At 68.2% G+C, this 54,691-nt stretch carries 53 protein-coding genes and 1 riboswitch (2 of these 54 only partly in view); of the genes, 24 read left to right on the forward strand and 29 right to left on the reverse strand.

What is annotated here, in order from left to right:
* The 4 genes from AC5RVZ_RS21960 to AC5RVZ_RS21975 form a co-directional block, all read left to right on the forward strand.
* Positions 1 to 189, forward strand: partial view of a non-heme iron oxygenase ferredoxin subunit gene (locus AC5RVZ_RS21960; RefSeq protein ID WP_494067771.1) — the 3' portion only. 171 nt of this gene lie to the left of the window's left edge; the window shows 189 of its 360 coding nt (coding positions 172-360); the start codon falls outside the window, past its left edge; it ends in the stop codon at positions 187 to 189.
* Positions 190 to 248: 59 nt separating this feature from the next.
* Entirely contained in the window at positions 249 to 1,010 is a 762-nt protein-coding gene (gene sufC, locus AC5RVZ_RS21965; protein WP_494067772.1) for a Fe-S cluster assembly ATPase SufC, read from the forward strand.
* Positions 1,011 to 1,012: 2 nt separating this feature from the next.
* Entirely contained in the window at positions 1,013 to 1,342 is a 330-nt protein-coding gene (locus tag AC5RVZ_RS21970; protein ID WP_493978517.1) for a metal-sulfur cluster assembly factor, read from the forward strand.
* Between the two features lie 85 nt (positions 1,343 to 1,427).
* Positions 1,428 to 2,252 carry a Pr6Pr family membrane protein gene (locus tag AC5RVZ_RS21975; RefSeq protein ID WP_494067773.1) on the forward strand — a complete coding sequence of 275 codons (825 nt, stop codon included), beginning with the start codon at positions 1,428 to 1,430 and terminating at the stop codon, positions 2,250 to 2,252.
* Positions 2,253 to 2,295: 43 nt separating this feature from the next.
* Here AC5RVZ_RS21975 and ypfJ read toward each other — a convergent pair whose 3' ends face one another.
* The gene (gene ypfJ, locus AC5RVZ_RS21980; protein WP_494067774.1) at positions 2,296 to 3,195 is read right to left on the reverse strand and encodes a KPN_02809 family neutral zinc metallopeptidase; all 900 of its coding nucleotides are present in this window, start codon (positions 3,193 to 3,195) and stop codon (positions 2,296 to 2,298) included.
* Between the two features lie 145 nt (positions 3,196 to 3,340).
* Here ypfJ and abc-f point away from each other — a divergent pair, with 145 nt between their 5' ends.
* Entirely contained in the window at positions 3,341 to 4,939 is a 1,599-nt protein-coding gene (gene abc-f, locus AC5RVZ_RS21985) for a ribosomal protection-like ABC-F family protein (protein WP_494067775.1), read from the forward strand.
* Between the two features lie 161 nt (positions 4,940 to 5,100).
* On the opposite strand, the gene AC5RVZ_RS21990 is transcribed toward abc-f, so the two are convergent.
* From AC5RVZ_RS21990 to AC5RVZ_RS22000, 3 genes are read right to left on the reverse strand one after another with little or no spacing between them, the layout of a single operon-like run.
* Complete coding sequence (locus tag AC5RVZ_RS21990; RefSeq protein ID WP_494067776.1) at positions 5,101 to 6,000, reverse strand: SURF1 family cytochrome oxidase biogenesis protein; 900 nt, start codon at positions 5,998 to 6,000, stop codon at positions 5,101 to 5,103.
* Positions 6,001 to 6,231, reverse strand: coding sequence for a hypothetical protein (locus AC5RVZ_RS21995; RefSeq protein ID WP_494067777.1), 231 nt, complete (start codon positions 6,229 to 6,231; stop codon positions 6,001 to 6,003).
* Positions 6,228 to 6,821, reverse strand: a complete 594-nt coding sequence (locus tag AC5RVZ_RS22000) for a DUF3099 domain-containing protein (RefSeq protein WP_494067778.1) — start codon at positions 6,819 to 6,821, stop codon at positions 6,228 to 6,230. Before AC5RVZ_RS22000 ends, AC5RVZ_RS21995 begins: the two co-directional genes overlap by 4 nt.
* 117 nt (positions 6,822 to 6,938) lie before the next feature.
* Between AC5RVZ_RS22000 and AC5RVZ_RS22005 the strand changes: the two genes are divergently transcribed.
* Together AC5RVZ_RS22005 and AC5RVZ_RS22010 are read left to right on the forward strand one after the other, a co-directional pair.
* A complete protein-coding gene (locus tag AC5RVZ_RS22005) occupies positions 6,939 to 7,673 on the forward strand; it encodes a beta-ketoacyl-ACP reductase (protein ID WP_494067929.1) in 735 nt (244 codons plus the stop codon).
* Positions 7,674 to 7,827: 154 nt separating this feature from the next.
* Positions 7,828 to 8,580, forward strand: coding sequence for an SDR family oxidoreductase (locus AC5RVZ_RS22010; RefSeq protein WP_494067779.1), 753 nt, complete (start codon positions 7,828 to 7,830; stop codon positions 8,578 to 8,580).
* A gap of 17 nt (positions 8,581 to 8,597) precedes the next feature.
* Here the strand turns inward: AC5RVZ_RS22010 and AC5RVZ_RS22015 are convergent, their stop codons facing one another.
* Both AC5RVZ_RS22015 and serB read right to left on the reverse strand, forming a co-directional pair.
* The gene (locus AC5RVZ_RS22015; protein WP_494067780.1) at positions 8,598 to 10,487 is read right to left on the reverse strand and encodes a transketolase; all 1,890 of its coding nucleotides are present in this window, start codon (positions 10,485 to 10,487) and stop codon (positions 8,598 to 8,600) included.
* Positions 10,488 to 10,674: 187 nt separating this feature from the next.
* The gene (gene serB / locus AC5RVZ_RS22020; RefSeq protein ID WP_494067781.1) at positions 10,675 to 11,568 is read right to left on the reverse strand and encodes a phosphoserine phosphatase SerB; all 894 of its coding nucleotides are present in this window, start codon (positions 11,566 to 11,568) and stop codon (positions 10,675 to 10,677) included.
* Between the two features lie 106 nt (positions 11,569 to 11,674).
* Here serB and AC5RVZ_RS22025 point away from each other — a divergent pair, with 106 nt between their 5' ends.
* The 7 genes from AC5RVZ_RS22025 (at position 11,675) to AC5RVZ_RS22055 (ending at position 15,904) form a co-directional block, all read left to right on the forward strand.
* Positions 11,675 to 12,463 (forward strand): ABC transporter ATP-binding protein, encoded by a 789-nt coding sequence (locus AC5RVZ_RS22025; RefSeq protein ID WP_494067782.1) that lies wholly within the window; start codon positions 11,675 to 11,677, stop codon positions 12,461 to 12,463.
* 14 nt (positions 12,464 to 12,477) lie between these two features.
* A complete protein-coding gene (locus AC5RVZ_RS22030; protein WP_494067783.1) occupies positions 12,478 to 13,254 on the forward strand; it encodes a sulfite exporter TauE/SafE family protein in 777 nt (258 codons plus the stop codon).
* The gene (locus AC5RVZ_RS22035) at positions 13,251 to 14,063 is read left to right on the forward strand and encodes a TrmH family RNA methyltransferase (RefSeq protein WP_494067784.1); all 813 of its coding nucleotides are present in this window, start codon (positions 13,251 to 13,253) and stop codon (positions 14,061 to 14,063) included. The genes AC5RVZ_RS22030 and AC5RVZ_RS22035 overlap by 4 nt, the downstream gene beginning before the upstream one ends.
* Positions 14,064 to 14,168: 105 nt before the next feature.
* On the forward strand, positions 14,169 to 14,426 hold the full coding sequence (locus AC5RVZ_RS22040) for a type B 50S ribosomal protein L31 (RefSeq protein ID WP_493978504.1): 258 nt from the start codon (positions 14,169 to 14,171) through the stop codon (positions 14,424 to 14,426).
* A 151-nt stretch (positions 14,427 to 14,577) separates the two neighbouring features.
* Complete coding sequence (locus AC5RVZ_RS22045; RefSeq protein ID WP_494067785.1) at positions 14,578 to 15,072, forward strand: hypothetical protein; 495 nt, start codon at positions 14,578 to 14,580, stop codon at positions 15,070 to 15,072.
* Between the two features lie 90 nt (positions 15,073 to 15,162).
* The gene (locus AC5RVZ_RS22050) at positions 15,163 to 15,420 is read left to right on the forward strand and encodes a tyrosine-protein phosphatase (protein ID WP_494067786.1); all 258 of its coding nucleotides are present in this window, start codon (positions 15,163 to 15,165) and stop codon (positions 15,418 to 15,420) included.
* Positions 15,302 to 15,904 (forward strand): tyrosine-protein phosphatase, encoded by a 603-nt coding sequence (locus AC5RVZ_RS22055; RefSeq protein WP_494067787.1) that lies wholly within the window; start codon positions 15,302 to 15,304, stop codon positions 15,902 to 15,904. The genes AC5RVZ_RS22050 and AC5RVZ_RS22055 overlap by 119 nt, the downstream gene beginning before the upstream one ends.
* A gap of 26 nt (positions 15,905 to 15,930) precedes the next feature.
* Here AC5RVZ_RS22055 and AC5RVZ_RS22060 read toward each other — a convergent pair whose 3' ends face one another.
* Positions 15,931 to 16,998, reverse strand: coding sequence for a hypothetical protein (locus tag AC5RVZ_RS22060; RefSeq protein WP_494067788.1), 1,068 nt, complete (start codon positions 16,996 to 16,998; stop codon positions 15,931 to 15,933).
* Between the two features lie 183 nt (positions 16,999 to 17,181).
* Between AC5RVZ_RS22060 and AC5RVZ_RS22065 the strand changes: the two genes are divergently transcribed.
* On the forward strand, positions 17,182 to 17,751 hold the full coding sequence (locus AC5RVZ_RS22065) for a DapH/DapD/GlmU-related protein (RefSeq protein WP_494067930.1): 570 nt from the start codon (positions 17,182 to 17,184) through the stop codon (positions 17,749 to 17,751).
* Between the two features lie 7 nt (positions 17,752 to 17,758).
* Here the strand turns inward: AC5RVZ_RS22065 and AC5RVZ_RS22070 are convergent, their stop codons facing one another.
* The 4 genes from AC5RVZ_RS22070 to AC5RVZ_RS22085 form a co-directional block, all read right to left on the reverse strand.
* A complete protein-coding gene (locus AC5RVZ_RS22070; protein WP_494067789.1) occupies positions 17,759 to 18,604 on the reverse strand; it encodes an HNH endonuclease family protein in 846 nt (281 codons plus the stop codon).
* A 311-nt stretch (positions 18,605 to 18,915) separates the two neighbouring features.
* Positions 18,916 to 19,254 carry a hypothetical protein gene (locus AC5RVZ_RS22075; RefSeq protein WP_494067790.1) on the reverse strand — a complete coding sequence of 113 codons (339 nt, stop codon included), beginning with the start codon at positions 19,252 to 19,254 and terminating at the stop codon, positions 18,916 to 18,918.
* A gap of 137 nt (positions 19,255 to 19,391) precedes the next feature.
* Positions 19,392 to 19,568 (reverse strand): hypothetical protein, encoded by a 177-nt coding sequence (locus AC5RVZ_RS22080; protein WP_494067791.1) that lies wholly within the window; start codon positions 19,566 to 19,568, stop codon positions 19,392 to 19,394.
* A gap of 176 nt (positions 19,569 to 19,744) precedes the next feature.
* Positions 19,745 to 20,302, reverse strand: coding sequence for a mycothiol transferase (locus AC5RVZ_RS22085; RefSeq protein ID WP_494067792.1), 558 nt, complete (start codon positions 20,300 to 20,302; stop codon positions 19,745 to 19,747).
* 276 nt (positions 20,303 to 20,578) lie between these two features.
* Positions 20,579 to 20,646, forward strand: a riboswitch (guanidine-III (ykkC-III) riboswitch).
* A gap of 10 nt (positions 20,647 to 20,656) precedes the next feature.
* Between AC5RVZ_RS22085 and AC5RVZ_RS22090 the strand changes: the two genes are divergently transcribed.
* The 3 genes from AC5RVZ_RS22090 to lplAB all read left to right on the forward strand — a co-directional run bounded on the left by AC5RVZ_RS22090 (position 20,657) and on the right by lplAB (position 22,662).
* On the forward strand, positions 20,657 to 20,971 hold the full coding sequence (locus AC5RVZ_RS22090) for a DMT family transporter (protein WP_494067793.1): 315 nt from the start codon (positions 20,657 to 20,659) through the stop codon (positions 20,969 to 20,971).
* A 9-nt stretch (positions 20,972 to 20,980) separates the two neighbouring features.
* Entirely contained in the window at positions 20,981 to 21,316 is a 336-nt protein-coding gene (locus AC5RVZ_RS22095) for a DMT family transporter (protein WP_494067794.1), read from the forward strand.
* Between the two features lie 284 nt (positions 21,317 to 21,600).
* Entirely contained in the window at positions 21,601 to 22,662 is a 1,062-nt protein-coding gene (gene lplAB, locus AC5RVZ_RS22100; protein ID WP_494067795.1) for a lipoate-protein ligase LplAB, read from the forward strand.
* A gap of 28 nt (positions 22,663 to 22,690) precedes the next feature.
* On the opposite strand, the gene AC5RVZ_RS22105 is transcribed toward lplAB, so the two are convergent.
* From AC5RVZ_RS22105 to glgC, 4 genes are all read right to left on the reverse strand, one after another.
* On the reverse strand, positions 22,691 to 23,344 hold the full coding sequence (locus tag AC5RVZ_RS22105) for a dihydrofolate reductase family protein (RefSeq protein ID WP_494067796.1): 654 nt from the start codon (positions 23,342 to 23,344) through the stop codon (positions 22,691 to 22,693).
* A 181-nt stretch (positions 23,345 to 23,525) separates the two neighbouring features.
* Positions 23,526 to 26,141, reverse strand: a complete 2,616-nt coding sequence (pepN, locus tag AC5RVZ_RS22110) for an aminopeptidase N (protein ID WP_494067797.1) — start codon at positions 26,139 to 26,141, stop codon at positions 23,526 to 23,528.
* A gap of 39 nt (positions 26,142 to 26,180) precedes the next feature.
* Entirely contained in the window at positions 26,181 to 27,218 is a 1,038-nt protein-coding gene (locus tag AC5RVZ_RS22115) for a YeiH family protein (RefSeq protein ID WP_494067931.1), read from the reverse strand.
* A 180-nt stretch (positions 27,219 to 27,398) separates the two neighbouring features.
* Positions 27,399 to 28,682, reverse strand: a complete 1,284-nt coding sequence (gene glgC / locus AC5RVZ_RS22120; protein ID WP_494067798.1) for a glucose-1-phosphate adenylyltransferase — start codon at positions 28,680 to 28,682, stop codon at positions 27,399 to 27,401.
* A gap of 104 nt (positions 28,683 to 28,786) precedes the next feature.
* Here glgC and glgA point away from each other — a divergent pair, with 104 nt between their 5' ends.
* Positions 28,787 to 29,983, forward strand: a complete 1,197-nt coding sequence (gene glgA, locus AC5RVZ_RS22125; protein ID WP_494067799.1) for a glycogen synthase — start codon at positions 28,787 to 28,789, stop codon at positions 29,981 to 29,983.
* Positions 29,984 to 30,005: 22 nt separating this feature from the next.
* On the opposite strand, the gene AC5RVZ_RS22130 is transcribed toward glgA, so the two are convergent.
* A complete protein-coding gene (locus AC5RVZ_RS22130; RefSeq protein WP_494067800.1) occupies positions 30,006 to 30,443 on the reverse strand; it encodes a protein-tyrosine phosphatase family protein in 438 nt (145 codons plus the stop codon).
* A gap of 2,170 nt (positions 30,444 to 32,613) precedes the next feature.
* On the opposite strand from AC5RVZ_RS22130, the gene AC5RVZ_RS22135 reads away from it, so the two are divergent.
* Entirely contained in the window at positions 32,614 to 32,883 is a 270-nt protein-coding gene (locus tag AC5RVZ_RS22135; protein WP_494067801.1) for a DNA gyrase subunit A, read from the forward strand.
* A gap of 153 nt (positions 32,884 to 33,036) precedes the next feature.
* Here the strand turns inward: AC5RVZ_RS22135 and AC5RVZ_RS22140 are convergent, their stop codons facing one another.
* The 6 genes from AC5RVZ_RS22140 to AC5RVZ_RS22165 all read right to left on the reverse strand — a co-directional run bounded on the left by AC5RVZ_RS22140 (position 33,037) and on the right by AC5RVZ_RS22165 (position 42,953).
* Positions 33,037 to 34,059: a DUF808 domain-containing protein gene (locus tag AC5RVZ_RS22140; RefSeq protein WP_494067802.1), complete on the reverse strand. Its 1,023-nt coding sequence runs from the start codon at positions 34,057 to 34,059 to the stop codon at positions 33,037 to 33,039.
* Positions 34,060 to 34,230: 171 nt separating this feature from the next.
* The gene (locus AC5RVZ_RS22145) at positions 34,231 to 37,557 is read right to left on the reverse strand and encodes an ATP-binding protein (RefSeq protein WP_494067803.1); all 3,327 of its coding nucleotides are present in this window, start codon (positions 37,555 to 37,557) and stop codon (positions 34,231 to 34,233) included.
* A 1-nt stretch (position 37,558) separates the two neighbouring features.
* On the reverse strand, positions 37,559 to 38,338 hold the full coding sequence (locus AC5RVZ_RS22150) for a DUF4194 domain-containing protein (protein ID WP_494067804.1): 780 nt from the start codon (positions 38,336 to 38,338) through the stop codon (positions 37,559 to 37,561).
* Positions 38,326 to 39,798, reverse strand: a complete 1,473-nt coding sequence (locus AC5RVZ_RS22155) for a DUF3375 domain-containing protein (RefSeq protein ID WP_494067805.1) — start codon at positions 39,796 to 39,798, stop codon at positions 38,326 to 38,328. The genes AC5RVZ_RS22150 and AC5RVZ_RS22155 overlap by 13 nt, the downstream gene beginning before the upstream one ends.
* A gap of 184 nt (positions 39,799 to 39,982) precedes the next feature.
* Complete coding sequence (locus AC5RVZ_RS22160; RefSeq protein ID WP_494067932.1) at positions 39,983 to 42,082, reverse strand: acyl-CoA dehydrogenase family protein; 2,100 nt, start codon at positions 42,080 to 42,082, stop codon at positions 39,983 to 39,985.
* An 85-nt stretch (positions 42,083 to 42,167) separates the two neighbouring features.
* Complete coding sequence (locus tag AC5RVZ_RS22165; RefSeq protein WP_494067806.1) at positions 42,168 to 42,953, reverse strand: TetR/AcrR family transcriptional regulator; 786 nt, start codon at positions 42,951 to 42,953, stop codon at positions 42,168 to 42,170.
* 80 nt (positions 42,954 to 43,033) lie between these two features.
* Here AC5RVZ_RS22165 and AC5RVZ_RS22170 point away from each other — a divergent pair, with 80 nt between their 5' ends.
* Genes AC5RVZ_RS22170 through AC5RVZ_RS22180 form a run of 3 tightly spaced genes read left to right on the forward strand, consistent with a single transcriptional unit; the run spans position 43,034 to position 46,604 of the window.
* Complete coding sequence (locus tag AC5RVZ_RS22170; RefSeq protein ID WP_494067807.1) at positions 43,034 to 44,371, forward strand: acetyl-CoA C-acetyltransferase; 1,338 nt, start codon at positions 43,034 to 43,036, stop codon at positions 44,369 to 44,371.
* Entirely contained in the window at positions 44,371 to 45,711 is a 1,341-nt protein-coding gene (locus AC5RVZ_RS22175) for a 3-oxoacyl-ACP reductase (RefSeq protein ID WP_494067808.1), read from the forward strand. The genes AC5RVZ_RS22170 and AC5RVZ_RS22175 overlap by 1 nt, the downstream gene beginning before the upstream one ends.
* On the forward strand, positions 45,708 to 46,604 hold the full coding sequence (locus AC5RVZ_RS22180) for a MaoC family dehydratase (protein ID WP_494067809.1): 897 nt from the start codon (positions 45,708 to 45,710) through the stop codon (positions 46,602 to 46,604). Before AC5RVZ_RS22175 ends, AC5RVZ_RS22180 begins: the two co-directional genes overlap by 4 nt.
* Positions 46,605 to 46,667: 63 nt before the next feature.
* On the opposite strand, the gene AC5RVZ_RS22185 is transcribed toward AC5RVZ_RS22180, so the two are convergent.
* Positions 46,668 to 48,014 carry an RNA polymerase sigma factor gene (locus tag AC5RVZ_RS22185; RefSeq protein ID WP_494067810.1) on the reverse strand — a complete coding sequence of 449 codons (1,347 nt, stop codon included), beginning with the start codon at positions 48,012 to 48,014 and terminating at the stop codon, positions 46,668 to 46,670.
* Positions 47,972 to 48,415 carry a YciI family protein gene (locus AC5RVZ_RS22190; RefSeq protein ID WP_494067811.1) on the reverse strand — a complete coding sequence of 148 codons (444 nt, stop codon included), beginning with the start codon at positions 48,413 to 48,415 and terminating at the stop codon, positions 47,972 to 47,974. Before AC5RVZ_RS22190 ends, AC5RVZ_RS22185 begins: the two co-directional genes overlap by 43 nt.
* A 153-nt stretch (positions 48,416 to 48,568) precedes the next feature.
* Here AC5RVZ_RS22190 and AC5RVZ_RS22195 point away from each other — a divergent pair, with 153 nt between their 5' ends.
* Complete coding sequence (locus AC5RVZ_RS22195; protein ID WP_494067812.1) at positions 48,569 to 49,798, forward strand: kynureninase; 1,230 nt, start codon at positions 48,569 to 48,571, stop codon at positions 49,796 to 49,798.
* Here AC5RVZ_RS22195 and AC5RVZ_RS22200 read toward each other — a convergent pair.
* From AC5RVZ_RS22200 to AC5RVZ_RS22220, 5 genes are all read right to left on the reverse strand, one after another.
* A complete protein-coding gene (locus AC5RVZ_RS22200) occupies positions 49,795 to 50,307 on the reverse strand; it encodes a GNAT family N-acetyltransferase (protein ID WP_494067813.1) in 513 nt (170 codons plus the stop codon). The genes AC5RVZ_RS22195 and AC5RVZ_RS22200 overlap by 4 nt on opposite strands.
* A gap of 57 nt (positions 50,308 to 50,364) precedes the next feature.
* The gene (mshA, locus tag AC5RVZ_RS22205; RefSeq protein ID WP_494067814.1) at positions 50,365 to 51,597 is read right to left on the reverse strand and encodes a D-inositol-3-phosphate glycosyltransferase; all 1,233 of its coding nucleotides are present in this window, start codon (positions 51,595 to 51,597) and stop codon (positions 50,365 to 50,367) included.
* A 118-nt stretch (positions 51,598 to 51,715) separates the two neighbouring features.
* Positions 51,716 to 52,975, reverse strand: a complete 1,260-nt coding sequence (locus AC5RVZ_RS22210; RefSeq protein WP_494067815.1) for an FAD-dependent oxidoreductase — start codon at positions 52,973 to 52,975, stop codon at positions 51,716 to 51,718.
* Positions 52,968 to 53,693, reverse strand: coding sequence for a class I SAM-dependent methyltransferase (locus tag AC5RVZ_RS22215; protein ID WP_494067816.1), 726 nt, complete (start codon positions 53,691 to 53,693; stop codon positions 52,968 to 52,970). Before AC5RVZ_RS22215 ends, AC5RVZ_RS22210 begins: the two co-directional genes overlap by 8 nt.
* Positions 53,694 to 53,710: 17 nt before the next feature.
* Positions 53,711 to 54,691: the 3' portion of a type III polyketide synthase gene (locus AC5RVZ_RS22220; protein ID WP_494067817.1), read on the reverse strand. It continues 195 nt past the right edge of the window; the window shows 981 of its 1,176 coding nt (coding positions 196-1,176); the start codon falls outside the window, past its right edge — the gene reads right to left on this strand; the stop codon is at positions 53,711 to 53,713.

Consider the following 54,691-nt stretch of genomic DNA (forward strand, 5'->3'; position numbering starts at 1 on the left):
GGCGACGTCGAAGGCTGCGCGATCGAATGCTGGGGCCACGGTTCCCAGTTCGACCTTCGCACCGGCGAGCCGCTGAGCCTGCCGGCGTTCGAACCCGTCCCGGTGTTCGCGCTGGCGCTCGACGGCGACAGCGTCTACGTGGACGTCACGACCGTCCTCAACGGGGCGCCTGCCCCGGACCTCAACTAAAAACTTCCATCACGTGAACGGCGCCCGCCCGCACCGGGCGCAAAGGAGAAAGCAGACAGATGTCTACTCTTGAAATCAAGGACCTGCACGTCAGCATTGACACCGAGCAGGGCAGCAAGCAGATCCTCAAGGGCGTGTCCCTGACGATCAACACCGGCGAAATCCACGCCATCATGGGCCCGAACGGTTCCGGCAAGTCCACCCTGGCGGCCACCATCGCCGGCCACCCGCGCTACAACGTCGACTCCGGCTCCATCACCATGGACGGCGAAGACGTGCTGGCCATGAGCGTGGACGAGCGCGCCCGCGCCGGCCTGTTCCTGGCCATGCAGTACCCGGTCGAGGTGCCCGGCGTGACCATGACCAACTTCCTGCGCACCGCCAAGACCGCCCTCGACGGCGAGGCCCCAAAGCTGCGTACCTGGACCAAGGACGTCAAGGAAGCGATGAGCCAGCTGCGCATCGACGCCGACTTCGCCCAGCGCAACGTGAACGAGGGCTTCTCCGGCGGCGAGAAGAAGCGCGTGGAGATCCTCCAGCTCGAACTCTTCAAGCCCACGTTCGCCATCATGGACGAAACCGACTCCGGCCTGGACGTGGATGCGCTCAAGGTGGTCTCCGAAGGCCACAACCGTGTGCATGCCGGCGGCGCGATGGGCACCCTGCTCATCACCCACTACACGCGCATCCTGCGCTACATCAAGCCCGACTTCGTGCACGTCTTCGTGGATGGCCACATCGCCGAAGAGGGCGGCCCCGAGCTGGCCGACCGTCTCGAAGAAGAGGGCTACGACCGCTACCTGACAGCAGCGAAGGCCTGATCATGACCGAAGCCAAAGCCCCGCAGACGTCCCTGGAGGACGTCGAGGAAGCGCTCAAGGACGTCATCGACCCTGAGCTGGGCGTCAACATCGTGGACCTCGGCCTGCTGTACGGGCTGAAGTACGCCGACGACGGTGCCCTGCTCATCGACATGACGCTGACCACCGCCGCCTGTCCGCTCACCGACGTCCTCGAGGAGCAGACCGGCCAGGCGCTGGACGGCGTGGTGGACGAGTGGCGCCTCAACTGGGTATGGATGCCGCCGTGGGGTCCGGAACGGATCACCGACGACGGCCGCGACCAGATGCGCGCCCTCGGCTTCAATATCTGATTCGACGAATCGACGGCGGACCGGTCACCTTCGGGTGGCCGGTCCGCTCCTGTCTTGACACCGTCCCGGGGGCTAGGATCGGGTCATGAGTGCGTCGAGTGCGGCATCAAGGCGGCGGCGGGGACGCTATGACGAGGTCCACGTCGCCGCCGCCTACCACGGTTTGACCGCGCTGCTGGCCGTCGTGGGCCTCGCCGTCGGAATCACGGCCGTGCCGACGGCGCCCGGCTATACCGCCGCCGCCGCGCATGCCTGGTGGAACTACGCCAGTGCCCCGGGGGTGCAGGCCGCGCTGCTCGTCTTTGTGGTGAGCCTGACGCTGCTGATGGATTCGACCATGGCCGGGGGACGGCTCTGGCGAGCAGCCCGGACCGCCACCCTGGCGGCCATGCTGCTGGTCTTCCTGGCCCAGTTCACCCCGTTCCGAGGCTTTCCCGAAGCCGCCGGGCTGTCCGCGGCCGGGGTGATGGCGGACCGGCTCCTGCATTACGTGCTGCCCGTCGTCGTCCTGACCGGCTGGCTGATCTTCGGTCCGCGGCCCCGGATCGGCGCCGGCGCCGTGACGGTCGGCCTGGTCTTCCCGGGTTTCTGGCTGCTCTGGACGGGCATCAGGGGTGCCGTGACGGGCTGGCTGCCGTACAGTCCCGGGACGGCGGGGCCGGGGGAGCTGCTGATGATGGGCATCGGCCTGATCCTGGTCTGGCTGGGGGCGGGCATGGTCTTCCTGCTGCTGGACACGACGATGGGCCGCGAGCCCGACGGTTATCTTCCGGGATTCGGCCCCGGGGATCCCGGCGACGGCAGGGCCGGGACCTCCGGGGGCGCATCGCCCGCCGGGACCTCCGGGGGTGCACCGCCGTTTGCCGCGGGCATCCGGGAGACCGACCCCGTGGACCCACGCGACCTGTAGCTTTCGCGGGCCGGGCCCGAAACCTGCAGCCTTCGCACCTGCGTCAGGCGGGGCGGTCGAGGTCCGGGGCCGAGAACGTGTCGCACCGGCCGGCGTCGCCGGTTTGGTAGCCGTGCAGGAACCAGCGCTGCCGCTGCTCGCTGGACCCGTGCGTCCAGGTGTGGGGGTTGACCTGCCCCGCGGCAGCCTGCTGGATGCGGTCGTCGCCGACGGCGGCCGCGGCGGAGAGGGCGTCCTGCAGGTCCCGCTGGGTCAGCGGCTGCATGAAGGGTTCCCCGGTCCTTTCGTCGATCTGCTCGGTGGCGTTGCCAGCCCACACCCCGGCATAGCAGTCCGCCTGCAGCTCCACCCGGACTGCCCCGGATTCGGGTCCCTGGGGATCCTGCCGGGCGTAGCCGATGGCCCCGGTGAGGTTCTGGATGTGGTGCCCGAACTCGTGCGCCACCACATACTCCTCGGCCAGCGGCCCGCCGCTGGCGCCAAAGCGGGTGGTCAGCTCGGTGAAGAAGGACGTGTCAAAGTACGCGGTCTGGTCGGATGGACAGTAAAACGGGCCCACCGCGCTGCTGGCCCTGCCGCAGCCGGTGCTGACGCCGCCGTCGAACAGGACGGTCTGCGGGGCCGGGTACTGCATGTTGTAGCGGGGGAGGTAGCCGGCCCAGAAATCGTTGAGGCTGTTGACGGTCCCCACGATGCGGCAGTCGGTGCGCTCGTTGGCGTCGGCGCCGGTGCGGCACTCTTCCTGCAGGGCCGGACCACCCGGCTGCTGCTGTTCCTGGCCGGCGCCCAGGCCGAATCCTTCCAGCACTTCGGGTGGAACGCCCAGGAGGCTGGCAATGAGGACCAAAAGGCCGCCGCCGCCGATGGCGATCTTGCCGCCCAGGCCGCCGCGGCGGTCCTGAACCTGTGACGTATCCAACCGGGAGCCGCGGGAGAAACTCATTCGCCAAGGATAACCGTCCGATCAGAGCGGGGCGGAGGGTGGGGGCGGCTTGGTGTTGCCGGTAGACTGGAAAGGTTGATTTCCGCCCGTCCCGTCTGGACGGCGCCCGGGCATCCCTCCCGCACCCCTTCGAAAGGCTTCCACTGTGATTACCGTCAACGATCTTGAGCTGCGTGCCGGGGCCCGTCTGCTCATGGAGGCGGTGTCCTTCCGTGTGGACAAGGGCGACAAGGTGGGGCTGGTGGGCCGCAACGGCGCCGGCAAGACCACACTGACCCGCGTCCTCGCCGGAGAAGGCATGCCTGCCGCCGGGACCGTGGTGCGCACCGGTGAGATCGGTTACCTGCCCCAGGACCCGCGGACCCCCGACATGGAACAACTGGCCCGCGACCGGATCCTCTCGGTGCGGGGCCTCGACGTGGTGACCCGCAAGCTGCGGGAAGCGCAGTCGGAGATGGCCAGCACCGACGCCGACGTCCAGGCCAAGGCGATGCGCCGCTACGACCGGCTGGAGGCCGAATTCATCTCCGGCGGCGGTTACGCCGCCGAGGCCGAGGCAGCGGCCATCTCCTCCAACCTGGCCCTGCCGGAGCGGATCCTGAACCAGCCGCTGCGGACGCTGTCCGGCGGCCAGCGCCGCCGCGTCGAGCTCGCCCGGATCCTGTATTCCGGTGCCGACACCATGCTCCTCGACGAGCCGACCAACCACCTCGACGCCGACTCGATCAGCTGGCTGCGCGAGTTCCTGAAAAACCACCAGGGCGGGCTGATCGTGATCAGCCACGACACCGGGCTGCTGGAAGCGACCGTCAACAAGGTCTTCCACCTGGACGCCAACCGCGCCACCATCGACATCTACAACATGAACTGGAAGCGCTACCTGTCCCAGCGCGAGACCGACGAGCGGGCCCGCAAACGTGAGCGCGCCAACGCCGAAAAGAAGGCCCAGGTCCTCATGGACCAGGCGAACAAGATGCGCGCCAAGGCCACCAAGGCGGTAGCGGCCCAAAACATGGCTAAGCGCGCCGAACGCCTGCTCAGCGGCCTGGACGAGGTGCGCGCACAGGACAAGGTGGCGGCGCTGCGCTTCCCCGATCCCGCACCCTGCGGCAAGACTCCGCTCACCGCCGAAGGCCTGAGCAAGTCCTACGGCTCGTTGGAAATCTTCACGGATGTGGATTTGGCCATCGACCGCGGCTCCCGCGTGGTGATCCTGGGCCTGAACGGCGCCGGCAAGACCACGCTGCTGCGCATGCTGGCCGGAGTGGACACCCCCGACACGGGCGATGTGCTGCCCGGCCACGGACTGAAGATCGGCTACTACGCCCAGGAACACGAGACCCTGGACGTGGACCGGACCGTGCTGGAGAACATGCGCACGGCCGCCCCCGACCTGCAGGATGCCGAGGTGCGGAACATCCTCGGTTCCTTCCTGTTCTCCGGGGACGACGTGAACAAGCCCGCGGGCGTACTGTCCGGAGGCGAAAAGACGCGGCTCGCCCTGGCCACCATCGTCGCGTCGTCGGCCAATGTGCTGCTGCTGGATGAGCCGACCAACAACCTGGACCCCGCCAGCCGGGCGGAAATCCTGGGCGCACTGCGCAACTACAGCGGCGCCGTCGTCATGGTGAGCCACGACGAAGGGGCGGTGGCCGCCCTGAACCCGGAGCGCGTCGTGCTGCTGCCGGACGGCGTCGAAGACCTCTGGAACGAGGACTACCTGGACCTGGTCACCCTGGCCTGATTCCAGCCGCAGCGCCGTCGCAATCGGAATTGCCAAGGCGCGCATCGCCGAGCGAGGAACGAGCGCAAGGGAGCAGCGAGGGACCCGGTCTGAGCTTGCGAAGGCCGGGTAGCTGCGACCGCTAAGCGCCGTGCAATTTCGGTTATAGACGGCGCTCCAGTTCAATCCTCGCGGCTGAGCAGGGTGCCGTCGGTGCGGAACCCCTGGGCGTCCAGCAGGGCGTCTTCCTCTTCTTCGGCCGTCGGCCGCTTGCTCCGGCGTTTCGGGGCAGCGGCGCGCGGCGCCGGATTGGCCTGGTGGTATCCGCTCAGCGCCTCCTCTTCCTCCGCGTACCGGCTTTGGTGCGCCTGCTGGCGGGCGGCATAGCCGTAGCCGACGAACAGCAGCACACCGAAGGCGTACCACTGCATGGAGTACGACAGGTGCGGTCCTTCGTCGATGGCCGGTTTGGGGATCTGCACGGGCTGCACGGCAGCGGCGGGGGATTCCGCCGCCATCAGGCCGTAGCTGCCCGTATGCACCGGGTACCCCAGCTCCGCCGCATAGGCGTCCAGGTGAATGGACGCGAGCTGGCCGTCCGGGGCCCCGCGGCTGACCGGGCCTTCGCCCGGCTTGACGCGCGCGACGACGGTGACGTCGCCTTCCGGGGCGGCGGGAATGGTGTCCGGATGGCCGGCCTGGTTGTTGCCGATCGGGAGCCAGCCCCGGTTGATCACCACGGCGCTGCCGTCCTCGAGGCGCAGCGGGACAAGGACCTCGTAGCCCGGCCGGCCGTTCAGCGGGCGGTTGCGCACGATCCGCTGCCCGGCGTCGTCGTACTCGCCGGAGAGGACCACCGGCGTCCATTCCACCGCGTCATCGGCGCTGGCGAAAATGTCCGGCACCTCGCTGAACGGCATCGGATCGGCGTCGTAATTGTTCTCCACCGCTGCGATGACGTCGCGGGCCTGGTCCCGGCGGTCCATCTGCCAGTTGCCCAGCAGCACGCACACCGCGGCCAGCAGGGCAACGATCAGCAGCCAGCCCAGCCACTTGCCGCTGAGCAGGAATCGGTAGGACATTCAGGCACCTTCCAAGGGGAGCGTTTCGCGCCAGAGGCTGCGCTGGACGAGATAGTCCTGCAGCCACTCCCGGTGTCCGCCGCACGCCAGCCAGATTTTGCGGCGCTCGGGGGTATGGATTTTCGGGTTGTTCCACAGCAGCTGCCACTGCGCAGCCTGGCGGCAGCCCTTCCGCGAACAGACGGGGGAGTCGGCCGCCACCCCGCCGCCGAGCTGGTCCAAAAGGTTCACGCGGCCGCCCTCCGCCGGCGCCGCTTGGTGACGGGGCTCAGGTTTCCGGTGAATTCGGCCGGCCGGTCGTCGGCGCGGGGATCCTCCTGCGCGGCAGCGTCAGCAGCGGCGGGCCCGCCGGCCGCTGCCCGGGCCGGGCGCGACTCAGGTTCGGACTTGTCCCCGGCGGAGGCGGGATGCGCGGGCGGGGAAGACGGGCCGGGGCTGCCGTCCGGTCCCGGCCCGGCGTCGTCGATAAGTTCCCCGGTGAGGACCTCGTCCGGGTCGGCCGCAGTGTTTCCCGTCCGGGCGGAGGGGGCCTCCAGCTCCGGCTGCGGCGCCTGGTCCAGCAGGGCCGTGCTGTGCTGCAGGTTCGATTTGTCGCTGCCGCCGTTGGCGATGATCACGGCGATCCACGGCAGGAAGACGGCGCCGCCGACGAAGAACCAGCGGAACCAGCTGTCGATGAAGAAGAAGAGCAGCAAACAAGCCAGCCGGATAGCCATGGCGAGCGTGTACTGGACCATGCGCCGGTGCATTTCATCGGTATGGCTTTCGGGGACGTCCGTAATGCTCAGGACTTCCGGCTTCTCGTCAGGCTGCTTGCTCATCACACTCCATCAGGGCTGTATCAATTCTCCCACGATGGCCGGAATGTCTAAAGCCGCGCGACGATGACCGGCCGGCGGATCTCCCGGGCTAGGATTCCATAGGAAAACAGCAGCTTGATGGAGGTAAGAGTGAGCAACGACGAGCAGTCCGGCCGCAGCGTGCTGGTCACCGGCGGCAACAGGGGAATCGGGCTGGCGATTGCCCGGGCCTTCGAAGCGAACGGGGACAAGGTGGCGGTCACCTACCGCAGCGGCGAGGTTCCCGACGGACTCCTGGGCGTGAAGGCCGATGTGACCGATGCCGCGTCCGTGGACGCCGCCTTCACCGAGGTCGAGGCTGCCCACGGTCCCGTGGAGGTCCTGGTGGCCAACGCCGGCGTTACCCGCGACATGCTGCTGCTGCGGATGAGCGAAGAAGACTTCACCAGCGTGGTGGATACCAACCTGTCCGGCGCGTTCAGGGTGATCAAGCGGGCCTCCAAGGGCATGATCCGGCTGCGGAAGGGCCGCGTGGTGCTGATCTCCTCGGTGGTGGGCCTCTACGGGTCGCCCGGCCAGATCAACTATGCCGCGTCCAAGGCCGGCCTGGTGGGCATCGCCCGTTCGCTGACCCGCGAGCTCGGATCCCGCAACATCACCGCCAACGTGGTGGCCCCGGGCTTCGTCAACACGGAAATGACGGCCGTGCTGCCGGAGGACACCCAGAAGAACTACCTGGCGTCCATCCCGGCGGGCCGCTTCGCCGAACCCGAAGAAGTCGCGAAGGTGGTCCGCTGGATTGCCAGCGACGAAGCCGCCTACATCTCCGGCGCGGTCATCCCGGTGGACGGCGGATTGGGCATGGGCCACTAGGCAGCTCAGGCAGGTGTTCGGCCCGCGTTTTGTCGGCTCTCGACAACGGATAAGGCTTCGGGGACTGGCAAGATGGAACCCGAAGCCTTTTCCGGTTGGGCGTTTCCTACAACGCGCCCGGCCGGACCACCACTGAGAACCTCGAGGAGCAGCCATGGGCGCACTGGACGGCAAAGCAGCAATCGTAACGGGATCATCGCGCGGTATCGGCGCCGAGGTGGCCAAGCTCCTGGCCGCCGAGGGGGCGTCGGTCGTGGTCAACTACCGCCAGAAGGCACCCCGCGCGAACAAGGTTGTGGCGCAGATCGAAGAAGCCGGCGGCCGCGCCGTCGCCGTTGCCGCCGATCTCACCGCTACAGAGGGCGCCGACGCGCTGGTCGAGGCCGCCCGCGAGAACTTCGGTGGCGTCGATGTGCTGGTGCTCAACGCGTCGGGCGGCATGGAGTCCAGCATGGGCGAGGACTATGCCCTGCGCCTGAACCGCGACGCACAGGTGAACATGCTCAAGGCCGCGGCCGAGGCGATGCCGGCCGGCTCCCGGGTCGTGTTCGTCACCAGCCATCAGGCCCACTTCATCCGTACCGTGCCGACCATGCCGGAGTATGAGCCGGTGGCCCTGAGCAAGCGCGCCGGCGAAGACGCGCTGCGCGAACTGCTGCCGGAACTGGAGGCCAAGGGCATCTCGCTGGTGGTTGTATCCGGCGACATGATCGAAGGCACCGTGACCGCGACCCTGCTGGACCGCGCCCGCCCCGGCGCAATCGAAGCCCGCCGCGCAGAGGCCGGCAAGCTCTACTCGGTGGAAGAGTTCGGCGCGGAAGTGGCCAAGATGGTCACCGCCGACGTCCCCTCCGGCCACACGGAATACGTGGGCGGGGCCGAGTCCTTCCTCCAGGCGCAGGACTAAGGGCCCGCGGAGCCGGACTACTCCCGGACCAGTTGGCGGGCTGCCGCGGCAATGTGCCGCGCCGAGATGCCCGCCGCGTCCAGCAGGTCCCGTGGCGCACCGGACGTCGGCAAGCCTTTGACGGCCAGCCGGACCAGTCTGAGGTCCGGTACCTTCGCCTGGGTCAGGGAATCGGCAACGGCCGAACCGAGCCCACCTTCGGGATAGTGGTCTTCCACCGTGATGATCCGACCGCCCGTGGCCCGGCACGCGGCCAGCAGCGTCTGGTGGTCGATGGGCTTGATCGAATAGAGATCGACCACCCGCGCGGCGATGCCGTCGTCGGCAAGCTGGGCGGCCGCGGCCAGGCACTCGTGCAGGGTGACGCCCGCTCCGACGAGGGTGACGTCGTCGTGGTCCGTGGCCCGGTGCACCTTCGCCCCGCCGATGGGGAATTCTTCGCCCGCCCCGTACAGCACGGGGTAGTCGCCCCGCGTGGCGCGGAGGTAGCAGATGCCGGAAGTGTCTGCCATGGCGCGGACCAATCCGGCGGTCGAGGGCGCGTCGGCGGGGTAGAGGACGGTCGACGTGTGGATCGCCCGCATCGCGGCCAGGTCCTCCAGCGCCATCTGCGACGGCCCGTCCTGGCCGATTTCGACGCCGGCATGGGTGCCGACCAGGCGGATGTCCACCTCGGATACCCCGGCCATCCGGATGAAGTCGTAACCGCGGGAGACGAGGAACGCCGCAAAGCTGGCGGCAAACGGCACGTACCCGCGCACGGAGAGCCCGGCGGCCGCCGCCACCATCTGCTGTTCGGAGATGAACATCTCGAAGAAACGCTCGGGCGCGGCCTTGCTGAACTCCCCGGCCTTGGTGGAGTTGCCCACCTCGCCGTCCAGGACCACCACCTCGGGCCGGGCGGCGAGAGCGGCCAGAGCCTCGCCGAAGGCGGTCCGGGTGGCGACGGAATCGCCCTCCGTGTAGGCGGGCAGCGCGACGGCGGCCGCGGGGTTGGGCGTGATGGCCGGGTCGCCGGGTTCCGGTGCCAGCGGGGCAATCCGCAGCCGGGTCGGGCCGCCCAGCGCCTCGACGGCGGCGCCCGCGACGTCCTCCGGCAGTGCCTTGCCGTGCCAGCCGTCCCTGTCCTCCACCGCGGGAACGCCCTTGCCCTTGACCGTGCGGGCCAGGATGACGCTGGGCCGGTCGGTGGTCTCACGCGCCGTCGCGAAGGCTTCGTTGATGGCGGCCAGGTCATGGCCGTCGATCGGCAGCGGCTGCGCGCCGAAAGCCCTGATCCTTGCGGAGTACCGGTCCAGGTCCCAGCCCAGTGCGGTCGGCCCGTTCTGGCCCAGCCGGTTCACATCCACGATCGCCGTCAGGTTTCCCAGCCGGTAATAGGCGGCCTTGTCCAGCGCCTCCCACATGGATCCTTCGGTCATCTCGCTGTCCCCGCAGAGGACCCACGTCCGGTACGGGAGCCGGTCCAGGTACTTGCCGGCCATGGCGATGCCGACGGCCACGGGCAGCCCCTGGCCGAGCGATCCTGTTGCCACATCCACCCAGGGCAGGGCCGGCGTGGGATGTCCCTGCAGCCGGCCGCCGAACTGCCGGTAGGTATCGAGCAGTTCCGTTTCGTCGATCACTCCGGCGGCACGGAACATGGCATAGAGCAGCGGCGAGGCATGCCCCTTGGAGAACACCAGATGGTCGTTCGCGGCGAGCTCCGGCCGCTGCCAGTCATAGCGCAGGTGGTTCGCCAGGAGCACCGCCATGAGGTCGGCCGCCGAGAGCGACGAGGTGGCGTGGCCGGAGCCGGCCCGGGTGGTGGCCCGGATGGAGTCGACCCGCAGCTGCGCCGCCAGGCGCCGGCACGTCTCGGCCACGTCCGGATCCAGGGTGGCGGTTGGTGTGGAGTGCGTGCCCATCGCTGGTTCTCCTTCACGGCAGGTTCCGGGAACCCCTGCCCGGAGTCCGGCAGCCGGGGCGCGGTCCGGGGAGGTTCAACCGACCCTACTCCCGCCCGTGGCCCTGCGGTAGGGGCCGCGTTCGGCGGAAACCGGCAAGCGGAAACCGGCCGGCACGGGATTGCGGGTCCGGCGGTCGCGGGCGGGGTCAGACGCCGGCGAAGTAGCGGGCCACATCCAGGTAGGGGATGTTGATGGCGGCGTCGGCGGCGGCCCGGACGGCAGGCTTGGCGTTGAACGCAACGCCCAGGCCGGCGGCCGCGAGCATGTCCAGGTCGTTGGCGCCATCGCCGATGGCAATGGTTTGCGCCAGGTCGATGGCCTCCGCGGCGGCCCATTCGCGCAGCGCTGCCTCTTTCACCGCGCGGTCCACCACGTCGCCGTCCACCGTGCCGGTCAGCAGCTCCGCGTCGATGCCCAGCAGGTTGGCGCGGTGGTAGGTCAGCTTCAGCTCGGCGGCCAGCGGGTCCAGGATTTGGCTGAAGCCGCCGGAGACCACGGCCACCGCGTGGCCGGCGGCCAGGAAGGCCTCCACAAGTTCCCGGGCGCCGTCCGTCAGCCGCACCGCGGCACGGACACGGTCGATCACGTCGAGTGGGAGGTCCTTCAGGGTGGCCACCCGGGCGTGCAGGCTCTGGGCGAAGTCCAGTTCGCCGCGCATCGCCGCCTCGGTCACGGCGGCCACCTCCTCGCGCTTGCCCGCATGCTCGGCCAGCAGTTCGATGACCTCCTGCTGGATGAGCGTGGAGTCCACGTCCATGAGCAGCAGCTTGCGCTGCGGCCCGGCCAGCGACGCGTCCATCACGGCCGTGCCCAGGTCGTCGGTGAGGACGGGGGCCAGCGCCGCCCGCAAGGCTGCGATGCCGTCGGAGGCTCCGCCGTCGTACTCCACGGTCAGGACGGTGACCTGGAAACGGTCGTTGGCCGCGTTCTCCAGCTCGCTGATGCTCCCGCCGGCTCCGGTGACCGCTGCCTGCACGGCAGCGAGGTAGGCGTCGGGGAGTTCCCGGCCGTAGGAGACGACACGGAGGAGCGAGGGCATGGTGATTCCGTTCTACGCAAAGCTTGAGGGAGGGCCGGATCCATCATGGCAGGCTCCGGCGCCGCGTTTGGCGAATACTACGCGTTTTAGCCTACTGTCTACTGATATGAGCGATGTACTTGAATTTGCCGGGGTCACTGTTGTCCGCGGGCGGAAAACCCTGCTCGACGGCATTGACTGGCAGGTCAAGGAGGGGGAGCGCTGGGTAGTGCTCGGCCCCAACGGGGCGGGCAAGACCACGCTGCTGCAGATCGCCGGCGCACGCCTGCACCCCACCCGCGGGATCGCCGGGATCCTGGACGAGACCATGGGCAAGGTCGACGTGTTCGAGCTGCGGCCGCGGATCGGCCTGGCCTCCACGGCGCTGGCGAGCCAGATCCCCGAGCACGAGCAGGTGCTTAATGTGGTGGTCACCGCCGCCTACGGGGTGACCGGCCGCTGGCGCGAACAGTACGACAAGATGGACGAGCGCCGGGCCTTCCGGCTGCTGGACGCCTGGGGCATGTCCACGTTCATGAACCGCACCTTCGCCACGCTGAGCGAGGGCGAACGCAAGCGCGTGCAGATTGCCCGGGCCCTGATGTCCGATCCCGAACTGCTGCTGCTGGACGAGCCGGGTGCCGGCCTGGACCTGGCCGGCCGCGAGGATCTGGTGCAGCGGCTGAGCGAGCTGGCCCGGGACGAGGACGCGCCGGCGCTCGTGCTGGTCACCCACCACCTGGAGGAAGTGCCGCCGGGCTTCACGCACGCCATGCTGCTGCGCGAGGGCGGGGTGGTGGCCCAGGGGCCCATCGCCGACGTGTTGACCGAAGAGAACCTGAGCACCGCCTTCGACATGCCGCTGAGCGTCAAGCACGACGGCGGCCGCTACACTGCCGTAGCCAAGCGCGCCTAGGCGGCGCCCGCCTCATGGATGTGCTGAACGCTGCCCTGATCGGGCTGGGCGGGCTGTGGGCCGGCACCATCAACAGCATTGTCGGCTCCGGCACGCTGGTCACGTTCCCCATTCTCGTGGCGCTGGGCTACGCGCCGGTGACCGCGACCATTTCGAACGCGATGGGCCTGATCGCCGGAAACGTGGGCGGCGTCTACGGCTACCGGCGGGAACTGGCCGGGCTGCGCCGCACCCTGGCCATCCTGCTTCCGGCCTCACTGCTGGGCGGGATCACCGGCGCCTGGCTGCTGCTGCACCTGCCGGAGGAAGTCTTCGGCGTGGCGGCCCCGTTCCTGATCGTGGTGGCCCTGCTGTTCGTGGTGTTCCAACCGAAGCTCCAGGCCTGGGTGCGTGACCGCCAGGCCGCGCAGGCCCGGACCCGGCCGCGGCCGTGGCTGCTGCTGGGGCTGGTCTATTTCGCCGGCGTCTACGGCGGCTACTTCGTGGCCGCGCAGGGCGTTCTGCTGGTGGGAATCCTCGGGGTCTTCCTGCACGGCACCCTGCAGCAGGCCAACGCGGTGAAGAACGTGCTGGTGCTGGGCGTGAACATCATCGCGGCCATCTCCTACATGCTCTTCGCGTTCGACCGGATCGACTGGCCGGTGGTGCTGGTCATCGCCATCAGCTCGCTGGTCGGCGCGCTGATCGGATCCGCCGTGGGACGCCGGCTGAAGCCGGTGGTGCTGCGCGGCATCATTGTCACCCTTGGCCTGGTGGCGCTGTTCGTGCTGGTCAGGAACCTCTTCGCATGAACCTGGTGCGCCTGGACTCCGCCGCCGACCCGCGGGTGGCCGACTACGCGCAGCTGACGGACACCGCGCTGCGCCGCCGCCGCGAGCCCGCCGAGGGGATGTACATCGCCGAAAGCTCCAAGGTGCTGCGCCGCGCCATCGCCGCCGGCCACACCCCGCGGTCTTTCTTTTTGACCGACAAGTGGCTGGACGACCTGCGCGACGTGATCGACCGGTTCCCCGAGGTGCCCGTGTTCGTCGGGACGCCCGAGGTGCTCGAGACGATCACCGGATTCCACCTGCACCGCGGGGCGATGGCCGCCATGCATCGGCCCGCGCCGCTGCCCGTCGAGGACGTGCTGGCCGGTGCCCGCCGGGTGGCAGTGCTGGAGGACATAGTGGACCACACCAACGTGGGCGCGATCTTCCGCTCCGCCGCCGCCATGGGCATGGACGCGGTGCTGCTCAGCCCACAGTGCGCCGACCCGCTGTACCGGCGCAGCATCCGGGTCTCCATGGGCACGGTCTTCCAGATTCCCTGGGCCCGGCTGCCGGAGTGGCCGGAGGATGTTCGCGTGCTCCGCGACGCGGGCTTCACCACGGCGGCGTTGGAGCTGTCCCAGGACGCCATCACCTTGGATGAGCTGGAACGGCGCAGCTACGACAAGCTGGCACTGGTGCTGGGGACGGAGGGCGCCGGCGTGAAGGAGCAAACGCTCGACCGGATGGACCTGACGGTGATGATCCCCATGCGCGCCGGAGTGGACTCCCTGAATGTTGCGGCCGCCAGCGCGGTGGCGTTCTGGGCCTGCCGTGTCACTTCGACGTGAGCCCGCCGAATGCGGTAGAGTTGTGTGCTGGCCCTGATAGGGCTGCCATCTTTCCATCCTTCTAGCCGCTGGCAAAATCCAGGGGCGCGTAGAAAAGGTACAACTATGAAGTCTGATATCCACCCGGCATACGCCCCGGTTGTGTTCCGCGACCTGGCCTCCGGCGTTTCCTTCCTGACCAAGTCCACCGCGACGTCCAAGCGGACGGTGGAGTGGGAAGACGGCAACAGCTACCCGCTGATCGAGGTTGAAATCTCCTCGGAGTCCCACCCGTTCTACACCGGCAAGCAGCGCATCATGGACAGCGCCGGCCGCGTGGAGCGCTTCAACGCACGCTTCAAGGGCTTCGGCGGCAAGAAGTAACCCTTCTCCCCGCAAGCCTTCAGCGAAGCCCGCACCGTACGGTGGGGGCTTCGCCGTTTAACGCGCCGGCCTGTCGGTCTCGCGTGGGGCGCCGGCGCGTCTGCACCGGGGCCTGACATCCCCGCCCCGCCCGCGGCGCTAGGCTGCTGGCATGGCACCAACTCCACACCGTGAAGCGGTCCCCATGGGGCCGCGGCGGAACCATGGCCGCTCGCGGGCGGTACGGGTTCCGGTCGCGCTGGTTGCTTGCGGCCTGCTGCTCACGGGATGTGCAGCAGGGCCCCAACAGTTGCCGGCCGAGATCACCTGCACCACGCAGTACCGTCCGGACTTTGGCAGCAGCGCCGGAGAGGAAACCGGCGAGTTGGTCCTGCCCAGGGTCGACGGCCCGACGGCGAACCGGGAGGAGCTGATGATTGGTTCGTTCCGGCTGTCCGGAAGCTACACAGGGGAGGCCCCGGACGGTCGCGCCGTCTCGCTGGCCATCACCGGCGGGGCCGGCAACGCGCTGGCGAACATGCTGTACCAGCTGGAGGACGGCGACTCGCTGCAGTCCCGCTTCGCCGGGGGACACGGGTTCACAGGTCTGCACTACATCCGCTACGGAGACGCCGAACTGCAGCTGTTCTGCGCCGCCGACGGGTAGGTTGCCGGGCGGGACTTGAGCGCGCGCGATCCCAACCGGCGGGACCGCGCACAAAGTGTGCGGCATCGCTCATTTGTAGACTGTCCTGTCATGAACAGGACACCTTGGGACGGGGCGTTCAACCTCAGCGACCTCGGCGGCATGCCGCTGCGTTCAGGTGGTCTAACACGCCAGGGGCAGTTATACCGATCCGGGGCGCGAGAGTACATGTCTCTCCAGGGGTGGGAGGATGCGCTGGGCTCCGGCCTCACCACCGTTGTCGACCTTCGGAACCCCGGCGAAATTAAAAGGGGAGCGGCATCATCCCGTTATCGACGAGAAGGTGTTCGAAGACCTGTTGATCGTTAACCTGCCGACCGAGGACCCCGACGACGAGGACTTCATGCGGGTCTGCGGACCTCTGCTGGATCACACTGCGTCCTACCGGGACAATCTTGCCTTCTATCCCGAGAAGTTTGCGCAAATCTTCCGGACGATAGCCCACGCTGAAGGAGCGGTGCTGTTTCACTGTGCAGGCGGTCGCGATCGGACCGGAATGATCGCTGCCGTTCTCCTCGCACTAGCTGGAGTGCCGGCTGACGCGATTGCCAGCGACTATGAGCGTGCGGTTCGCGACGTGGACAAGCACGCGCGCCGCAATCCGACCCGCGGCAAGGTAAGGGTGTACTCCATCGAAGAGTTAGAGGACCGTATCTCGGAGCGACGGACGGAACTCATTACCTGGTTGGCAGGATTTGATCCCCGCGTTTATCTGCTCGAGGCAGGGCTCAGCCAAGAAGAAATCGAGCTTCTGAAAAGTCGCTTGCGACCTGCAGAATCATCGATGACGTAGCACACTCCGTGCGCGCGCCAGCTGGTTCATGGCTCGGTCTGCGGTGATACCCGAGACCAGCAGCCGTCTTGCGGCGAGCGATGCCAGATTTGCCGGGGCCCTTCCCATTCGCGTGCGACGTCGGCGAGCCAGATCGTGGTATCGGGGTTCCACCCGGCGATGACACTAGCCGCTTCTGAATCGATCTGGAGGGCTCGCGCAGCGCCGTTGAGGTATGCCAAGTCAGTCAGGTGTACGGCATCCCAGTCTTGGGCGACTCGTTCCCAGTCGGGAATTACCCATCGGCCGGCCCGTCCGGTAGTGCGGTACCAGTCGTGCCGGCGGGAGGCGGTAACGTCCAGCGGGAAGGCGCGGCACAGCCGGATCCAGTCATCGCCACTGCGGATCTCATACGTCCGGCCCACGCCACGGACCGGAATCGTGGTGGCATCTTCCCAGCCAGGGCTGTCTTCGACGAGGTCCAGGCCTGCCGGAATCTGCCCGACGGTCTGGAGCAGCCCCTGCGGGAACGACCACCACCTGCCGGACCAGGGTGCCCCTGGGCCATCGCGCCGATCTCTCGCAGCCCGGGCTTCTTCGGCTCGCTCTCCACGTCCCCACTCAGCCAAAGTTCGCTGCGGGTCTCTGGGCAGCGGCGCCGGGTCCTCCGCGGATCGCCAGTCAATCGCCCACTGCCCGGTCCGGCGAGGCTGACCCCATTGCCGCCCCGTCGACGAATCCATGACCTGCTCGGCCACGGGGTAGAGGGCGGCAACGACGGCGGGGTGCCCGGCGAGCACGTCTTCCCCCTCCGGTTCCTGCCAGTACCTGGCCGACGCAACGGCTGCTTGCAGCGCCGATTGGATGAGTACATCGTTCAGGGCACCCGGATCGAGGGAAGCAATCGCTGCCGCAAACTCTTCCGGTGATGCAGGGGCGGAAGCAACACCTTGGCCGGCGGTCAGCAGGACCGTTGACGAGCCCTTTCCAGGATCCAGTTCGTATGCCAGCCCGAGCGCGGCCGTTCTCACGTCCGGGCTGACCTCCTTCGCCAGCTCGAGGCATAGGCGTCGCCCGCGCGGTCCCTCAAGGAGCAAGTTGGCCCGGTTCTGCATTCGATCATCGTCGCATCTGGTGGGGCCGTGTGGTGGGTTTCCGACGGCGACGCGGCCAGCCAACTCATGCCAGTGTCCCCGAAGTGGAATGCCCGAGAGGGTGCCGACATCTGCCGGCTGCAACATACGCTGGATGCATGCCACGTCTGGGCGAACTCTTCCGGGATGAACATGAAGGACACCATGGAACTCGAAGATCTCCTTGAAGCCCTGAACGCCGGCCAAACCATCACGGGGGGCTCGCCATTGCATGCCGTCATGCACCGGATCAGCCAGGATGCGCTGCGCATTACCGGCGAGCTTAATGGCGCCTATCAGGAACCTGCGCGGGTGAGGGAGCTGTTGACTCAGCTGACGGGCAAGCCGATTGACGAATCCGTGACGGTTTTCCCGCCTTTCTACGCCGACTTTGGGAAAAACATCACGCTCGGGAAGAGGATTTTCATCAACTCAGGCTGCAAATTTCAGGACCAGGGCGGCGTGGTGATTGGTGACGACTGTCTTATCGGGCACAACTCCTTGTTGGCCACACTCAACCACGACCTTGCGCCGAGCCGCCGCGGGGACATGCACCCGGCTCCCATCGTCATCAACCGCAATGTCTGGATCGCGTCGAACGCCACCATTCTGCCCGGGGTGACCATTGGCGAAAATGCCGTCGTGGCGGCCGCTTCCGTAGTCACGAAGGACGTGCCCGATAATTCCATCGTTGTGGGTTCACCCGCACGTGTGGTGCGCTTCCTTTCCTCCTGAACCCCGTTCAGGTGCGCCAGCGGAGGCGGCTGTCCGTGGAGGACGCCTTGCAGGTGTAGGTCTTGCCATTGGTTTTGCCGATGCCCTTCTTGCCCTTCATGGACGAGGCGCAGAAAGCACCGGGGGAGACCTTCAATGCAGTGGAGGGCTTGGCGGCCTTCGTCGGCGTTGCCTTGCTGGCCGGCTTGATGGCGGTGACCTTCACCGTCTTCTGCCCGGGGCAGGAGGTGAGGACCCGCTTCATGGCGGCCTTCTCTGCGGGAGTGACCGACAGGGCGTACTTCTTCTTGACCGCGATTTGGGTGGCGACGAGGGGACAACGGAAGGACTTGTTCTTCGGCAGCCACGCACTGGCCTCGCGGTCGCCCTTGGCCCGATTCGCGGAGGCATCCACGGCCAGCAGGTTCAGCGAGTCGTTGGCCAAGGCGGTGCGCTGGGCGGTGGAGAGCTTTTGGGCACCGGACACCCAGGCCTGGCCCAGAGCGACGACGTGGTCGATGTCGACCTTGTTGCCGCCGCGGACGTAGCTGATGGTCTTGCCGGTGTAGGGATCCTTCAAGGTCCCGGAAGCGATGACGCAGTTATTCGTGCCGGGCTTAAACCTGTCCTTGGTGAGGTCGCGCTTGAGGATATCGTTCCGGGTATCACAGCCGTTGCGATCGGTGTCCTTCCATGAGGGTCCGAACTTGTCCCGGGAATAGCCGGTTTTGGCGGCCTTGCCCTTGACCGGCAGGGTGTTCAGCACCGAGGAGGCGCTCGGCCCTGTGACTTTCGGCCCGAGGGCCTCAGCCGGGGCTGCGGCCGTGAACCCGCCAAGCAGCAGGGCTCCGGCGGTAAGGATGGAGGCCAACATTCGGCCCGGATTCTTGCGCAAGTATTCCCCCAATATGTCCGGCAACAGTCACGCACAGATTCAGTGCGATTGCCCGGGAATTATCCTGCCATACAAAAGGTCTGCCTTTGTGCGGCAGGCCTTCGTTCCCACGTCGAAGATCCGGAGCTCATCGACTATGCAGACGGAACGGCCCTCATGCAGGCCGAAATCCAACTATTAATAAAACCAGGCAGGGCGAGTAGGAAAGTGGTTTCGCTTGGCTGATCGCAGGTTGTTGGAATTCCCGGGAAGGCGCTGCGGGAAAGCTGCGACAGGAATTGTCTATACGGCTAGGGGCGGTGCCGTTCCCCAGAGACGTCGCGGGGTGAGCGTGCGTCTGCGTTCTTGAGGGCCTCAAGGAACTGCAGCCGCTCATCATCATCGATGACCAACTCTGCATGCGTTTCGCGGGGAGGGGCGATGAGTCGTGGGCCCGTGTAGGTGGCGCCGAGGTATATATCATTAGGAGTCTCTCCGGGCTCCGCCATCGGTTGAGAGATGCTCTTTCTGCCCCCAAGCGCAAGCCTGGCTACAAGTACCACCACGGCGATGAGCATCAAACCCTCGATGGCATATCCTCCCCATTCCGGATATCCAAAGAAGAACAATCCGGCACTGACCAGGATCATGCCGATGACTAAGGCAACGCGATGTTGAATGTTCTACGCATTGCCCTCTTCCGGTTTCGGCCTTGCAGCGCCCAGACTTTCTGATCAGGGTATCCCGAAAGGGCGTATCATTCGATAATTTAGGAGTGGCCGTCCGTTCAATGTGCCAAGGAGTCTACAGCCTGCACCGTAAACGCAGTGAAAGGGGCCAGCAGTTCATGAGAAAAATTCCCGTTGCGGTAGCCTTCGCATCCGGCAGCTCCATGATGTTCCTTGGACTGGTGTTGGCCTTGTTTACCTGGATTGGTTTCGGGGGAATCAGTGAGGCCGATCAAGGACTGCCTCCTTCCCCTCTCAGGATCGGTTTCGTTCTGGTTTTCCTCGGGCTAGGCGCGCTCGGCTTCCTGGTTGCCTTGATATCGGGCCTTCAAGCTGCGTGGCACCTGGCGCAACGGCGAGCCGGATAGCCCCCTGCCGCGCAGGATCTCCCGCTGGGCACGGCACGCCGTTCTCAACCCGGAGGGTCCTGGCCGACGAGCCCATCCACCGACTCCCGAATGAGGTCGGCATGGCCGTTATGGCGGGCGTACTCCTCGATCATGTTGAGCAGGATGTAGCGCAGATTCGGTAGTTCAACGTCGGGGTCGGAGACGACTTTGCCCGGTCGTCCCATGCCGCCGTCCCTCAGCGCCTCGGCGAACAAGGCACGGGAGCGCGCCACGGCGTCGGACCACTGCCCATACAGCTGCTCGGGGGAGTCATCGTGGGCGGAACGCCAGTCCCAGTCGGGGTCGCTGTCCCAGTCCACGGCGTTCCACGGTGGGAGTTGGGCTCGGCCATTCAGCCACTCGGTGGACATGTCGTCCTCGAAGCGGGCCAGGTGCTTGAGCATGCCGCCCAGCGTCATCGATGACGGGTTGAGCTTCTGTTGCAGGCCGGACGCGTCCAGCCCGCCGGTCTTCCACGCGAAGGTTGCGCGCTGCCGCTCCAGAAAGCCCAGCAGGGTCGCCGTCTCGTCGCCGGCGATCGGCGGCTCGGGATTGCCCTGGTGATAGATCTCCTCGTTCACCGGCTGCCTCCTCCTCTTCCTTTAGAGTGACCGGGTCAATAGAGAGCCCTTCGCGGCAGCCAGGTCTTCGACCGCACCGCCCACGTTCTCGCGCCGTTGCACCCGCTTGCGCACGACGGTAGCAATGCGGCTCCCCAGGTTCGATGCTTGTAGGGGATTGGTGCGCAGGAAAGTGCAAAACAATCGGGAGGGCCGTCAACGACCGAGGCCGGGCCCCTGGCTGGTGAGGTTGGCCACCAAAGCTGCGCACCGGCGTCGTGCTTTGCTATTTTCTAGTTCAAGACCTGTTTCCTGAGGTCTCCGGACGACGGTTCAGTACCCGGTGTGCGACAAGACTGGCCAAAGGAATCATTCATGGAATGGCTGATACTTGTTTTGTCCGGTGTGTTGGAAGCCGTGTGGGCCACCGCCCTGGGCGCATCGAAGAACTTCCGCCGGCTCTGGCCTACCCTCATTTTCGTGGTATCCATGGTCCTGAGCATGGTTGGTTTGGCCTACGCCATGACGGCCATACCGGTGGGGACCGCCTACGCGGTATGGGTCGGCATCGGTGCGGTGTTGACCGCGGCCGTGGCCATGATCACCGGCGCCGAGAAAGCGACGCTGATACGCGTACTCCTCCTGCTGGGCATCATCGGCTGTGTCGTCGGCCTCAAGGCGATCGGTTAGGGGGCTGCCATGCATTGGACTGTTTTGCTGATCAGTGCCGTCCTGGAAGCTGTGTGGGCAACAGCCCTGGGGATGTCGGACGGACTAAGCCGCACGGGGCCCGCCGTGGTGTTCTTCGTGGCACTGACCCTCAGCATGTTTGGCCTGGGCTATGCCATGCGCGGCATCCCCATTGGCACGGCGTATGCGGTATGGACCGGCGCGGGGGCGGCATTGACCGTCGGCTACGCCATGCTGTTCGGTGGAGAACCTGCGAGCGTGCTCAAACTGCTCTTCGTTGCCGGGATCATCGGCTGCGTGATCGGGCTGAAGCTTGCCGACACGGGAGACGGAAAGAAGGCATGAAAAAGCGCCGGCGGGTAGTGGAGAGGTTGGGGGAGTTACTCCAATACCCACCGGCGCTTGGACCGGGCACGTCCGGCCCCTCTTTCACTCGCACCGTGATGAGGTGTCTATGACACTACGAGGGGGTTCTGGGCACAGCCCCGGCAGCAGCTGGGAGGAACCTGAGTCCCGCGCGGACGGGCTGCCCACGGGCCTTGATTAGACTGGGAAAACCGTCCACCGCAGCCGCCTGGCGGCCGCAACCGTCCCCGCCAAGATAACCCGAAGACAGTCAAGGAGCGCACATGACCGACCACCGCCATGGAGAGTACAAGGTCCAGGGCGGCAAGCTCGTGGTCGTGGACTTCGAGGTGGCGGACGGACAGATTATCCGGCCGTCCGTCAGCGGCGACTTCTTTTTGGAACCGGATGAAGCACTGGCGGACATCAACGCCGCGCTTGACGGGATGAGCATCGAAAGCACCCACGGCCACTATGCCGGCGCGATTAACGCTGCGTTGCGGCCGGACGCGCAAATGTTCGGCTTCTCGGCCGATGCGGTTGCCGTAGCCGTGCGCCGCGCCCTCAACAAGGCCACCGGTTGGCTTGATCATCACTGGCAGGTTATTCCGCCCACCCCGCTGCCGACGCACCTGCACGTAGCGATGGACGAGGTCCTGACCCGTCAGGTGGGGGCCGGGAAGCGGCCGCCGACGCTGAGGTTCTGGGAGTGGGAGGCACCGTCGGTGGTGATCGGCAGCTTCCAGTCGGTACGCAACGAAGTGGACCCGGACGGGGTGGAACGCCACGGCATCACGGTGGTGCGCCGGATCAGCGGCGGCGGCGCGATGTTCATGGAACAAGGCAACGCGATCACCTATTCGCTGTACCTGCCGCAGACCCTGGTGGACGGGCAGAGCTTCGAGGCGTCCTACGCGTACCTCGACGCCTGGGTCATGGCGTCACTCGAGAAGGTCGGCATCAAGGCGTTCTACCAGCCGCTCAACGACATCGCCACGCCGGAGGGCAAGATCGGCGGCGCGGCGCAGAAGCGGCTGGCCAATGGCGGGATGCTGCACCACGTGACCATGTCCTACGACATCGACGCGGACAAGATGACCGACGTCCTTCGGATCGGCAAGGAAAAGATCTCCGACAAGGGCATCTCCAGCGCCAAGAAGCGGGTGGACCCGCTGCGCCGGCAGACCGGCCTGACCCGCGAGGAAATCATCGAGGTGATGATCCGGACCTTCAAGGACCGCTATGCGGCCGAGGACAGCGGTTTCTCCGAGGAAGAGCTGGCCATGGCCCGGGAACTCGTGGAGACCAAGTTCGGCACTGAAGAATGGCTGCACCGCGTACCGTAGGGTGAGCGGCGGGAGCCGCGCGGCCGGGCTACCGGTCCGTGCTTCTGACCAGACGGGCGTGTGCCGCGGCAGGCGAAGCGGCGAATTCGACACACTCATAGCCGAGAGCGGCGGCGTCCAGGTCGTCGAACACGCGCTCGCCGGAGCCCAGCAGAACGGGCACCATGGCCAGGTGCAGTTCGTCCACGAGCCGCGCCCGCAGGTATTGCCGGACGGCGGATGCGCCGCCGCCGAGCCGGACGTCCTGCCCGGCGGCGGCTTTGAAGGCCTGCCGCAGGGCGGACTCGATCCCGTCGTCGACGAAGTGGAAGACGGTCCCGCCGGCCATGGTGATGGGCGGCCGCGGGTAGTTCGTCAGCACGAAGACCGGATGATGGAACGGCGGGTCTTCGCCCCACCAGCCCCGCCACTCGTCGGCGGGCCACTCCCCGCGCACCGGCCCGAACATGTTCCGGCCCATGATGGTGGCCCCGATGCCCTCCTGCCCGGCCTCGACGAAGTCGTTGTCCACCCCGGTGGAACCCCCGCCCTCGCCGCCCATGCGCTTGCCGGCCGCGGTCCGGAACACCCACTCGTGCAGCTGTTCGCCGCCCACTCCCAACGGGTCCTCCACGCTCTGGCGCGGGCCGGCCGCATAGCCGTCGAGCGAGACGGAAAAATTGTGCACTCGCAGTCTCGGCACGATTCCTCCTGCTCCTGAACCCCGGCGTCCTGGGGTCCGGGCCCCTGGAAGACGACAGCCTATTCCACGGAGGCGGCGCAGGGAACCGTACGGCGGCTCCCTGCCCGCCAACGGCCGCCGATGCACCTGCAGCCGCTCGCCCGCCGTCGTCCGTCGTCGTCCGCTCGGCCGCTGGGTGCGCTCAGCCCCGGGAGCCGGCCTGCTGCGCGCGGAGTGCCCGGAGCAGATGGTCGCGCTGTTCAATGACGATGCGGCGAAGCGCGGCCGGCGCCTCCGCGTGGCTGTCGAGCCAGTCATCGGTGCGTACGACGACGGGGTGTTCAGCAGGTGCCTGTCCGGAGACCAGGTCCTGGGCGATGGGGTAGAGCCCCCGAACCAGCCTGCCCGCTATCTCGATGCTCTTCACCGACCAGATCCGATCGAGTTCCTCGAAGTACGGTTCCACATACCCGGCGTGAAGCTCACGCGGGCCCTGGCAGAAACCATCGATGGTGGCGTCCAGCAGCTCGTTGGACAGCGAATCGGTATGCACTGCGGTGTGCCAGGCCTCGGCCTTCACCTCCGGAGCGGGCCGCGCCGTCATGGCGGCCAGATGGCCGGCACGCGCCGCCGCGTTGCGGTCGGCTTCCAGGGCCGCATCCAGCTCCGCCGCCGAAGCGTGGCCGGTGGCCGCGAGTGCCTGCCAGAAACGCCAGCGCAGGTCCGTGTCCAGCTTCAGCCCCTCCAGCACGGTGGTCTTGTCCAGCAGGCCGCGCAGGAACCGCGCCTGGCCGTCATCCGCGCGGCCGACCGCCGCCAGTGACCGGGCCCAGGTCAGCTGCCGGTCGCTGCCCGGCTCCGCCGCTTCCACCTCCCGGCGCGCGGCGGCCAGGAAGGCTTCCCGCAGGCCCGTCCGGAGGCCCGCCGGTGCGTAGCGGTCCATCGCGGCCTTGGCGCAGTCCAGGACCACCTGCAGCACGCTGTTCTCGGTTTCCGCCGGGGCGAAGCGCTGCACCGCCTCCACGTAGTCGGCGGCGGGGAGGCGCCCGTCGCGGGCCATGTCCCAGAGGCTCGACCAGCACAGGGCGCGGGCCAGCGGATCGGTGACCATGTCCAAGGCCGAGAGCACCGTTTTCAGGGAGCGGGCGTCGAAGACGACCTTGGCGTAGCTCAAGTCCTCATCGTTGAGCAGCAGCAGGGCGGGAAGGTCCCGGCCCGCCAGTTCCGGAACCTCGGTCCGCGGGCCCGCCACGTCCAGCTCCAGCTGGTCCGTGCGGATTAGCCGGCCGGTGGCATCCGGGTTGTACAGGCCCAGCCGCAACCGGTGCGTCCGGAAGGACGGCTCGTGCGTCACCGGATCCACCGCCTCCTGGACGATGCCCGCGGAGGCGATCGCACCGCCGTCGTACTCGAGGTCCACGCCCAGCGTGGAGATGCCGGCGGTCTGCAGCCACTGCCGGGCCCACTGCTCCATGTCCCGGCCGGAAGCCGCGCTGAGGGCGGTGAGGAAATCGGCCAGCGAGGTGTTGCCGTAGGCATGTTCACGGAAATACCGGCGCGAGGCACCGACGAAGGAGTCGAAACCGGCATAGGCCACCAGCTGTTTGAGCACCGAGGCGCCCTTGGCATACGTGATGCCGTCGAAGTTCTGCTTGGCCGCTTCCAGGTCCGGGATGTCGGCGACGATGGGGTGGGTGGTGGGCAGCTGGTCCTGCACGTACGCCCACCCCTTGCGCCGGTTGGCGAAGGTGATCCAGGCGTTGGTCCATTGCGTGGCCTCGGCGGACGCCAAGGACCCCATGTAGTCGGCGAACGATTCCTTCAGCCAGAGGTCGTCCCACCATTTCATGGTGACCAGGTCGCCGAACCACATGTGCGCCATCTCGTGCAGGATGGTGTTGGCGCGGGCCTGGTACTGGGCGTCGGTGGCCCGGGAAGAGAACACGTAGGCCTCGGTGAAGGTAACCAGTCCTGGGTTCTCCATGGCGCCCAGGTTGTATTCGGGCACGAACGCCTGCTCGTACTTGCCGAACGGGTAGGGGTAGTCGAAGAGTTCGTGGAAGAAGTCCAGGCCGGCCTTGGTGACGGCGAAGATCTGCTCCGGATCGAAGGAATCGGCCAGCGAGGCGCGGCAGTAGGCGCCAAGCGGCACACTGAGTTGTCCTCCGTCGGGCAGGGTGCCCTGCCAGTTGTCCCTTACCGCGTGGTAGGGCCCGGCCAGGACGGTGGTGATGTAGGTGGAGATGCGCGGCGTCGGCTCGAAGCGGCGGACGGAGTAGCCGGGCGTGGAGCCCATTGGCTCGGTCACGGCAACCGCGGCGTTCGAGGCCACCAGCCAGTGGTCGGGGGCGGCAACGTGGAAGCTGAAGCTGGCCTTCAGGTCCGGCTGCTCGAAGTTGGCGAAGACGCGGCGCGCGTCGGCCGGTTCGTACTGCGTGTAGAGGTACGTTCGCGCGTCCACCGGATCGACGAACCGGTGGAGCCCTTCGCCGCTGCTGCTGTACAGCGCGGTGCCCGTGATCGTGGCCTGGTTCTCGGCCTCGAGGCCGGGCAGCGTGATCCGGGAACCGTCCACGACTTCGTCGAGGTCCTGGGGCCGGCCGTTGAGCGTGACGGAGTGGACACCGCCGTGGATGAAGTCGGCAAACACCGTGGCGCCCGGTTCGCTGCAGCTGAACGTGATGACGGTGCTGGAGACGAAAGCCGGCGCGTCGGGATCCTCGGCGTTGCGCAGGTCCAGCGAGACCTCATAGCTCTCCACCCGCAGGATGTTTGACCGTGCGGCCGCTTCGTCGCGGCTGAGGTTCTGGTTCGTCATCCGGCCCATTTAACCATGCGCAGGTCCGGTTGCGACCCCTCAGCGTCCGCCCATCGCCAGCCAGGCTGCAACGATCCCCAGTCCGGCGATCAGCAGCCAAGAAAGCAGGGCCGTGGAGATGGCCGGCAGCGAGGACCGGAGCAGTTCCCGCAGGCGGACGGCCGAGCCCAGCCCGAACAGTGCCGCGGCCAGCAGGAGTTCCTGCACGAACGCCGTGCCGTCCAGAACCGGCTGCGGCAACCATCCCGCGCTGCGCAGCATCATCAGGGCGAGGAAACCGAGCACGAAGAGCGGCACCAGCGGCGGCTGCTTGCCGGTCGCTCCGGTTGCATGTCCGTGTACGGCTCCCGCCTTGGCCCTCCGCCGGCTCTGCAAGGCTGCGGCGGCCGTCACGGGTGCCAGCATCACCACGCGGGCGAGCTTGACGACGACGGCGATGGTCAGGGCCGCGGTGCCGGCGCTCTGGGCGGTGGCGACGACCTGTCCGACGTCGTGCACCGAAGCTCCGGTCCAGAAGCCGAACACTGCCGGAGTCATGCCGGTGACCGCCATGACGGCCGGCAGGACGCCGATGGCCAGCGTGCCGCACAGCGTCACCAGGGCGACGGGCATCAGCGTGTCCTGGCTCCGGCTGCCCCGGGCAGCGGCGACGGCGCCGATGGCCGACGCCCCGCAGATGGAGAATCCGGCGGCCAGCAGCACGGGCTGGTCCCCGGGCAAACGGTGCCAACGCGCCAAGAGATAGGTTCCGGCGAACGCCAGCAGCAGAACCAGAACCACCAGCACCAAGGCGAACCATCCCAGCTCGGCCAGGTCCGAGAGCGCCAGCCGGGCGCCGAGCAGCACAATCCCGGCCCGCATCAGCGTCCGTCCGCAGAAGGCCAGCCCGGGAAGCGCGGCTCCGCCGGTCCACGAAGCGGCAGGCGGCAGGTTCGCCCCTAGGATGCCCAGGACCACGGCGAAGCTCATCACCGGGACGGCCGGCGCGAGCCAGTGCAGGCCGTGGGCGGCAACTACGGCGGCCGCTGCAAAGAGCAGCCCCGGTCCGACGCGGCGCAGCCAAGGTCTGGCGCCCAGCCCCGAATCCTGCGGCCCCGCGGGCTGTCCGGGCCGGGTAGGGCGGGGCTCCGGTGACTGAGGTTGAGGCACTTCGCTACCGTACCGCCTGCAGTCCGCGGTCCGGGCGCAACCGGCACCCGCGCTTCAAAAGAAAAGGGTGGGCGCCCGTGGCACACGGCCCAGACGTTGTGCCCGCTGCTACAATGAAGCGGCCTTGTGCTGAGCGCTCGCCGCCGTGGGGCCGAGGATGACCTTCTGGTCCTTGCTCAGGACGGTCAGCCCGGATTCGGTGACCGTGAAGCCCCGCGCGCGGTCCAGTTCGGGATCGACCCCGATGGTGGCGCCGGCCGGGATGCGGACATTCTTGTCCACGATGGCCCTTCGGACCACGGCTCCCTCGCCCACCGTCACTTTGTCCAACAGCACGCTCCCGTGGATTTGGGCGCCCTCGGCGACGAAGACGTCGGTGGAGAGCACCGACTCGGTGACTTCTGCTCCCGAAACCACCACGCCCTGGGACAGCAGGGAGTCGTGCGCGGTGCCCGCGGTGCCGCTGACTCCGCGCACCAGCTTGGCCGGGGGAGAGACCGACTGGCGCGTGTAGATCGGCCAGCGCAGGTTGTAGAGGTTGAAGGCGGGCAGCGGGCTGATCAGGTCCATGTGGGCTTCGTAGTAGGAATCCAGGGTGCCGACGTCGCGCCAGTACTGTTGGTCGGCCCCGGTGGAGCCGGGTATGTCGTTCGCGGTGAAATCGTAGACGGCCGCTTCGCCGCGTTCCACGAAGTAGGGGATGATGTCGCCGCCCATGTCGTGGTTGGTGTCCAGCCGCTCGGCGTCGGCTTCCAGCGCCTGCAGCAGTGCGTCCGTGTTGAAGACGTAATTTCCCATGGACGCCAGGAAACTATGCGGGTCATCCGCCAGGCCGGGAGTCGTCGCTGGCTTCTCCACGAAGGCGCGGATTTTGGTGGGGGCATCGGGTTCGGACTCGATCACGCCGAACTGATTGGCCAGCGCGAGCGGCTGGCGCACCGCGGCCACACTGGCTACCGCGCCGGACGCTATGTGGTCCTCCACCATCTGCGAGAAGTCCATCCGGTAGACGTGGTCTGCGCCGACCACCACCACGATGTCCGGCCGGGCGTCGTGGATCAGGTTCAGGGACTGGTAGATGGCATTGGCGCTGCCCAGGAACCAGCTCTTGCCGCGCCGCTGCTGCGCCGGTACCGAAGCCACATAGTTGCCCAACTGCGAGGCCATGCGCCAGGTTTCGGAAATGTGCCGGTCCAGGCTGTGCGATTTGTACTGCGTCAGCACTACGATCTCCCGGTACCCGGAGTTGACCAGATTCGACAACGCGAAATCGATCAGCCGGTAGCTGCCGGCAAACGGCACGGCCGGCTTGGCCCGGTCGGCGGTAAGCGGCATCAGGCGCTTTCCCTCGCCGCCGGCGAGTACAACGGCCAGGACCTTCTTCTGTGGCATCGTCTATCCAATCGCATCCGCGGTCCATTGCCGGACCGACATATGACGTCCCCCTTGTCCACACACAGTAGAGGAAGGGTCGGGCGTGCACTACGTTAGGTGTCGTGCGTGTAGACATTGTGACAAAAGAATTTCCGCCGGAGATCTATGGCGGGGCCGGCGTCCACGTGGCCGAGCTCAGCCGGGTGCTGGCCGGCAGGGTGAACCTGCACGTGCATGCCTTCGGCGCCGGGCGGCCGTCGGACTTCCATGGCGCAGCGGTGCGCAGCTACGGGGTTCCGGCCGGACTGCGGGAAGCCAACGCCGCGGTGCAGACCCTGGGCGTCGACCTTGAGATGCTCGACGGCTTCGCCGGAGCGGACCTCATCCATTCCCATACCTGGTACGCCAACATGGCCGGGCACTTGGGGTCGCTGCTCCACGATGTGCCGCACGTGCTCAGCGCGCATTCGCTGGAGCCGTTGCGGCCGTGGAAGGCCGAGCAGCTGGGCGGGGGCTACCGGCTCTCGTCCTGGGCGGAGCGCACCGCCTATGAGGCGGCCGCCGCCGTCGTTGCCGTGTCAGCCGGGATGCGCAGGGACATTCTGCGCAGCTACCCCGACGTGGATCCGGACCGGGTGCACGTGGTCCACAACGGCGTGGACGTGCAGGAATGGACACCCGATCACAACGACGACGCGGTGCGCGCCTTGGGGATCGACCCGGACCGGCCCAGCGTGGTGTTCGTGGGGCGGATTACCCGGCAGAAGGGTGTGCCGTACCTGCTGCGCGCAGCAGCGTTGCTGCCGCCGGAAGTACAGCTGGTGCTGTGTGCCGGGGCTGCCGACACACCCGAACTGGCGGCCGCGGTTAATTCGCTGGTGGCCGGGCTGCGCGGGAGCCGTGACGGCGTCGTGGTGATCGAGCGGATGCTCCCGCGGCCGGAACTGATCAAGGTGCTCAGCCACGCCACCGTCTTCGCGTGCCCGTCGATCTACGAACCGCTGGGGATCGTGAACCTTGAAGCCATGGCCTGCGGCGCCCCAGTGGTGGCCAGCGCCACCGGCGGCATTCCGGAGGTCGTCGACGACGGCGTCACCGGTACCCTGGTGCCCTTGGAGCAGGCGAGCGACGGGACGGGCACCCCGCTGGACGAGGAACAGTTCGTCCGCGACTTCGCCGCCGCGCTCAACAAGACGCTGGATGATCCCGCCGCCGCCCGCCGCCAGGGCGCGGCGGGCCGCCGGCGCGCCGAAGAGCACTTTTCCTGGGATTCCATCGCCGAGAAGACCTTGGGCGTGTACCGCAGCGTGCTGGCGTAAGAGGGGAAGCCCGCGGGGACTGCTACGGGCGTTGGGGGAACCGGCGCACAAACCGTCGCTGCCACGGGGTTTCGACGGCTCCGGGGCGGTAGTGCTTCCGGACCCAGCCGGTGGCTTCGGCGGCGGGAACGCGGTCGAGAATCGCGATGCAGGCCAGCGCCGTGCCGGTCCGCCCCCGGCCTCCGTAGCAGGCGACCTCCACCCGCTCGTCGCCGGCGCGCAGCCAGGCTTCGCGGAGGGCCTCCTCGGCCTCCGACAGGTCTTCCGGCAGCCGGAGATCCCGCCAGCGCACCCACCGCTGCTCCCACAAGGTTGAGGCCGGCGCCCGGTGAGTCAGGTACAGGGCGAATTCCGGCGCGGGACCCGGCGGCAACGGAACACGCAGCGCGCGGCCGCGCACCAGTCTCCCCGACGGCAGCCGCAGCACACCCGGCAGCCCAGGATCCCACGGTGATCCCATGGCAGAGAGGATAGCCCCGGACGGAGGGCTGCGTCTCACCGCAGCAAATGCTTGGGTTCACGCGAACAGTGCACCCGACTGCTTGTAGTAGGCGTAGAGCTTGTCCGCTGTGGTGAATGACGCTTGGCCAGCAATTGGAAGGATTTCAATAACATTGCTCGCGTACACAAAGGATCAGGCCGAGTCATGTTCGGCGTGTTGGAACCATGTTCGGCCTCCGAACATGGTCATACGGATAGACTCCGACTAAACCAAGCAGTTGGGGGAACAATTGAGCGTGGATGAATGCGCTTCGTGCGGGCCGTCTGAGCATCTGTGGGACGAAGGTGACACTCTCTACTGTTCAAAATGTGCGCAAAGAACAGACAAAAATACAGGCCCAACTCGCATTGAGAAAATGCCAAGAATGCAAGCAGATGGCTGACGCAAAGGCAGCGTATTGCCGCTGGTGCATGGCATGGAATCTCGAGAGCCCTTAACCATGTCGTTCTTGACAAGAGTCATTGCCGATCTAGGTGAGCAGACGGAATGAGCACAGATTTAGGTGTAGAGAACCCTTCCAAGAAGGGAGCGGTCGGACCAAGTTGGTTTCGAGGCTTAGGGAGCGGTTGGTCAACCGTTTTTCTGGTAGGTGTGGTCGCAACTGCCAGTCAACTCACTGCAGTATCGATGGCCGGACTCGAGCTAGCACCAGGGGCTCCAACTTGGTCTAGCGGTGGGCTTGTAGCCATAATTAGCGGCCTGCTTATGTGGAATTTTGCAAGTTCGTGGCACGACTTCAAGAAGTGGGTCTGGTTACCACTAGTAGTAGTTGCGACTCTGTCCTTCTTGGTCGTTGGAGCAACAAATAGTTACGATGTCGAAATCGTCGACCAAGAGGCTCGCGCTGCAACACAGAGCCTGCAGCCAACGGGCGCATTGAACGTAGTTGAAAAAGCTGAACGAATCTGTGAGCCCGGGGACGACTACCTCTATTGCCTCAACGCTCACGTGGCGAGTTACAACTCAGTTTGCGCGAATCAGATACTCTCACTCTTGGGATCCGCAACATGTTCGTCGATGTCCAGTTTTATTGAGCAGATACGAAGCAGCTACGAAGGGTGCGGCTACGGTTGCACGGCCGTTGGAGAAATGGGCAATTGGGGTTGGCCACACCTTAGGCTTGAAGCAGAGACAGCGATGAAGTCAAACAACGATGCTCAGCCTCGTCGCACCCACACTGAGCACTGCTCATTCGATCTTGGCATCATTCAGATCGGGACATGCGCTGAGCGCGGTCAGTAGTTCGTATTGGCAAGCCCAGAATCTAACCAAATCAATGAGGCTCTCCGAGGTTCGTGGTGAAAGCCCGGTCGTGTCTTTAGACAGAACGGGCCGTAGCCTGTTGTGATGGATGTTCTTGACGTATTCATCACTGACAGGAACTACGAGCCTTGACCGGGCTTACTGCCCGGCGCCCTGATGCTGCCACAATCATTTTCAACCTGCCGGACTACCATGTTCTCACCGCCGACATCCTCACGTTCGGCCAGCGGAGAACATGTCGAGACAACCATCAAGTCCGGCTGTCCTTCATGCGGGGTGATCGGCAAGCGGCGGCATTCAAAGCGCCAGCAGCGGATCCGCTGGTCCTCGCCGGCCTGTCGGTCTTGTAGTGGAACGAAATATCGAAGTCCCCCATGGTGAAATTGGATGCGCACGTCCGGTTTTCGGGGCCACCGTTGTTTTTCGTTTATGGCGAGGGTTCCTGGCCGCAGGCTTGATGGGCTGCCGGGGCGGTCACCTAGCGGCGGAACCTCCAAGTCCCTTGAGGCCTAACAAGACCACGCTGCTCAACTCTCTGGCCCCCAACACTAGTGGGCGGCGCGAGCGATTGCTTACCGCGGAGAGATTTTAGAACTCCGGCTGCGCGGCGCAATGTGGCCAAGCGAACCGGATCAGCCAACGGCGACTTTCGAGTGACACCGGCGAGCGTTCCTGACAGCAACATCAAACATAAAGTACACGTCATTTCGTGCGTGTCGCTGAAGCGGCGGTGATGGCCTGTAGGGGACAGTGCTTTCCATGGCTGCCGGTATGTACGGCTCCGTTGCAAGTGATTCCCGGCCTGATCGTCCGGCCCTCGCCGCAGCGCAGCATGCGATACTTCCCGGCGTGGGAGAATCGCCGCATGAATGAGGAGGAGCAGACGAGGGATCAGTTGATGATCCTTGAGGCGCTGCTGGCAGCGATGAATCGGCGCGACGAGATCTTTCAGGTGATTGGGGATTCAGAGGACATGGACGAAGCAACCCGTCGCGTGGGCCAGCTTTTGGGCGTGGGCGAAGATGGCAGCCACGCGATCCTAAATATGCAGGCCAGAAGGTTCACCCGGGACCAGAGGCAGGCCGTTGCTGCCCAGGCAGAAGAACTCAGGTCGAAGTTGACCGATGGACGCTGACCTGGTCACGTGCGATCCGCTTACGGTTGAGCGTCACGATTGCTGAAAGCGGAAGCGGTCCCACTCCTCAAGAGTGGGACCGCTTCTGGGAGGCATGCCGCGCGGGTTAGTGCTGCGATTTGGCGGGGAAGCAGGCTACCCGGCGGGGATAAGTCACGGGGCAGGATCGGCGTCGCGTCTTGGTGGGTGATGGCCCGCTGTGGCGGCGCGGGCGTCGCCCTCTTCGTGCCCGCCCTTGTTCTTGCCGAAGGGCAGCACTTTGAGCAGCGGGTGCAGGATAGCCATGACGACCAGGCCCCAGGCGAGTCCGAGGACGGCCGAGCACAGGGTGTTCACGAGCCAGGCCAGGAAGCCGCCGGCCACCGGGATCCCGGCGAACGGGCCCTCGAGGACGTGGACCAGGTCATAGGGAGCGTGCCAGCCGAGGTCGTATGCCCCCTGGAGCATGATGTGGCCGCCGACCCAGAGCATGGCGATCGTGCCGACGAAGGTGATCCCTGCCAGCACCGCGGGCATGCCCTTGACGAGCAGCGCGCCGAAGCGCTGCGACCCCGCGGAATCCTTGGTGGTCAGGTGCAGGCCGATGTCGTCCATTTTGACGATGAGCCCGACGGCGCCGTACACCAGCACCGTGATTGCAATCGCCACGACGACCAGGATGAGCGCCCGGACCCACAGGGAGGCGTCACCCACCTCGTTCATCGAGATCACCATGATCTCGCAGGACAGGATGAAGTCGGTGGTGATGGCGCCCTTGACGACCTTGGACTCCGCCTCCGGGCCCCGCTCGACCGCCGGCGCCTTGTCGGCGTCGTGGTGGCCGCGCAGCTTGTGCCAGACCTTCTCGGCACCCTCGTAGCAGAGGTAGGTGCCGCCCAGCATAAGGATGAACGGGATCGCCCCCGGGATGAAGGCGCTGACCAGCAGCAGCGCCGGCAGGATGATCAGCAGCTTGTTCCGGAGCGAGCCCCAGAAGATGCGCTTGATCATCGGCAGTTCGCGGGAAGGGTCCGCCCCGGACACGTACTGCGGGGTGACGGCGGCATCGTCGATCACCACGCCGGCGGCCTTGGCCCCGGCCTTGGCGGCGCCCGCCGCGACGTCGTCCACGGAGGCGGCCGCGATGCGGGCCAGGGCCGCGACGTCGTCGAGCAGGGCGACGAGACCGCCGCTCACAGATCGCCTCCGCGTTGCTCGACGACGGACTGCTGGACGTAGTGGCCACGGTTGAGGTGCGTGATCGGCATGCTCAAAAGTATACGGCGGCGCGGCGCCCGTCCGCCCGGGGGAGTGCGTTGATGGAGGCCAGGCGGGAGGCGTTCATCGAGGTCAGCCGGGGACGGGCAATCAGCGCAACACGATGTCCACCGGGCGCGCCAGGGAGTGGCCGCGTTCCAGGATGCCCGACCGGTTGGCGGATTCATCGCGCAGGACTTCGGTGACCGAACCGAGGAAGCGGGCCAGGTCCACCTTGTCCTCGGGGGCGGCCAACAGCAGTTGGAAACCGAATTCGTGCAGCGCGTTGATACTGGCCTCGGCGAACGCCAGCGATGATTTCACGAAGGCCTCGTCCATCATCACCGTGCCGAAGGTGCTGAAGCCCTGCCCGGCGATGCCCAGTTGGTAGGCCAGCGCCGACGCCATGATGAAGGCGGTGAAGCGCTGGCCCTCGCCGCCGGACATCAGGCTGGCCTGCAGGTTGGTGTAGGCGCGGCCGTCCGCCAGCAGATTGGTGCAGGTGATGTCCACGTGCGACCGCACGTCCAGGACCTCGGCGCGCCAGCGGCGCTCGTCCTCGGAGGCCAGCCTCTCCACAATCCGCTCCAGGGCGAGGTAGCGGGCGTCCATGTCCTCGGCGGTCTGCCGCCTGCCCATGACCGGCAGCGCGTTCTTCAGGTCGGTGCGGAACTTGTGCGAGGCGTCGGGCACCGCGTTGGCGATCTCAATCTGCAGGTGGCTGTCGTCGTGGTACTTCACCCGCCGCAGGATCTGGTTCAGCGGCTGCAGGCGGGACGCAATGCTGCGGCGTTCTTCGTCCAGCAACTGGAGCAGGTCGCTGAAGCGTTCGTAGGTGCGGTTGTTGAAGTACTCGCGGAACTCCGCCTCCCGCTGCGGCAGCCCTTCGCCCACGATGTCGTGGTAGCGCGCCTCGTAGTCGGCGGCGGCTTCCAGCGACGTGCCGTGGTCTGATCCCCACTGCCTGCCGTAGGACTCGAAGATCTTCACCAGCTGGTTGCCGGCCTCCAGCCTGGTCCGCTCCAGCAGGCCGCGGGAGTCCAGCAGCGCGCGCTCCACCCGGGTGCAGACGTCCCCCAGGAAGGCCAAGTCGGTGATCTCCCCGTACGGGGCAAAGAGGTCGTCCAGCTCGGCGGCCAGTTCGTCGGTCAGCTGCCCGGCGGTCTCGCCGGTGGCGGCCAGGGCGTCCCGGCGCCCGCGCGCGGCGTCGAGCTCGGCGGACAGCCGCGCGGCATCGCCCTTGAGCACGCCGATCTTCTCCGTGGCGGCCGTGAGGTCCAGTTCCGCCGTCTCCAGCTCGAACCGCAACTGCTCCAAGTCCGCGTTGGCGTCCCGGGCCTGCTCCAGCCGTTCTGTTGCCGCGGCCACGGCGGCTGCGTGTGCTTCGGCGGAAACCTCCGCCCAATCGCGGGTGTCGGCCGCCACGGCCTTGGCTGCGGCCAGCCGGCGGCCCAGATCCTGCTGCTCGCGGGCGCGCTCGGCGGACTCGGCGTCAGCGGTGCCGTACGTCTCGCGCAGTTCCAGCAACCGGGCGGCGAGGGCGGAGATCTTGTCCTGGTTGTCGAAGCCGAGCAGATAGTCGGACGCCCCGGTGTGCCGGTCGTCCTTCTCCGTGGTGCTGCTGTTGCGCTTTACCGCGCCGCCCAGGGTGACACCGCGGGCGACCTGTGCCAGCTGGTCCGGGTCGTCGACGCAGACGTAGTCGTAATGCGCCGTGATCTTGCGCCGGACCCAGTGCCCCATGGCGGTGTCCCTGGTGACCAGCTTTGTGACCAGGTCATCGTCGCCGGCTTCGGCCTTTCCGTCCAGCGGGGCGCTGACGTCGATGATCCGCAGGAAGCCGCGGATGTTGTGCTCGTTCAGGTACCGGGTGACGGCTTTCATGCGGTCGCCCGGGACCAGCATCGCGGCGGCCAGCGACCGCAGTGCGCGCTCGGCGGCCGGGCGCCAGCGGGCCTCGGCGGCGACCATGTCGATCAGCTCGCCGGCAAAAGGAAGTTCCTCTTCCGTGATGCCCGTGGCGGCACAGATACGCCGGCGGCGCTCCAAGCTGTCGGGACGAATGTTGCTGGTGCGGCGGCGGAAAGACTCGATTTCTTCCTCCAGCGCGCGGATCCGGCCCTTGAGGGTCCAGGCCTCGCCCTGGGCATCGTTGCTGCGTTCGCGGGCCGACTCGGCCTCCTTGCCCAGGTCCTTGACCAGCACGGCGGCACGGCTGCGCGCGGCAACGAGGCCGGCGGGACTGAAATCGGCCTCGATCCCCGCGGCCGCCACTTCGGCCCGGACGGCATCTTCAAGGGACTGTCGGGCCCGAAGCTCAGCCTGGGCCGCAGCCAGCTCCCGTTCCAGCGTGGCGACGGCGGAGCCTCCTTCGCTGCCGTACCGCGCCCTGAGCGACGACGCCTTCTCCCGGAGCCCGTCGCGAGCCGCTTCGGCCGCTGCCAGCGCGGCCGTCGCCGCCGTTGCTTCGGCTTCCAGCCGGTCGATCTGCCGGCCATGGCAGTCCAGCGCCAGGCGGCGCCGGTGGAGCGGCAGCGCCTCGTCCGCCAACACGCGGTTGCGCTCCAGCCCGGCCTGCGCCTGCTGCAGCTCCCGATGCAGTCCGGGAACGGGGGCCAGCAGGTCCCGCTGCTGCCGGGCGCGTTCCAGCTGCCGCCTGATGCTGCTCAGATGGCTGAAGTCTTCCACCGCCTCCTCAGCGGCGGCCAGCGTCCGGGGCGTGTCCAGCACATGGTTGCGGAAGAAGTCGTTCACGGTGCCGCCCAGGCCCCTGCCCGTCTGCAGCGTCCGCAGCAGGCCGAAGGCCTTTTCCTGGTCGATGCCCAGCGCTTGCCGGAAACGCTCCGCAAACGCCTTGTGCGAATCGAAGACCTGGCTGCCCGGCAGCAGGGCCTCCAGCGAGGTCTTGCTGAACCGGCCGAGCATGCCGGCCTCCAGGGCGGGAATGTCCAGCGCCTTGTTGTGCAGCACATAGAAACGGCCCACATTGTGTTCGGTCCCGTTGGCCGGCAGGTCCAGCAGCACGGACAGGCTGGTGATCTGGCCCAGGGCGTTGTCGAAGGTCAGGCAGACCGCCGACCAGGTGGCACCGGGACGCTGGTAGAACGTGGCGGTCCGGGAACCGTCGCCGTCCGCCGGCGTGGCGCCTAACCGTCCGCGCATATAGCTGAACGCGGTGCGACGTTCCTCGGCGGCGCTGCCGGCGCTGGTCTGGGCCGCCTCGTTCATCTTCGGGCGGGCATCCAGCACCTGGAGCATGCCGTCGAAAATCGTGGACTTTCCCACTCCGGAGCCGCCGGTCAGCAACGTTCCGGCACGGTCCACGCGGATGGTGTGGGAACCGTCGAAGGTTCCCCAGTTGACCAGCTGCACGCGGCTGAGGCGGTGCTGGCCGGGATTCAGCAGCCCGTCCAGGGGCAGGATCGTCTCGATGCTCATGTCAGGCCTCCTCGCCGTCGACAGCCGACTGGTCGGCCTCCGGCGCCCCGCCGGCCGGCGGGTTGGTGCCGGCCAGCGAGCCGATCACCGCCGGAATGTCGCCGATGTTCTCGAAGGGCAAGGCCAGTGGCAGGGCCGGGGAAATGACCCACACGTCCGGAAGTTCGGTGGCTTCCAGCAGCCGGCGCTCGTTGGACAGCTTGCGGATGGAGGCATCGGCCAGGTCCTCGACGTGTTTGGCGTCGTGCTGTTCGGGGTCCACGTAGTCCTGCAGCACGTCGATCACGTCGGCCCGGCTGATCAGAGGCTCCGTCCCGGTGCCGGCGTGGCGATCCTGGATGAGCCGCATCCGCAGCAGGAGCAGCGTCTCTTCACGCGTCATCTCCCGCTGCCGCTGCAGTGCGCTGGTGTGTGGTTCGGCCATGGGGACCGGCCGCAGCATGGCGACCTTGCGGTCTTCGTCGATGACCAGTTGCAGGAACAGCTCGCTGAGCCGGGAGGCGAGGACGCGGCGGTGTTCCACCACGGTGTCGTAGACCCGGTCCGTGGAGCCGGCGTGCAGGTAGGGGCCGCGCAGCAGCCGGATCAGGGCCTGGCGCAGTTTCAGGGGCAGTTTGCCGGTATCGCCGTCGAAGAGTTCGGGCCCGTCCACGACCTCGTCGCGGGCGGGCGGCTCCTCGGCCTCTGCGGGGTCCGCTGCCTCCGGCGCGGCAGCCTCGTCGGGCCCTGCGGGCGGTTCGGGGTGCTCCTCGGCCAACGCGTCCTCGGTTAACTCGTGCATGAATCTGCAGCTTTCGTGAAAGTAACGGCGGGCAGCACCGCTGTGCGTTCGCTGCCGTCGATTTGGATCAGGGTTAGGCTGTCGGTCGCGTCCGGATCGAGCACGCCGCCGGAATTCAAGGCCCGGTGCAGCAGCCAGCGCAGGCTGTTCAGGTGCCGGTGTTCCGGTTCCAGCTGGTCGAAGACCGCCGACAACGGCGCCGGTCCCCGGGACTCGACGGCGCTGCGCACCGCCCGGGAGAGCACCGCGGCGTCAGCCTGCGGTGTGCGGACCGCGCGGCGGATGTCCGCTTCGGTGAACTCCGGCGGTGGCGGCAACTTGGCCGGCGCCTGGTGATCCTGCGGGTCGTAGAGCCGGATCATGCTCACCGACTCGAAGCCGGAGCCGTACAGCTGCGGCGCCGGCACCACCGCGCGCCGGCCCGGCAGGCTGTGCCGGGACTTGAAGATGGCTGCCTCGGCCGCCCGGATCGCTTGGCGCAGCTGGACCGATTCGCGGTAGTCGTCCGACTGCACGAAGGTGTGCATGCTTTCCGAGAGCCGCCCGTAGATGCGGTGGATCTCGGCCGCCTGAGCCCGCAACTGCGGCATGAGCTGCTGCAGGGCCCTCCGGTCCTCCGGCTCCAGGCCGTCGGCGAAGTCCCGCTCGAGCACGTCGGCGATCGCCTGCCGGAACCGCTGCTGCTGGTCCTCGTCGTTCAGGAACGCCGTGAAGCTCTCGTACGTCCGGCCTTCGCTGGTGCCGCGCAGCCGTTTGTCGGCGTCGAGCACCTCGCCCATGGTGATGCCCTTGGTGGCATTCGACTCGACGATCTCGGCGCGCAGTGTGTGCAGCATGCGCTCCAAGCCGTCGCGCATCCGCTTGAAGTCGGCCGGCAACCCGGCCGCCAGCGCCAGGATGTCGCGTGCCGCCTCCGCCGCCGCGGCTGCGGGCACCGCCGCCGGCGTGTCGCCTGCTTCCAGCGCGCGGATTTTTTCCTGCCGTTCGGCGATTTCGGCCCGGAGCACGGCGATGCGCGCCTCGGGATCGGGATCGGTCTCATGGGCCAGGGCCTCGACCCGGGTGAGCAGCGTGGCCAGGCGGGAGCTGTTCAGGGAGGAGGAGGCCCCGGTCAGGCCGTCCAGATACTCCAGGAAGCGCACCGTTGCTTCGGTGGGCTCGTAAACGAACCGCCCGCCCTCGCGCAGGCGGGAGAGGAACCTGCGGGCCACCCAGTCGTCGGCGTACTGGCGGGCGGACCAATCCTCGCGCAGCGGCACCCCGGCGCGCCGCAGCCCGGCCAGGAACGCGTCGGTGTTGCGGTGGAACTCCTCCAGCGGCAGCTGCGGCCGGGAGCGCGTGAAAGCGGTCCGGAACAGCGCAGGCACCCAGGGGCTGGCGGCGGCGAGCTTGAGGCCCGGCGTCGCGGACAAGGCCTGCAGCTCCTGCCAGCGGGCAAGGGCATTCTGGGTGAAGGACATGCTGTGCTTTCCGCCCGCGGAAGGGAAAAGCGGGCCCAGAAAATCTTAGCCGCTCCAACTGCGCTGACGACGGCGGTGGCCCGCCACGGGTGGGCCGTGTCGCCCGGCAGTATGCCTGCTGACGACGGCGGCGCCCGCCACCGGGAACCGCATGGCCCCCGGCTCCGGCCCCGCCGTCGTTCGCCTAGCTGCTGGCCGGCAGCTTCTGACGTCCCGCGGCGAGCTTTTCGGCGGCCTTCCGGCGGGCGACGAGCACCTTCTCGTCCACCGGGGCGTCGCCGCTGGCCCGCCGCGAGCGGGCATAGGCCATGGCCTCGTCCTGGCGTTCCTGCTCGGCACCGGTGGCGATCTTCGCGCGCAGGTGCTCGGGCCCATAGCCGAAGGCGTCCACGAGGTCGCGGGCGTGCGGGCGCAGCCGGGACAGCAGGCGGTTGATGTACCCCCCGAGGATGCGGGCGCGCTGGGCGGAGAGCCGCCCGTACATGAGGTACCAGCCCAGGTTCTTCTCCACCAGCGACAGGCCGAACAGGTCCCGCAACCAGGTCAGCACCTGGCGGGTACCGTCGTCGTCGACCTGCCCGAGTGCCGCGGTAAAGGCCTCCCACTGCAGCAGTTCCGCGTGCGCCCGGGCGGCCTCGATCAGCTCATGCTGGTGCTCGTTGAACAGCGCCGCGGCCTCCGCCTGTGGCAGCCTGGTGGCATTGCGGAGCGCACCGCCGATGCCGGCGACCATGGTGGAGACCCGGTCGGTGAGCAGCTGGCGCTGCGACTCCGGATCCTTCAGGTAGTTGGCGCTCTTGCGCTCCGAACCGCTGTCCGCGAACGTCTGGGCCACCTGGCGCAGGCCGGTGCGGTGGAAGGTCGCGTCGGCCGCCTGGTGGGCAACCCACCGGGCCATCACGCCGAAGTCCGCGTGGCGGAACTCCTTGGCGTAATCCGCCAGCAGCCGCTTGGCGACCAGCTGCAGCAGCACCGTGTTGTCGCCTTCGAAGGTCGCGTAGATGTCCAGGTCGGCGCGCAGCGCCGCGAAGCGGTTTTCGGCCAGGAAACCTGCCCCGCCGGTGGCCTCCCGGCACTCCTGCAGCGTGTCCAGCGCGTGCCACGTGCTCAGCGACTTCAGGGCGGCGGCCAAGGTTTCCAGGTCCTGCCGGTCCTCGTCGGTGTCATGGGCGCCGGAGAAGACGTCGTCGAACTTCTCCAGCAGTTGTTCGTGCGCGAAGGACGCCGCGTAGGTAGTGGCCAGCCGGGGCAACAGGCGCCGCTGGTGGCGCTGGTAGTCCAGCAAGACCTCTTCGGAGGTGCCCGAGGACGCGTTGAACTGCCGGCGCTCGGTGCCGTATCGCACCGCGATGGCCAGGGCCACCTTGCTGGCGGCAACGGCGGCGCCGTCCAGCGAGACGCGGCCCTGCACCAGGGTTCCCAGCATGGTGAAGAAGCGGCGGCCCGGGCTGGCGATGGGGGAGGTGTAGGTGCCGTCCTCGGCCACGTCGCCGTACCTGTTCAGCAGGTTGGTGCGCGGGATACGGACATGGTCGAAGTGCAGCCGGCCGTTGTCGATGCCGTTGAGTCCGCCCTTGTAACCGTCGTCTTCGCCGCCGATGCCGGGCAGGAAGTTTCGCTGTTCGTCCCGGATGGGCACGTAGAAGGCGTGAACGCCGTGGTCGACGCCCCTGGTGATGAGATGCGCGAACACCACCGCGGCCAGGCCGTCGTTGGCGGCGTTTCCCAAGTAGTCCTTCCACGCGGCCCGGAAGGGCGTGTGGATGACGAATTCCTGCGTGGCCGGTTCGTAGGTGGCGGTGGTGGCGATGCTGGCCACGTCGGATCCGTGGCCGGTTTCGGTCATGGCGAAGGCGCCGGGCGTCTTCAGGCTCATGATGTCCGGCAGCCACTGGTCATGGTGTTCCCGGGTGCCCAGGTGCAGCACCGCCGCGCCGAACAGGCCCCACTGCACACCGGCCTTGATCTGCAGCGAGGGGTCGGCGGTGACGAGTTCCTCAAAGCCGGCCACGTTGCCGCCGTGACTGTCCTCGCCGCCGAGCCGTGCGGGGAAGGCACGGTGTACGGCGCCGGTGTCCACCAGGTACTTCAGCTGTCCGGAGACCCGCTGCCGGTGCTCCTCCATCGTCAGCCCGTCGATGCGGTGGAGTTCCGGTAGGCCGGCCAGGTCGCGTGCCGTCTGGCGGATGTCGGCCCAGCGGCCCAGCAGGAGCCGGCCGAGTTCGGCCACATCGACGGCGGCGCCATTGTCTTCAACCGGTTCCGGGGTTTCCAGGGCGGGCATATTCGTCATCGGATGTTCCTTCGGTCGTCAGGTGTGTGTCGGGTGGGGCCGGGGCAGGCGGCCGGGGCGGCCCGGTGCGGGCGGTTCAGTCCTTGCCGGGGGTGTTGCGGGACCGGCCGGGTGGCCCGGAGCCCGCTGCGGGAGCGCCGTCGTCCGGTGCGACGCCGCCCAGCAGCCACTGGGTGAGCAGGCCCGTCATGACTTCCCGGCTCGGCTTGGTTCCATCGTCGGGAGCCGCCAGCCAGCATTCCCCGGCCGCACGCACCATGCCGATGGCGGCCCGGGGCCAGTAGGAAGCGGCCGCCAGTTCCGCGGCACTTCCCGCTGCCGCGGCCAGATGGCCGCGCAGCGGGGCCTCGATCATGGCGGTGACGTTGGCGAAAAAGTCGTGCAGGACGGCGGAACTGCCGTCCCCGGGGGCGGCTGCCGGCCGCGCATCGTCCACACCGGGTTGCGGAACGGCCGGCGGCTCGGACGGCGCATTGCGGGTGACGAACGCGTACACGTGCGGCGAGGATTCGGCCATCTGCAGGTAGACCGACACCATGGCGTGCAGGCCCTCCCGGGCCGTAGTCGCGGTGGCGGCGGCCTCCTGTAGCCGGGCCTGCATCCGGCCGATCACCACCTCGCCCATGGCCCGCTGCAGTCCGGCCTTGTCGCCGAAGTAGCGGTAGAAAACGGGCTTGGACGTCCCGGCCGCCGCCGCGATCTCCTCCATGGACGCATCGGGGCCAAGCCGGTGCACCGCGTGGCGGGCCGCACGGATCAGCTCCCGGCGGCGTTCCGTCCGGTGACGGTCCCAGCGGGCCGAGCGGCCGTCCGCGGGCGTCGCCGGATTCGAGGCGGCCTGGCGGCCTGTGGCGGTGTTCACGTAACTCAGCGTATCAGGTACGCTTGGTTACGGTAACTGTCGTTTGTTCCGCTCCATACCCAATCCCGAGGAGAGCCCACATGGCCACTTCACCTGACGCCACCGGCACCCGCTCCGCCAACGGACTGCGCAGGGCAGTAGTCGTCGGCGGCAACCGCATCCCCTTTGCCCGCGCGAACGGAGCCTACACCCAGGCCAGCAACCAGGACATGCTCACCGCGGCCCTGGACGGGCTGGTGGCACGGTTCGGGCTGCAGGACGAACGCATCGGCGAGGTGGCCGCCGGCGCTGTCCTCAAGCACTCGCGCGACTTCAACCTCACCCGCGAGGCGGTGCTCGGCTCGGCGCTTTCGCCGCAGACGCCTGCGTACGACCTGCAGCAGGCGTGCGCCACCGGGTTGGAGACCGTGATGGGCCTGGCGAACAAGATCAAGCTGGGGCAGATCGACACGGCCATCGCCGGCGGCGTGGACTCTGCCTCCGACGCACCGATCGCGGTCAGCGAGGGACTCCGGGCCGTGCTCCTGGAACTGAACCGCGCCAAGAGCATGCAGCAGAGGCTGACCGCCATCGCCAAGTTGCGCCCCAAGGATCTGGCCCCCAACGCGCCGGGCACGGCCGAGCCGCGGACCGGGCTGTCGATGGGCGAGCACCAGGCGCTGACCACCGCGGCCTGGAACATCAGCCGCGACGCGCAGGACGAACTCGCCCTGGCCAGCCACCACAACCTCGCGGCAGCTTACGAGCGCGGGTTCTTCGATGACCTCATGACGCCCTACCGCGGCCTGGCCAAGGACTCCAACCTGCGCGGCGACACCACCCTGGAGAAGCTGGGCAAGCTGCAGCCGGTGTTCGGCAAGAACCTCGGCGCCGAGGCAACCATGACGGCCGGCAACTCCACGCCGCTGACCGACGGGGCCTCCACCGTGCTGCTGAGTTCGGAAGAGTACGCCCGGAGCAATGACCTGCCGGTGTTGGCAGAGGTCGTGGACTCCGAAGCCGCCGCCGTTGACTTTGTGCACGGCAAGGAAGGACTGCTGATGGCGCCGGCCTATGCCGTACCCCGGCTGCTGGCCCGGCAGGCCCTGACCTTCGCCGACTTCGACTTCTTCGAGATCCACGAGGCCTTCGCCGGGACGGTGCTGTGCCACCTTGCGGCGTGGGAAAGCGAGGAGTTCTGCCGCAACAAGCTGGGCCTCGAGAAGCCCCTGGGCGCCATCGACCGCACCCGCCTCAACATCAACGGCTCCTCGCTGGCCACCGGCCATCCCTTCGCGGCGACCGGCGGACGCCTGGTGGCCAGCCTGGCCAAGATGCTGCGCGAGAAGGCCGACGCCGAGTCCCGCACCACACGCGGCCTGATTTCCGTCTGCGCCGCAGGCGGCATGGGCGTCGTCGCCATCCTGGAGGCGAACTGATGACCGACCGGTACGTGGAGTTGGTCAACGCCGGACCGGTGAAGAGCCTGGCCAAGAAGCTGGGGCTGCCGCAGCCCGCCGTGCTGCGGCGCTACCGGCCCGGCGCACCGCTGCTGCCCGGACCTGTCGTGGTGCTCGGCGCGGGCGCCGGCGCCGACACGGTGGCCAAGGAAATGCTCGGGTGGGACCTCGACGTTCGCCGGCATGCGGCACCAAAGGAACGCCTCGGCGGCATCGTGCTGGTGCTCGACGAGCTGGAAGCGCCCGAGGACCTGTCGGAGCCCATGCTCAGCGCCGGCGCCAGCCTCCGGGACCTGGCCCCCGGCGGCCGCGTCATCACCGTATCCCGGCCCGCCGACGGCGCCGCCCGGCCCGCGCAGGCCGCCGCGCGCCAGGCAGTGGACGGGTCGCTGCGGTCACTGGCGCACGAGCTGCGCGGCGGTGCCACCGCCAACGGCATCCTGCTCGGCGAGGGCGTGGAAGCCGGTGCACCGGCCGTCCTGGGACCGCTGCGCTTCCTGCTCTCGGCCCGGAGCGCCTACGTCAACGGCCAGTTCCTGCTGGTCGGCTCCGACGAGGGCTCGCTCCCCGCGGACCCGGACCGTCCGCTGGCCGGCAAGGTCGCCGTCGTCACCGGGGCCGCGCGCGGCATTGGCGCTGCCATCGCGGAGACCCTGCACCGCGACGGCGCACAGCTCGTCGTCGTCGATGTCCCCGCGGCCGGGGAACAGCTGGCGCAGGTCGCGAACCGGGTGGGCGGCACCGCCCTGCAGCTGGACATCACCGCGGCCGATGCCGGCGCGAAGATCGCCGCCCATGCCATGGAGCGGCACCACGGGCTGGACATCGTGATCCACAACGCCGGCATCACCCGCGACAAACTGCTGGCCAACATGGACCAGGCCAAATGGGACTCCGTGATCGCCGTCAACCTGACGTCGCAGCTGAGGATGAACGGGCAGCTGCTGGCCTCGGGCGCGTTCCGCGGGCGGCCGCGCGTGGTTTCGCTGGCCTCGACCAGCGGCATTGCGGGCAACCGCGGGCAGACCAATTACGCCGCATCCAAGGCTGGAATCATCGGCATGGTCCTGGCCTCGGCTGCCGGGCTCGCCGAGGCGGGCGGCAGCATCAACGCCGTGGCACCGGGTTTCATCGAGACGGACATGACCGCCCGGATGCCGTTCCTGACCCGGGAAGTGGCACGCCGGCTCTCCTCGCTGCAACAGGGCGGACAGCCGCGCGACGTCGCCGAGGCCGCCTCCTTCCTGGCCAGCGATGCTGCGGGCGGCATCAACGGGCAAACCCTGCGGGTCTGCGGGCAAAGCATGGTCGGCGCATGAACGAGGTCATCCTGGGGGAGATGCCCACGCTCTCGCGCCTCTACCTGACGGCGGCGTCGACTGCCGCGCGGCACAAGCTGGGCGTGGGCCAGCACAGCGAGCAGGTCCCGGCGGTGCGGCACACCCTGGACGGGGTGCAGATCACCCCCGAGCGGATCAGCGGGTTCCAGCAGCTGGTCCACGGCACCGTGCGGGACACCCTGCCCTCCGTGTTCCTGCACTCGGTCGCGTTCCCCGTGGCGATGAGCGTGATGACGCGGCCGGACTTTCCGCTGCCGCTGCTCGGCATGGTCCACCTGGCCAACCGGGTGCGGCACTTGCGGCCGGTCCACTTCGCCGAGCCCCTGACCGTGACGGCCTGGGCCGAGGGCCTCCGCGGCCACCACGCGGGCACGCAGGTCGAACTGCACACCCGGATCGACGCCGGCGGCGAGGCCGTGTGGGAAGGTGTCTCGGACTACCTGGCCAAGGCGGTCTACCTGCCCGGCCTGGACAAGGCAGTCCGCCCGGACCGCGCCGATTTCACGCCGCCGCAGCCGACGGCCCGCTGGCGGCTCGGGCCGGAGGCCGGCCGCGAGTACGCCGGGGTCTCCGGCGACTTTAACCCGATCCACCTGAGCGCGGTGTCCGCGAAGATGCTGGGGCTCAAGCGGTCCATCGCCCACGGGATGTACCTGGCCTCCCGGGTCCTGACCAGTGTGGAAGCCACGGCCAGCGAACCCTTCAGCTGGCGCATCGACTTCGCGGCTCCGGTCTTCCTGCCCGCCACGGTGGCCGTCAGGATCCATGACACGGAACGCGACGGGTCCTGGGAAGCTTCCGAATTCACCGGCTGGGGGGAGCGCAGCCACCGGCTGCACTTCACCGGCAGCGTCCACACGCTCGCCGACTGAGCGGCGTGGCCGGGCCGGGAAGCCGGCGGGCACCGCCTCAGCCCTGACCGGTGCCGGACCGGGTCAGCCGGAAGCGGCCCGGCGTTCGAGGACCTCCCGTTCGCGCTCATTCTTCGCCAGGGCGGCGGCGGCGGCGAACTCGGAGCGGGCCTCCTCCGCCCGGCCGAGCCGGGCCAGCAGCTCGCCGCGGACGCTGGGGAGCAGGTGGGAGCCGCTCAGGGCGCCCTCCGAGGCCAGCCGGTCCACAATGGCCAGGGCGGTGGTGGGGCCGGTGGCCATGGACACGGCCACAGCACGGTTGAGCTCCACCACCGGGCTCGGCGCCACCCGGCCAAGCGCTTCGTAGAGCAGCACGATCTGCGCCCAGTCGGTGCCGGCGACGCTGGGGGCGGCCGCATGGCATTCGGCGATGGCTGCCTGCAGGGCGTAGCTGCCCCGGCCGCGGCCCAGCGCGTCGGCCCTGGCCAGAGCCGCGCGGCCGCGTTCAATCTGGGCACGGTCCCAACGCGTCCGGTCCTGGTCGGCGAGCAGGACCGGGCTGCCGTCGGGCCGGGTGCGGGCGCCGAAACGCGACGCCTGGAACTCCATCAGGGCCACCAGTGCGTGCGCTTCGGGCTCCCGGGGCACCAGTGACACCAGGACGCGTCCGATCCGCAGGGCTTCGCCGGCCAGGTCGGACCGGATCCAACGGTTCCCAGAGGTCGCCGCGTACCCTTCCGTGAACAGGAGGTAGACCACGCGCAGGACGGCGCCCAGCCGCGGGCCCCAGTCGTTCGGTTCGGGGACTTCGAAGGGCACCTTCGCCGCGGCCAGGGTCTTCTTGGCCCGGACGATGCGCTGCTGCACCGTGGCGACCGGAATCATGAAGAGCCGGCCGATCTCCTCGGCGGACAGGCCGGCGACCACCCGCAGCGTCAGGCATACCTGCGCTTCCCGCGAGAGCACCGGGTGGCAGGCGGTGAAGACGAGCCGGAGCACGTCGTCGGGTACGGGGTCCCAGGCCAGGTCTTCCTCGTCGCGCCGCCCGCGGGCCAGCACCTGGTAACGGTCCTCCAGGCGTTCGGCCCGCCGCCAGGCGTCAATGGCCCGGCGCCTGGCCACGGTGGTCAGCCACGCCGCCGGGTTGCGGGGGATCCCGGTGTGCGGCCACTGGACCAGCGCATCGGCCACGGCTTCCTGCGCGACGTCCTCGGCGAAACCGACATCCCCGGTGGTACGGGCCAGGGCGGCGACAATCCGGGCGCCCTCGATCCGCCACAACGCATCGATCCGGCGCCGGATCGCCGCCGGGGCCTCGGCCCCCGCCGCCCCGGGCTCCCGGGCCCCGGCTCCGCTCACCCCGGGCTCCCGGGCCCCGGCTCCGGTGGTCAGGCGTTCTCCGAGCGGAGCCTCGCCTCTTCCTCGCGCCATCCTTCTTCCTTCCGGATGTACTCGTTGTCCGCAAAGTCCGCGAAGTCGGCGGCCTCGGTCACGCGGCGGACCTCCAGCTTTGAGCCCGGTCCCAGCGGGCAGCGGCTGGCCCACTCCGCGGCTTCCTCCTTGGACGCCACCTGGACGATCCAGAAACCGTTGAACAGTTCGTGCGTTTCGCCGTACGGGCCGTCGGTCACCATCGGCGGTTCCTCCGAGAAGTCCACGACGAATCCGCTGCCGTCGGAAAGATCAGCCAGGCCTTCTCCCGCCAGCATGACGCCGGCGTTGATCATCGCCTCGTTGTAGGCGCCCATCTTGTTGATCATTTCTTCGAACGGCATGGATTTGGACGCCTCAAGGGCTTCATCCGTGGACCGCATGATGAACATGTACTTCATGGCTCTCTCCTTCTCGGAACGAGGACGCGGGCATGCGCCTTCTACTATGCCGTCGAACGGGGGCCGTGGATATCGACAGTCCCGGGAGATTTTTTTCGGAATCTTCGCGCCGCGGTTCGGCGGCCCCGTGGCGGCCGCATCTATGCTTGCCGTATGACCAACGACGATCAGTTGCGTGACCGCGCCCGGATGCTTGACGCCGCAGACCCGCTGGCCGGATACCGGACCCGGTTCGCGGGCCACGACGACGACACCGTCGTGGCCTACCTCGACGGCAATTCGCTGGGCCGGCCGCTGGCCGCCAGCATCGAGCGCGTCCGGGACGTCATGGCGCAGCAGTGGGGCGGCCGGCTGATCCGGGCCTGGGACGAGGTCTGGCTCCAGCTGCCGGAGCGGATCGGCGACGAGCTGGGCCGGGTCGTGCTGGGAGCCGCGCCGGGCCAATGCGTGGTGGCCGACTCCACCACGGTGCTGCTGTACAAGCTGGCTCGCGCCGCGATCGACGCGCGCCCGGGGCGCCGGCGCGTCCTGGTGGACCGGGACAATTTTCCGTCCGACCGCTTCATCGTGGAAGGCATCGCCGCCGAGTGCGGCCTGGAGCTGGACTGGCTCGAGCCCCCGCACGCCGGGGGAGTGACGGCAGAAGCGGTCCGGGCCGCCGTGGGCCCCGACACCGCGCTCGTGCTGCTCAGCCACGTGGCCTACCGCTCCGGCTATGTTGCGGACATTCCGGCCATCACTGCCGCCGCGCACGACGCCGGTGCCCTGGTTTTGTGGGACCTGTGCCATTCCGCCGGGGTGCTGCCCGTCGAACTGGACGCCTGGGGCGTCGACCTGGCCGCCGGCTGCAGCTACAAGTACCTCAACGGCGGGCCGGGCGCCCCGGCCTGGGCCTACGTGCGGACCGAGCACCAGCACCTGAGCCAGCCGATCCAAGGCTGGCTGGGCAGCGCCAAACCCTTCGAGATGGGTCAGGGGTACCAGCCGGCCGGCGGGATCCGCCGGTTCACGTCCGGAACTCCGCCGATCATCGGCATGACCGCCCTCCAGGACATGGTCGCCCTCATCGACGAGGCCGGGCTGGCGGCGGTCCGGGAAAAGTCGATCGCCCTGACCGGGTTTGCCGTCGAAGCCGTGCAGGAGGCGTTGGCCGGTTTCGGCGTCGCCATCGCTTCGCCGCTTGATCCGGCCGAACGGGGCGGCCACGTCACCATCGACCACCCGGACTTCAAGCAGATTACCGGCAGGCTCTGGGAGCAGGGCGTGATACCGGACTTCCGCGAGCCCGACGGCCTCCGGCTGGGGCTCTCGCCGCTGTCCACCAGCTTCCAGGAGGTGTGGCGCGGCATCGCCGCCATTCGCGCCGAGCTCGAACGGGTTTAGCCGCCCCGCCGGACCATCCGGATCTCGTGCAGCCCCTCCCACAGGCCGGTCAGCGGCTCGCGGCGTCCGTCCGGGCTGAATCCGTGCTTGCGGTAGAACGCCTGGGCGCGCGGGTTGTCCTCGAGGACCCAGAGCAGCGCCGGCCCGCCGCCGATCGCCGTCTCCAGCAGCTGCCGCCCGAGCCCGGTCCCGTAGGCCTCCGCCAGCACGTAGAGCATCTGCAGTTCGTGCGGCACGCCGGCGTCGGCGTCGTCGTCCTGCACGGGGCCGCCGCCCGAGCAGCCGATGATCCGTCCGGCGGGATCTTCGGCGACCCACAGCTCCGCACCCGCGGACAGCCCGCGGGACCACCAGTCGATCTGCTGCTCCCGCCGGGCCGCTTCGGCGGCGAAGAAGCTCTCCGGCCGCTGGGACGCGTAGGTTTCCCGCCAGGCGGCGAGCTTCATGTCGAGCGTGGCGGGGATGTCGTCTCGGGTGGCGCGGCGGATGCGGAAATCGGGGGTTGGCACCCATGAATCCTAGCCGTGCCGCAGGCCGGATCCCATGTCAATGCCGGCGCCGCAGGTTCAGCGGCGGAAGTGGTCGACCGCCAGCTGATAGCTGTGCGCCGTCAGCGCGGCGGTCTGCTCCCAGCCGAAGGACGAGGCGTGCACCGCCGCATTGGCGCCCAGCCGCCGGCGGAACTCCGGATAGTCGTGGAGCTCGCGGAGGGCCCCGGCCCAGCGGGCCGGGTCGTGCCCGTCCACCAGCAGCCCGGTGAGCCCGTGGCTGACCGCCACCGGCAGCCCGCCCACGTTGGTGGCAACGACGGGCGTGCCGCACGCCTGCGCTTCCAGGGCGACCAAGCCGAAGGATTCGCTGAAGGACGGTACCGCCACCACGTCGGCGCTGCGGAAGGTGGCCGCCAAGGCGCGCGGCTCCACGGGGGGCGAGAGCGTCACCGTGTCCGCCAGCCCCAGCTTCCCGGCCAGCGCCGGCAGGTCAAGCCCGGCGGACCCGCTGATCTCGCCGATGATGGACACGTGCAGCCGGATGTCGGGCCGCTGGCGGCGCAGTTCCGCCGCGGCGGCCAGCAGGACCTGCGGCCCTTTCAGCACCTGGATGCGGCCGGCAAACACCAGGTGGAAGGTATCCGCGCCGATGCCCGCGGCCTCCCGGTCTGCGCGGCGGCCGTCGGGGCGGAAGGTGTGCAGGTCCACGCCGGGCGGGATCACGTCCACCGTCCCCTCGTCCGCGCCGTAGAGGTCGACCAACTCGGCCGCCTCGGTCAGGGTATTGGCGATCAGCCGGCCGGATCCGGACGCTATGGCTTGTTCGCCGTCGATCCGGGAGGCCGGCTCCGGCGGTTCGCCGGGCTGCAGGTGCCGGTTTTTGACCAGTCCCATCGTGTGCATCGAGTGCACCAGCGGAATGTGCCAGTCGTGCTGCAGCCGCAGCCCCACGGCACCAGAGAGCCAGTAGTGCGAGTGCAGCACGTCGTACCGTGCCCCGTCCCGCTGCGTGAACTGCCGCAGCGAAGCCTCCAGCGCGGCCAGCCTCTGCGGCAGGTCTTCCTTGGTTACCGCGTCGGCGGGGGCCCCGTCCAGGTGGATCACGCGGACGCCCGCGCGGGGATGTTCCACCGGTTCCTGCCCGTCGTGCAGGGAGCGGGTGAAAACGTCGACGGCGGTGCCCAGCGCCGCCTGTTCCCGCGCCAGGGCGCGCACGTAGACGTTCATGCCGCCGGCGTCGCCCCCGCCGGGGAGGGCCAGCGGCGAGGTATGCAGCGACAGCACGGCGATGCGCTCCGCGCCGACCATGCCCACCTCCAGACCGTGTCAGCCGGGACGTCTCCGGCTCGGGAAAATCGACGTGCCGCCGAATTTGTCTAGCAGCCACTTTAGCCGCACGGGTAAGCCCCAGCCGCTTGATGACGGATCAGTGCATGGTGAAGCGGCTGGCCACCGTGTCCTGCACTCTGGGGAAGCGGCTGAGCGTGCTGAACAGGCGGTTGCGTGCCGCGAGCACCGGCGGCGGCAACGGCCTGCCCAGGGCCATGTTCAGGTGCGCCTGCCAGATGGCGGTGTTGGCCGCCCGCCGCCGGTCCGCCTCGTATCGTCGCAGCGCCCTGCCCGTGGGTTCGCCCGCCAGGGCCGCGGCCACGATCGGAGCCAAGGCAGCCGCGTCCAGCCAGCCGAGGTTCATGCCCTGCCCGCCGATCGGACTCACCTGGTGTGCCGCGTCGCCGACCAGCGCGACGCGCCCGGCTATCAGCCGCCGTGGCATCCGGGAGCTGACGGAGAAGGCGCTGAGCATGGTGCAGCTGCCGGGGTCCGGGCCGTCGCCCGTGCGCCGCGCGACCAGGGAGGCGAGGCCATCCGGCGTCGGGTGGCTGACCACGCCGGGCATCCTGGCCACCCAGCGCCGGGCACCACCGGGGAGCGGAAAGGATTCGACGATCCCGCCCGCCTCTAAAAAGAGCACGGCGGTGCTGCCGTCGCCCGTCGTGTCGGCGAAATCTCCCATCATGTAGGCGTCCGGATACACGCGCGTCCGCACCCCGACGCCGAGTTGGTGGCGCAGGGCGGAATAGGCGCCGTCGGCCGCCACCACCAGCCTGGCCCGCACCGTCTCCGCAGCAGCAGCGGCGGACGGCCGCGGTGCGGTGTCCGGTACGGGAGCCCAGCCCGTGCCCGCCGCCTGTTCCGGTCCCGCGCCGTGGCGACAGGACAACGTCACCGTCGCGCCGTCGTCGTGCGCCCCCTGCACCGCCACCGCGCGGCGCAGCGTCCCGGGACGCAGCGCCTCCAGCCGTTCTTCCAGCAGCCGTTCGGTGATGACCTGCGGCACGGCCAGCACATAGGGATGCGCGTCGGGAATGGCATCAAACGACAGCGACGCGACGTCCCGGCCGCGGCTGCGGGCCACCCCCCGGCGGATGCGGACGCCGGCCGCCACCAGCTCCGGGCCCACGCCGGCGTCGTCGAGCACGGCCAAGGCCGGCGGATGGATCCCGATCGCCCGGGAGTGGATGCTGCGTGCCCGGCGCCGCTCCAGGACCGCCACGTCCACTCCGCGCCGGGCCAGCAGGATGCCCATTAACAGTCCCACCGGGCCGCCGCCGACCACCGCGACATCGAGCACGCGGTCGCCAAGCGCCTCGTCGGGCCGGCTCCGGGGGAGCGCTGCCTCAGGCATTGGTCTCATGGATCAATAGCTGCCGGAAGCGTGAATCAGGCAGCACCCGCCAGCCGGGCGGGACGGCGGCGCGCAGCTCGTCCGGGGTGTAGCTGCGGCGGATGGAGGTCAGGCCGTCCCGGCGGATGAAGGAGCGGTGGAAAAACGGCAGCGTCCCGGCGGCGAACAGCACATACGCCGTGCGGCTGCGGATGATGTCGCTGTGTACTGCGAGGGCGCGGGACAACCGCTGCGAGTCGGCCAGCAACCCGGCCAGCTCGGGGGCGGTCAGGTGGTGGAGCAAGTGGTTGGACACCACGGCGTCGAAGCTGCGTCTTTCGGCAACCAATTCCGAGCTGAAGGCCTGCCGGAATTCCAGGCCGGGCAATTGCGGTCGGGACACGGCGAAGGCATGGGCGCGCGGATCGGGATCGATGGCCGTGACCCGCAGGTCGAGGCCGTCCCGGGCGGCCAGGCGGGCGAGCAGCCGGGGAACGTCGCCGCCGCCGGAGCCGATATCGAGCAGGGTGGGGGCCTCGAGGCCGGCCAGGCGCGGGCGGAGCAGGCGCCGGTAGATGCCGTGCCAACCCGACACCGCCCGGTTGATCAGCGGAAACTGGGCGTAGGTGCGCCGAAGCATCACGGGGTCGCAGTCCGGCTTGTCCATTTCCTCCACGGTGTCCGTGGCGCGGAGGGCCAGGAACGTCGACGCCTTGCGATCCGGTGGGCGGGCGGCCACGGCGGTCCGTTCCCGCCCTACACCGCCGCTGCCGCGGAAACCTGGCTGGCCCGGCGGGTGGCGGCGGGCACGGTCTTGGTGAACAGGCCGGTTTCCACCGTCAGGCCAGGGCCGAAGGCCATCGAGCAGATCCGCTCCTCCCCGGACCCCGCCGGTTGCTCCAGGATGTGCTTGAGCACAAACATCACGGTGGCGCTGGACATGTTCCCGTACCGCCGCAGCGTTTCCCGGGCCGGCACGAGCTGTTCCCCGGTCAGCTCCAGTTTGGCCTCGACCTTGTCCAGGATGCTGCGGCCGCCCGGATGGATCGCCCAGTGCTCAATGTCGCGGTACGGTCTTGCCGCCAGGTCCGGTTCACGGGCCAGCAGCGGCTCCAGCGCACCGACGATGTGTTCGTCGATGATGTGCGGAACGTAGGTCCCCAGGACCATTTCGAAGCCCTCGTCGCCGATGTTCCAGGCCATGGATTCCTCGCCGACGGGGGTGAGGACGGTTTCGAAGTGGTCCAGCCGGATGGCCGGTCCGGTCTCGTCCAGGCCGCGCGCGGTGATGACCGCCGCCGCCGCGCCGTCCGCGAACAGGGAGGAGCCCACGATGGTGTCCGGGTCGTTGGACGTGCGCACGTGCAGCGTGCAGAGTTCGGCCGATACGACCATCACCACCGCCTGCGGATCGGCGTCGCAGAACGATTTGGCCGCCCGCAGGGCCGGGAACGCCGCGTAGCACCCCATGAAGCCGAGATGGTAGCGCTGGACGGCGGGATTGAGCCCCAGCGCACGCACGATCTTGTAGTCGGGGCCCGGGTTGAAGAACCCGGTGCAGGAGACGGTGATGAGGTGCGTGATGTCCGCCGGGCCGATCCCCTCGCAGGAGGCAAGCGCCTTGCCGGCCGCCTCAATGAACAGCGGGGTAGCCTTGTTCGCGAAAATGTCGTTCCGCACCTTCGTGCTGGGAGAGAGGATCTGTCGGGATTCGGCGTCGAAGAACACCGGGTTGTC

Source organism: Arthrobacter sp. Cza30 (assembly GCF_059090765.1).

Excerpts from the sequence above, each read along its gene's own strand:
- lplAB (WP_494067795.1), top strand. The coding sequence starts at position 21,601 with ATGACCGACCACCGCCATGGAGAGTACAAGGTCCAGGGCGGCAAGCTC.
- AC5RVZ_RS22050 (WP_494067786.1), top strand. The coding sequence starts at position 15,163 with ATGAACAGGACACCTTGGGACGGGGCGTTCAACCTCAGCGACCTCGGC.
- AC5RVZ_RS22075 (WP_494067790.1), bottom strand. The coding sequence starts at position 19,254 with ATGATCCTGGTCAGTGCCGGATTGTTCTTCTTTGGATATCCGGAATGG.
- AC5RVZ_RS22045 (WP_494067785.1), top strand. The coding sequence starts at position 14,578 with ATGGCACCAACTCCACACCGTGAAGCGGTCCCCATGGGGCCGCGGCGG.
- AC5RVZ_RS21975 (WP_494067773.1), top strand. The coding sequence starts at position 1,428 with ATGAGTGCGTCGAGTGCGGCATCAAGGCGGCGGCGGGGACGCTATGAC.
- AC5RVZ_RS22070 (WP_494067789.1), bottom strand. The coding sequence starts at position 18,604 with ATGTTGGCCTCCATCCTTACCGCCGGAGCCCTGCTGCTTGGCGGGTTC.
- AC5RVZ_RS22185 (WP_494067810.1), bottom strand. The coding sequence starts at position 48,014 with ATGGCGCGAGGAAGAGGCGAGGCTCCGCTCGGAGAACGCCTGACCACC.
- AC5RVZ_RS22175 (WP_494067808.1), top strand. The coding sequence starts at position 44,371 with ATGACCGACCGGTACGTGGAGTTGGTCAACGCCGGACCGGTGAAGAGC.
- AC5RVZ_RS22210 (WP_494067815.1), bottom strand. The coding sequence starts at position 52,975 with ATGCCTGAGGCAGCGCTCCCCCGGAGCCGGCCCGACGAGGCGCTTGGC.
- AC5RVZ_RS22095 (WP_494067794.1), top strand. The coding sequence starts at position 20,981 with ATGCATTGGACTGTTTTGCTGATCAGTGCCGTCCTGGAAGCTGTGTGG.
- AC5RVZ_RS22035 (WP_494067784.1), top strand. The coding sequence starts at position 13,251 with ATGAACCTGGTGCGCCTGGACTCCGCCGCCGACCCGCGGGTGGCCGAC.
- AC5RVZ_RS22155 (WP_494067805.1), bottom strand. The coding sequence starts at position 39,798 with ATGTCCTTCACCCAGAATGCCCTTGCCCGCTGGCAGGAGCTGCAGGCC.
- AC5RVZ_RS22160 (WP_494067932.1), bottom strand. The coding sequence starts at position 42,082 with ATGCCCGCCCTGGAAACCCCGGAACCGGTTGAAGACAATGGCGCCGCC.
- sufC (WP_494067772.1), top strand. The coding sequence starts at position 249 with ATGTCTACTCTTGAAATCAAGGACCTGCACGTCAGCATTGACACCGAG.
- AC5RVZ_RS22065 (WP_494067930.1), top strand. The coding sequence starts at position 17,182 with ATGGAACTCGAAGATCTCCTTGAAGCCCTGAACGCCGGCCAAACCATC.
- AC5RVZ_RS22040 (WP_493978504.1), top strand. The coding sequence starts at position 14,169 with ATGAAGTCTGATATCCACCCGGCATACGCCCCGGTTGTGTTCCGCGAC.
- AC5RVZ_RS22015 (WP_494067780.1), bottom strand. The coding sequence starts at position 10,487 with ATGGGCACGCACTCCACACCAACCGCCACCCTGGATCCGGACGTGGCC.
- AC5RVZ_RS22130 (WP_494067800.1), bottom strand. The coding sequence starts at position 30,443 with ATGGGATCACCGTGGGATCCTGGGCTGCCGGGTGTGCTGCGGCTGCCG.
- AC5RVZ_RS22090 (WP_494067793.1), top strand. The coding sequence starts at position 20,657 with ATGGAATGGCTGATACTTGTTTTGTCCGGTGTGTTGGAAGCCGTGTGG.
- AC5RVZ_RS22150 (WP_494067804.1), bottom strand. The coding sequence starts at position 38,338 with ATGCACGAGTTAACCGAGGACGCGTTGGCCGAGGAGCACCCCGAACCG.
- AC5RVZ_RS21990 (WP_494067776.1), bottom strand. The coding sequence starts at position 6,000 with ATGTCCTACCGATTCCTGCTCAGCGGCAAGTGGCTGGGCTGGCTGCTG.
- AC5RVZ_RS22000 (WP_494067778.1), bottom strand. The coding sequence starts at position 6,821 with ATGAGCAAGCAGCCTGACGAGAAGCCGGAAGTCCTGAGCATTACGGAC.
- AC5RVZ_RS21970 (WP_493978517.1), top strand. The coding sequence starts at position 1,013 with ATGACCGAAGCCAAAGCCCCGCAGACGTCCCTGGAGGACGTCGAGGAA.
- glgC (WP_494067798.1), bottom strand. The coding sequence starts at position 28,682 with ATGCCACAGAAGAAGGTCCTGGCCGTTGTACTCGCCGGCGGCGAGGGA.
- AC5RVZ_RS22010 (WP_494067779.1), top strand. The coding sequence starts at position 7,828 with ATGGGCGCACTGGACGGCAAAGCAGCAATCGTAACGGGATCATCGCGC.
- AC5RVZ_RS22060 (WP_494067788.1), bottom strand. The coding sequence starts at position 16,998 with ATGCAGAACCGGGCCAACTTGCTCCTTGAGGGACCGCGCGGGCGACGC.
- serB (WP_494067781.1), bottom strand. The coding sequence starts at position 11,568 with ATGCCCTCGCTCCTCCGTGTCGTCTCCTACGGCCGGGAACTCCCCGAC.
- AC5RVZ_RS22030 (WP_494067783.1), top strand. The coding sequence starts at position 12,478 with ATGGATGTGCTGAACGCTGCCCTGATCGGGCTGGGCGGGCTGTGGGCC.
- mshA (WP_494067814.1), bottom strand. The coding sequence starts at position 51,597 with ATGGTCGGCGCGGAGCGCATCGCCGTGCTGTCGCTGCATACCTCGCCG.
- ypfJ (WP_494067774.1), bottom strand. The coding sequence starts at position 3,195 with ATGAGTTTCTCCCGCGGCTCCCGGTTGGATACGTCACAGGTTCAGGAC.
- AC5RVZ_RS22135 (WP_494067801.1), top strand. The coding sequence starts at position 32,614 with ATGAATGAGGAGGAGCAGACGAGGGATCAGTTGATGATCCTTGAGGCG.
- AC5RVZ_RS22170 (WP_494067807.1), top strand. The coding sequence starts at position 43,034 with ATGGCCACTTCACCTGACGCCACCGGCACCCGCTCCGCCAACGGACTG.
- pepN (WP_494067797.1), bottom strand. The coding sequence starts at position 26,141 with ATGACGAACCAGAACCTCAGCCGCGACGAAGCGGCCGCACGGTCAAAC.
- AC5RVZ_RS22195 (WP_494067812.1), top strand. The coding sequence starts at position 48,569 with ATGACCAACGACGATCAGTTGCGTGACCGCGCCCGGATGCTTGACGCC.
- AC5RVZ_RS22005 (WP_494067929.1), top strand. The coding sequence starts at position 6,939 with ATGGAGGTAAGAGTGAGCAACGACGAGCAGTCCGGCCGCAGCGTGCTG.
- AC5RVZ_RS22180 (WP_494067809.1), top strand. The coding sequence starts at position 45,708 with ATGAACGAGGTCATCCTGGGGGAGATGCCCACGCTCTCGCGCCTCTAC.
- AC5RVZ_RS22145 (WP_494067803.1), bottom strand. The coding sequence starts at position 37,557 with ATGAGCATCGAGACGATCCTGCCCCTGGACGGGCTGCTGAATCCCGGC.
- AC5RVZ_RS22190 (WP_494067811.1), bottom strand. The coding sequence starts at position 48,415 with ATGAAGTACATGTTCATCATGCGGTCCACGGATGAAGCCCTTGAGGCG.
- AC5RVZ_RS22055 (WP_494067787.1), top strand. The coding sequence starts at position 15,302 with ATGCGCTGGGCTCCGGCCTCACCACCGTTGTCGACCTTCGGAACCCCG.
- AC5RVZ_RS22025 (WP_494067782.1), top strand. The coding sequence starts at position 11,675 with ATGAGCGATGTACTTGAATTTGCCGGGGTCACTGTTGTCCGCGGGCGG.